Source organism: Micromonospora sp. CPCC 206060 (assembly GCF_036906895.1).
Taxonomy (GTDB): domain Bacteria; phylum Actinomycetota; class Actinomycetes; order Mycobacteriales; family Micromonosporaceae; genus Micromonospora.
This window is the reverse complement of the sequence record NZ_JBAKHU010000027.1, coordinates 1-57,671: the sequence shown is the minus strand read 5'-3', so window position 1 is coordinate 57,671 and position 57,671 is coordinate 1. Positions and strand designations below refer to the sequence as shown.

The window sequence follows — 57,671 nt, the reverse complement described above, 5'->3', positions numbered from 1 at the left end:
GCGCCATGCCGGGCGCCTCGTAGATGCCCCGGCTCTTGGCCTCGATGATCCGGTTCTCGATCTGGTCCGACATGCCCAGGCCGTGCCGGCCGCCGATGGCGTTGGCCTCCAGCACCAGATCGACGGGGCTGCCGAACTCCTTACCGTTGATCCTCACCGGACGACCCTGGTCGAAGCCGATCGTGACATCCTCGGTCGGGATCTCCACCGACGGGTCCCAGAACCGAACCCCCATGATCGGGTTGACCGTCTCGATACCGGTGTCAAGGTGTTCGAGGGTCTTCGCCTCGTGCGTGGCGCCCCAGATGTTGGCGTCGGTGGAGTACGCCTTCTCGGTGCTGTCCCGGTACGGCAGGCCGCGTTCCAGCAGCCATTCCGACATCTCCTTACGCCCACCCAGTTCGGTGACGAAGTCGGTGTCCAGCCACGGCTTGTAGATCCGCAACTGCGGGTTGGCCAGCAGGCCGTACCGGTAGAACCGCTCGATGTCGTTGCCCTTGAAGGTCGAGCCGTCGCCCCAGATCTGGACGTCGTCGGAGATCATCGCCCGTACCAGCAGGGTCCCGGTCACGGCTCGACCCAGCGGGGTGGTGTTGAAGTACGCCCGTCCGCCCGAACGGATATGGAAGGCCCCGCAGGTCAGCGCCGCCAGACCCTCCTCGACCAGGGCGGCGCGGCAGTCGACCAGTCGGGCGACCTCGGCACCGTAGCTGAGCGCGCGACCGGGCACCGACGCGATGTCGGGCTCGTCGTACTGGCCGATGTCGGCGGTGTAGGCGCAGGGAACGGCGCCCTTGTCGCGCATCCACGCGACCGCGACCGAGGTGTCGAGGCCGCCGGAGAAGGCGATGCCGACACGTTCGCCGATGGGCAGGGAGGTGAGAACCTTGGACACAAGGAAAATAATGCACCAGGTTGCATGATCATGCAAACCCGGGTGTTCCTCTGCTGCCGAACCGGCCCACCCTGCCTGGACAGAGAGCGCGCTCTACGTCGTGTACTCCAGCCTGTGCGAGCCGAGGCGATACCCCACGGGGCTACCCTCAAGTTGATCTCGGAGGCAGCAGAGTCATGGACCTGACCGGCGCGATCTGACACAAGAGCACCCGGAGCAGCGGCAACTCGGGCAACTGCATTGAGGTGGCCGACAACCTGCCGGGCGTCGTCGGCGTCCGCGACAGCAAGGACACAGCGGGGCCGGCGCTCACCTTCGAGCCGGCGACCTGGAAGGCGTTCGTCGAGTTCGCCAAGCGGCACTGACCCGTTAGAGGGACCAGCAACAGGGCGACGGACGTCGTGACCTGTTCTTGATCGTTTGCAGCTCAGCTGCACTTCGGTCGGCGTGTCACGCCGCTCGACTGCAAACGATCAAGATTTCGCCGAGCACGACTGCGGGTCAGTCGTCGCGGCCGAGTTCCCAGCAGGCGACGGCGGTCGCGGCGGCCACGTTGAGCGAGTCGACGTTGCGCCGCATCGGGATCACCACCCGGACGTCACTGCCGGCCATCGCGGCGGCGGTGAGACCGGCCCCCTCGGCGCCGAGCAGCAGGGCCACGCGGACCCGCTGCTCCGGGGTGAGCCGTTGGATCGGCACCGCGTCCGGGGCGGGGGTCATCGCCAGCACGGTGAAACCGGCCGCCCGCACCGCGTCCAGGCCGGTTGGCCAGGGCTCCAACCGGGCGTACGGCACGGCGAAGACCTCACCCATGCTGACCCGGACGCTCCGCCGGTAGAGCGGATCGGCACAGGACGGCGAGAGCAGCACCGCGTCCACGCCGAGCGCGGCGACGGCCCGGAAGATCGCGCCGAGGTTGGTGTGGTTGTTGACGTCCTCCAGGATCACCACCCGGCGCGCGGTGGCGAGCACGTCGGCCACTGTCGGCAGCTCCCGCCGCCGGAACGAGGCCAGCACCCCACGGTGCACGTGGAATCCGGTGGCCTGCTGCAACACGTCCGGGGTGGCCGCGTACACCGGCGCGTCCCCGGTGTCCAGGTCACCGAGCTGGTCGACCCGTTTCGCGTCGACCAGGAACGACCGGGGCGGGTACCCGGCCCGCAGTGCCCGGCGCAGCACCAGCTCGCCCTCGGCGATGAAGAGCCCGTGTGGGGGCTCCCACCGGGTACGCAGCTCGACGTCGGTCAGCGCACGGTAGTCGGCGATCCGGTCGTCGGCGGGGTCGGTGATCTCTTCGACGTGCACCCGCCGATTCTGCCGGGGCGGCCGGCAGGGGTCCGCACCGGCCACGGGACCCACCGCGGAGGGGTCGGGCGCTAGATTGATCGATCATGGGCCGTCGCAGAGTGATCGCACTGGTCGGCATCGACGGAACCGGTAAGACCACGCAGGCCCGGCAACTCGCCCGGTGGCTCTGCGGGCAGGGCATCCCCGCCAGCTACTTCGAGAACGGGGGCGGCCGGCCGGTGTTCGACCGGCTGGCCCGGGTACTCGGCCGCCGGGACGGCGTCGCGTTGTTCGGCCGGCGCGCGTACCCGATGATCGAGGCGACGCTGCGCGGGGTCGGCATCGCCCGGGCGTTGGTCTGGTCGCGGCTGACCCGACGGACCGCGGTCATGGACCGGTACACCTACTGCCAGTACGCCATGATGCGGTACCGGGGTGACCGGGGTGAGCGGCTCGTCCAGGCGGCGTACTCCTGGTTTCCCCGACCGGACCTGGTGTGTTTCCTCGCCGCCGCGCCCGATCGGGCCCGGGACCGGGTGCTGGCACGGGGGATCGACACGGAGGAACCGGACCACCTCCAGGCGCGCGACCGGGCGTACCGCAGCCTGCCGGAGTTCGGCGGGTTCGTGGTGGTCGATGCGGATGCCGAACTGACCGTGGTCGCCGAGGCGCTGCACCGGGCGGTACGCCAGTCCGGTTTCTGACTGATCCGGACCGGTTGAAATCGATCTGCGACGAAGGCATGATCGATCCTGGTAAGTTCGACCGTCAGGACCGGGGGCCATGTTGACGGTTACCACGGCGGTGGCGGACCGGTCGGCCCGCACGGTCGTCGTCATCGCCACCGCGTACGCCGTCTCGACCTACGGCACCTTCCTGAACCTGCTGGCCCTGGGCCTGTTCGCGCTGCACATCACCGGCTCCGCGCTGAGCACCGGGCTGTTCATGGCCGTCCGGCTGGCCGCCGGTTTCCTGATGGGTCCGCTCGCCGGGTTACTCGCCGGCCGCTACTCCCGCCGGTACCTGATGATCGGCGCCGACCTGCTCTCCGCCGGGACGCTCGGGCTGCTGGTCGCGGCCCCCGCCGGGGCCCGGCCGGCACTGCTCTGGCCGGTGGCGGTGGTGCTCGGCGCCGGACAGACCCTGTGGGGGGTGGCGTTGCGGTCCGGCCTGCCCGACCTGGTCACCGCCGATCAGCTCGCCCGGGCCAACAGTCGACTGGTGACGGCCCGGTCGGTGGCCATGCTGCTCGGCTTCGCCAGCGCGGGCCTGCTGGTCGCCCGGGTCGGCTACTCGGCGGCGTTCCTGCTCGACGCGGCGACCTACCTGCTCTCCGCGCTGCTGCTGGTCACGCTCCGCAGCCGGTGGGGTCGGGCGGCGGCGACCGGAGGGCACGGCGCCGGGCCGGGCCGGGCGGGTGACCGCCGCGCGCTGCTGCGCAGCGTCGGGCCCGTGGTGGTGGGCATGATCGGGGTACGCGCCGCCGACGCGCTCGGCTCCGCGTCGCACAACGTCGGCCTCCCGGTGTACGCCAACCTGGTCCGGCCCGACGACCCGGCCGCCTTCGCCGCCACGTTCACCACGGCCTGGGCGGTGGGCAGCCTGGTCGCCGGACGCTGGGTGGCCTGGCGGACCGGCCGTGGCGCCCGGATCACCTCGGAACGGGCGTTCGGCATCGCCACCTGCGCGATGTCGGTCTTCTTCGTGCTCGCGTTCACCGGGCTGCCGCTCTGGCTGCTGGTCCCGGTCGCCGTCGCGGCCGGCGCGGCGGACGGGTACGCCGAGATCAGCTACACCACCCGGTTGCAGGCCGCCCCGGCCAACCGGCGGGCCCAGCTCTTCGGCTTCGCCAGTGCGGCGCAGAACGCCGGCTTCGGCCTCGGCATGGTCGGCTGCGCGGCGCTGCTCGACCGGTACGCACCACTGCCAGTGATCGCTGCCGCCCACGGCTTCGCTTTGGCCATCGCACTCGCCTTCCTCCTGGTCAGCCGGCTACGGAACCGACCGGGCCACCGTGACCATCAGCCCACCCCCCAACCGGTCGAGGTGACGTCATGACCCCCGCACCGTCCACCCGTCCCCCGGCCATCAGCCGAGGCGCCGAACCGCCCACCGACCCGGACCTTCCGCGGACCGTCGGACAGGCGCTGGTCCGGGCCGCGGAACGGTTCCCGACCTCGGGGATCCACGTGGTGGCGGCCGACGGGCAGGCGGTCGGACTCGACTATCCGACGCTGCTGGCCCGGGGACGCGGGATCCTCGCCGGGCTCCGGGCCCGGGGGGTCGGCCCCGGTGACCACGCCATGCTCCGCATCTCGTCGGACAGTGAGTACTTCCCGGCGCTGTGGGGCTGCCTGCTCGGCGGGATCGTCCCGTTGACCACCGCCGCACCGACCTCGTACGACATCGACAACCCCGCCCTCGACGCGCTCGGCAACACCTGGCGGAGACTGGGCGGCCCGGTCGTCATCGGCGGCACGGACGACCTCGCCGGGCTGTACCGGTCCCCGGTGCGCGACCGGGTGGTACCCGTCGGCGACCTGGACACCCCGGAGGGCTGGGGTGACCCGGCGCCGGTGGACGGTGAACCGGATCCGGACGACGTGGCGCTGCTGCAACTCTCCTCGGGCAGCACCGGCCAGCCGAAGATCATCCAGCTCACCCACCGGGGCCTGGCCGGGTACGCCACCGGGGCCCGGCACATGCTCGGCATCGGCTCGGACGACGTACTGCTCAACTGGCTGCCGCTGGACCACATCGCCGGGTTGCTGCTCTATCCGCTGGGTGGGGCGTACCTCGGTGCGACCAGCGTGCACGTCGCCACCGAACTGATCCTGCCGGACCCGCTGCGCTGGCTGGACCTGATGGAGTCCTACCGGGTGACGCACAGCTGGGCGCCGAACTTCGGGCTGCGCCTGGTCACCGACGCGCTGGCGGACGACCCGGGCCGCCGGTGGGATCTGAGCGCGCTGCGCCGAATGGTCAGCGGCGGTGAGCAGTGTCTGCCGGCCACCTTCGCCGCGTTCGTCACCGCCACCGGGGTGCCGGCCGGCGTCCTGACCCCGGCGTGGGGCATGTCGGAGACCGCCACCGCCATCACCTTCGACTCGTACGGCGCACCGGGCTGCCGGCAGCGGATCCGTACCGCCAGCCTCGGCGGCGACCTGGCGTGGGCCACCGGCACCGACGACCCGGCCAGGGTGGCCGAGTTCCTGTCGGTCGGCTTCCCGGCGCCCGGTACCACGCTGCGCATCGTCGACCACGACAACCGGGTGCTGCCGGAGGGCCGGATCGGCCGGTTGCAGCTCCGGTCGCCCCGGGTCACCCCCGGATACCTCGGTGACCCGGAGGCGGACCGGGTCGCCTTCCCGGACGGGGACTGGCTGGCGACCGGTGACCTGGCCTTCATGGTCGACGGGCGGATCACCGTCACCGGCCGGGAGAAGGACCTGATCATCCTGAACGGCCACAACTACCTCTGCCACGACATCGAGCAGGTGGCCGGCGCGGTGCCCGGGGTCACCGACGGGCTGGTCGCGGCATTCGGCGTACCCGATCCGCGCACCGGCACCGAGGCGCTCGTCGTCTGCTACGTGCCGGACGGGCGGGCCGGCAGGTCCGGGCCACCGGTGGACCAGGCGGTCCGCGCGGTGGTGGCCCGTCGCTGGCAGGTCGTCCCCGCCCGGGTGGTGGCCGTTCCGGCGGTGGAGTTCCCGCGTACCTCGGGCGGCAAGATCCAACGGGCCGCCCTGCGCGAGCGGTTTCTGGCCGGCGGGTTCGACGAGCCGGCCGGGCCGGCACCGGACGCCGGACGGGCATCGGAGACCGGGACGCCGGAGACCGGGACGCCGGAGACCGGGGTGCCGGATCGGCCGCAACCATGGGGGCCGGGGGCGATCAGGGCCGCCATCGGAGACGCGGTGACCGGGATCCTCGGCCAACCGGCGGACCCCACCGTGCCCTTCTACGAACTCGGCGTCGGCTCCATCGGGATCGTCCGGCTCCGGGCCCGGCTCGAACAGGACCTCGGCCGGCGGATCGACCAGCCGGTCCTCTTCGCGTACCCGACGGTGGACGCCCTTGCCCGGCACCTCACCGAAACGGCGGCGGAACCGGTAGCGGTCGCGACGGCGCAGCCGGTCGCGTCGCCGGAGCCGGAACCGGAACCGGAACCGGTCGCGTCGCCGTCGCCGCAGCCGGTCGCGACGGCGATGGTCGGTGCGCCCGCCCGTACCCGGCCGTCGGGGCGGCCGGGCCGGGACCGGCGGATCGCGGTGATCGGGATGGCCGCCCGGTTCCCCGGCGCCGCCGACGTCGACGGATACTGGGCCAACCTGCTGGCCGGCGTGGAGAGCGTCCGACACTTCACCGCCCCGGAACTGCTCGCCGCCGGCCTGCCCGCAGAACGGGTACACGCACCGGACTTCGTGTCCGCCAGCGGCGTACTCGACGACGTGGCCGGCTTCGACGCGGACTTCTTCGGCATCAGCGCCCGGGAGGCCGAACTGCTCGATCCGCAGCACCGGCTCTTCCTGGAGGTCTGCCACCACGCCCTGGAGGACGCCGGGTACGCCGGCCCGACCGGTGGACAGCGGATCGGGCTGTACGCGGGCAGCGGCATGAACCTGTACACCCACCAGACCTACCTGCGGCACAATCTGCCCGGGGTCGTCGAGTCCGGTGACCCGGCCGCCGTGATCGGCACCGCGCTGGGCAACCAGCCGGACTTCCTGGCCACCCGGGTCGCGTACCGGCTGGGGCTGACCGGCCCGGCGATCGGCGTCCAGACCGCCTGTTCCACCTCGCTGGTCGCGGTGCACCTCGCGGTCCGGGAGCTGCTCGACGGCGACGCCGACGTGATGCTCGCCGGTGCCGCCGCGCTGCACGTACCGCAGGTCACCGGATACCGGTACGCCCCGGGCTCGATCCTGTCCCGGACCGGACGGTGCCGGCCGTTCGACGCGGCGGCCGACGGCACCGTGGGCGGAAACGGGGTGGCCGCCGTGGTGCTCAAGCCCCTGGAACGGGCGCTGGCCGACGGTGACCCGGTCCACGCGGTCATCATCGGCTCGGCGGTGAACAACGACGGGGCCGGCAAGGTCGGCTTCACCGCGCCGAGCGTCACCGGACAGGTCGACGTGATCCGCCGGGCGCTGCGCAACGCGGACATCCCGGCCGGTTCGGTCGGGTACGTCGAGGCGCACGGCACCGGCACCGAACTCGGTGACCCGGTCGAGTACCGCGCCCTGCGCGAGGCGTACGACGGCGGCCGGCTTTTGCTCGGCTCGGTGAAGGCGAACATCGGCCACCTGGACAGCTGTTCCGGGATGGCAGGGCTGCTCAAGACGGTGCTGATGGTCCGCACCGGACGGATCCCCCCGCAGATCAACTTCGACCGGCCGAACCCGGCCGTCGACCTGACCGGCGGGCCGTTCACCGTCACCACCACCGCCACCGGCTGGCCGGCCGGCCGGTTCCCCCGCCGGGCGGCGGTCAGCGCGCTCGGGGTGGGCGGCACCAACGCCCACGTGATCGTCGAGGAGCCGCCCGCACCGGCGGCGGTACCCGCACCCGCCCACCCGGCGCCCGGCGTGCTGCCGCTGTCGGCGGCCGACCCGGTGGCGCTGCGGGAACTCGCCGGCCGGTACCGGGACCGGTTACGCGCCGATCCTCACCTGCGCCTCGCCGACCTGGTCCGGACCGCCGCAGCCGGCCGCCGGCAGTTGCGCCACCGGCTGGCCGTGGTGGGTGACTCCCCTGCGGAACTGGCCGACGCACTGGACCGGTTCGTCACCGGTGCCGCCGACCCGGAGCGGCACACCGGGGACGCCCGGGGCGCCGGTGCCGGCCCGGTCACCCTGGCCTTCCCGGGACAGGGCGACCTGCGTGCGGTCGTCCTCAGCCTGGCCGGGCGGTTCCCGGAGGCCGGTGCGGTACTCGACCGGGCCGCCGCCGCGTACCGGGCGGCCGTTGGCGATGACCTGGTCGCACAGCTCCACCAACCGCCGGGCGCCGGCGGCTGGCCGACCGGAATCGTCCAGCCGGCCCTGGTGGTGGCCGGGGTCGGTCTGGCGGAACTCTGGCGGTCCTGGGGGGTGCACCCGGACCAGGTGGTCGGGCACAGTGTCGGCGAGTACGCGGCGCTGGCCGTCGCCGGGGCACTGTCGGTCGAGGACGCGGTGTGGCTGACCGCTAAGCGGGGCCGGCTGATGCAGGACCTCATGCCGGTCGGGGCGATGCTCGCCGTACTGGCCGACCGGGCCGTCGTCGACGGGTTGACCAGCGGATCCGGGCTGGTACTGGCCGCCGTGAACGGCGACCGGCACCACGTACTGGCCGGTCCGTCCGCCGCCGTCGACGCCGTCGCCGAGTGGGCCGGGCGGCACGGCGTACCGACCCGGCGGCTGGCGGTCACCCGGGCCTTCCACTCACCGGCGGTGGAGCCGGCGCTGGACCGGTTCCGGACCCTGATCGACCGGGTCGATTGGCAACCACTGCGGGTGCCGCTGGTCAGTACCCTCGACGGCCGGATCCGGGAACCGGGCTGGCGGCCCGACGCCGACCACCTGTGCCGACAGGCCCGGGAGACGGTCCAGTGGGACGCCGCCGTGCGTACCCTCGCGGCCACGGGCTGCCGGACCGTGATCGAGGCGGGACCGGACGCCGTGCTGACCGGCATCGCCCGCGCCGCCGGCACCGGCCTGCACTGGGTACCGTCGCAGCAGCCCGCGCGGGACCCGGCCACCGGCCTGTGGCACGCGGTGGCCCGGCTGCACGCGGCGGGCGTCCCGGTGGACTGGGCGGCGCTCACCGACGGGTACGGCGGCCGGCGGGTGCCCCTGCCGGCCTACCCGTTCCAGCACCGCACCTTCTGGCATGTAAGGAAGGGCCCCCTATTAACGCATTCGGTAGAGGAAGGGCCCCTTATTAACACCTCACCGGCAGACGAGCGGCCGGACAGGCCTGCGGAGCAGCCGGTGGCCCCCCGGGCCGCCGACGGGCCGGTGAATGAGCCGGTGGACGGGCCGGTGCTCACCAGGGTGTGCGAGCTGACCGCCGAACGCCTCGGCCTGCTGGCGTCCTCGGTCGACCCGGACCGCAGCTTCTTCGACCTGGGCGCCGACTCGCTGCTGCTGATCACCATGTCCCGGCAGATCGACCGGGAGTTCGGGGTACGGGTACCGGTCCGGGACCTGTTCGGTGCGGTCGACACCCCACGTCGACTCGCCGACGTGGTCACCCGCGCACAACCGGCCGACGAACCGTCCACGGCACGACCGGCCGAACCACCGCACAAGGTCGATCCACCCCGCCAGAACGAACCGTCACATCAGGTCGACCCGCCGCAGCAGATCCAGGCGCCGCAGCACATCGACCCTCCCCAGCGGGTCGGTCCGCCGCAGCAGATCCAGGCGCCGCAGGACGTCGACCCTTCGCAGCAGGACGGACCTCCGCGCCCCGTGGACGTACCGCGCCAGATCGGGACGCCGACCGTCGCCGCCCGTGTCGACGCGGCCGGGGGAGCAGCCGTCCCGCCGACCGGGGCAGGCGTCGGTATCCCGGCAGCCGGGTCGACGGTGGGCGGCGGTCGTCCGGCGTCGTCGGAACTGACCGGCATCATCCACCGCCAGCTCGATCTGATGCAGCAGCAGCTCACCCTGCTCGGTACCACCGGGGCGGTGCCCGCAGGACCCGTACCGCCGGCCCCGGCCGGACCGGCACAACGGGTACCGGTAATCGACACAGGCCCGGCCGCCTCCCCAACCACGGCCACCGGCGACGCCCCCGACAGCGGAACGAGCCGGGCCAACAGAACCGACCGGAACAACAAAACCGACCGGAACACCGAAACCGGCCGGGACAGCGCCGACTTCAGCCTGTACTTTTTCGGCGACTACCCGGATCAGGACAACAACGACAAGTACGGCGTACTTCTGGACGCCGTACAGTTCGCCGACGAGCACGCATTTCACGCGGTGTGGCTCCCGGAGCGGCACTTCCACTCCTTCGGCGGGATCTTCCCCAATCCGGCCGTCCTCGCCGCCGCCCTCGCCACGCGTACCCGCCGGATCCGGCTCAACGCCGGATCGGTGGTGCTGCCCCTGCACCACCCGGTCCGGGTGGCCGAGGAATGGTCCATGGTGGACAACCTCTCGGGTGGCCGGGTGGGGCTGGGCTGTGCGCCCGGGTGGCACGCCAACGACTTCGTCTTCTTCCCGGAGCACTACGGTCGGCACAAGCAGGTGATGTACGAGCACCTGGCCACGGTGCGGCGGCTGTGGCGCGGTGAGGCGGTGGCCGCCCGCGCCGGCAACGGTGAGCCCACCGAGGTACGGCTCTTCCCCCGGCCGATCCAGTCCACGCCGCCCGCGTTCACCGCGATCGTCGGCAACCCGGAGAGCTACCGGGAGGCCGCCCGCAACGACGTCGGCGTGGTGACCAACCTGATGACCCAGGATGTCGCCCAGCTCGCCGCGAACATCGCGCTGTACCGGCGGACCCGTGCCGAACACGGGCTCGATCCGGCCGCCGGCCGGATCACCGTGCTGCTGCACACCTATCTCGGTGACGACCTCGACCGGGTACGCGCCGAGGCCTTCGAACCGTTCCACCGGTACCTGCGTTCCTCGCTGGGGCTGCTCGGGCAGGTGACCAACAGCCTCGGCATGACCATCGACCTGGCCGGTACCCCGGACGAGGATGTCCGGTTCGTGCTGTCCCAGGCGTACGCACGGTACTGCGCGGAGCGCGCCCTGATCGGCACCCCGCAGAGCTGCCGGGAGGTGGTGACGGCGGTACTCGACACGGGCGTGGACGAGATCGCCTGCTTCGTCGACTTCGGTCTGCCCGCCGACGCGGTCCGGGCCGGACTGCCGTACATCGACGCGGTACGGCGCGCGACGCCGCACCGCCACCCGGCAGCCGCCACACCGCCAGCAGCCGCCGACGCCCCGGCAGCGACCACCCCCGGCACCGCAGCGACCGCCACCCCGACCGCGCCCGGCACCGCAGCGACCGCCACCCCGACCGCACCTGGCACCGCAGCAGCGGCGGCCGGGGGTACGGCACGGGACGAGGTCGCACCGCTGTCGGCTGCCCAGCGCCGGCTGTGGATCACGGCGCAGCTCGACCCGAACAGCCCGGCCTACAACGAGGCGGCCGCGGTCCGGTTGACCGGCCCACTCGACGTACCGGCGTTGCACGGGGCACTACAGGATGTGGTCGACCGGCACGCCGCGCTGCGCACCGTCTACCGGGAGATCGACGGGGTACCGCACCAGGTGGTCCGGGCCACGGTGCCGGTGGAGTGCCCGGTGCTCGACCGGACCGGCCGGGACGAAGACGAGGACGAGGACGAGGCGGTCCGGGAGGTGATGGCCCGGGAGAGCCGCCGCCGCTTCGACCTGACCGCCGGACCGGTCTTCGCGTTCACCCTGCTCCGCTTCGCCCCCACCCGGCACGTCCTGGTGCTCTCCTTCCACCATCTGGCCACCGACGGCGGGTCGTACGCCATCCTGACCAGGGAGGTGTCCGAGTACTACCGAGCCCGGGTCGACCACCGGGCACCCGCGCTGCCGGCGCTGACCACCAGCTATCCGCAGCTCGCCCGGGACGACCGGGTCCGGGGCGACGGCCGGGAGAAAGCGCTGCGGTACTGGCTGCACCAGCTCGACCCGCCGCCACCCACCCTGGTACTGCCGTCCGACCTGCCCCGCCCGGCCGTGCCGTCGGCCACCGGCCGCAGCCTGTTCCGTCAACTCCCGGCCGAGCTGACCCGGCGCATCGAGCTTTTCAGCCGGGCCGAGCGGGTCACCGCGTTCACCACCCTGCTGAGCGCATTCGGCGTCGTGCTGTCCCGGTTCGGTGGCGGCCACGGCGACCTGGTGGTCGGTACCGGGATGAGCGGCCGGGACGACCGTTCTGCCGACCTGGTCGGGTTCTTCATCAACACCGTCCCGCTCCGGTTGGACCTGCACGGCGACCCGACCTTCCGGGAACTGGTGGCCCGGGTACAGGCCACCGCCGCCGACGGGTACGAACACGCCGACCTGCCCTTCGACGAACTGGTCGCGGCACTCGCCCCGGTCCGGGAACCCGGCCGGAACCCGCTCTTCGACGTCGTCGTCGAGTACGAACGCGGCGCCGCGTTCAGCTTCGACCTGCCGGGGGTCACCGCCGAACTGCTGCCGGTCGGGCTGGACAAGGCTCCGGCCGACCTGATGGTGTACCTGTCCCACGATGACGCCGTCGACGTGCACATCGAGTACCGCACCGAGATCCTCGACCCGACCACGGTGGAACGGCTCGTCGACCACCTGCACCGGTTCCTGGACGCCGCGACCCGGTCCCCGCAGTCGTCGCTGACCGTACTGACCGACCGGCTCGACCACCCTGGCGACGGGCTGTGCGGCCCGGTGACGCCGCCGACCGGGGACCGGTTGCACGACCTGTTCCTCCGGCAGGCGGCGGTCACCCCGGACGCGGTCGCGGTGGTCGCCGGACCGGACCGGTGGACCTACCGGGAGCTGCGCGAGCGGGCCGACGGGCTGGCCCGGCGGGTGGCCGCCGAGGGGGTCGGCCCGGACGACATCGTCGCTGTGCTGCTGCCCCGCCGGCCGGAGCTGATCGCCGCACAACTCGGCGTGCTGATGGCCGGTGCCGCGTTTCTCCCGCTGGACCCGGACACCCCGCCCGCCCGCCTGACCGGGCTGCTGGCCGACAGCGGGGCCCGGCTGGTGCTCACCGGTACGGAGATCGCCACGCCGGACGGGGTCACCCGGCTGCTGGTCGACGAGGCCGGGCCGGACGGCCTGCCCGCCCCGACCGCCGTACCCGGACCGGAGCACCTGGCCTGGTGCGTCTACACCTCCGGGTCGACCGGGCGGCCGAAGGGGGTGGCCGTGCCACACCGGGCCGCCGTCAACGCCGTCACCTGGCACGTGGCCACCCTCGGGCTGACCGGCGGCGACGTGGTCGGGCACCTGCTCGGTCTCGGTTTCGACGCCAACCTGGCCGAGATCCATCCGGCGCTCGCCGCCGGGGCGACCGTGGCGCTCGTACCGGCCGACCGGCGCGCCGACCCGGACCGGCTGGCGGCCTGGTGGTCGGCGCAGGGGGTGACCGTGGCGCTGCTCCCGGCGCCGCTGGCCGAGCTGGTCTTCGCCCTGCGGTCCCGCCCCGCCACCCTGCCCCGGACCCTGATGGTCGGCGGCAGCCAGTTGCGGCGCCGGCCACCGGCCGACTTCCCGGCGACGGTGGTCAACGCCTACGGGCCGACCGAGAACGCCATCGTCAGCACCGCCGGGCGGGTACCTCCGGACGGGACCGGGCCGGTCCACATCGGCGGGCCGGTCGACAACGTACGGCTCTACGTGCTGGATGCCGGGGGTCGGCCGGTACCGCCCGGCGCGGTCGGCGAGTTGCACGTCGCCGGTCGCAGCCTGGCCCGGGGCTACCTGGGCCGGCCGGCGGAGAGCGCAGCGGCGTTCCGGCCGGAGCCGTTCTCCGGGGTGCCCGGCGCCCTGATGTACGCCACCGGGGACCGGGTCCGGCTACGCGGGGACGGCACCGTGGAGTTCCTCGGCCGGACCGACGACCAGGTCAAGATCGCCGGGAACCGGGTCGAGCCGGGTGAGGCCGCCGCCGTGCTGGTCCGGCTGGACGGGGTACGGCAGGCCGTTGTGATCGCCCGGCAGGACCGTGGCCCCGAGCCCTACCTGACGGCGTATGTCGTACCGACCGATGACGCGGAACCGGCGGCGGTGCTGCGAGCCCGGCTGACCGGGGAGCTGACCGGCCGGTTGCCCGGCTATCTGGTACCCCGGGCCTGGGTGTTCCTGGACGCGCTGCCCACTGGGGAGACCGGCAAGGTCGACCCGGCCCGGCTGCCGGCGCCCGAGCCCGACGGCGGTGACCAGGTGCCGCAGCCGGGGCTGGAACGGTTGGTCCACGACGCCTGGTGTGCCGAGCTGGGCGTCGGCCGGGTACCGCTGGAGGACGGTTTCTTCGCCACCGGTGGCCATTCCCTGGGCGCGGTGCGACTGGCGAACCGGTTGACCGACCTGCTCGGTACCGAGGTCGGCGTGGACCGGGTGCTGCGGGCGCCCGGGGTACGCGCGCTCGCCGCGAGCCTGGCCGGGCCACCCGGCGGGCCGCCCGTGGTGGCGCCCGTGGTGGCGCCCGTCAACGACCCGGTCGCGGAGCAGCTCGGCGACCCGGTCGCGGCGCCCGCCGGCAGCCCGGTCGCGGCGGAGACGGGCCACCCCGCCGGGGACCCGGCCGCCGAACCCGCCAGGGAACCGGCCGGCGAACCACCGGCCGTGGAGGAGACCGCGCCGGCCAGCTACCAGCAGGAGACCATGTGGAACCGGCAGCGCGTCGCGCCGAACCCGGCGGCGGTGCACATGGCGGTCCGGATCAATCTCGCCGGACGGCTCGACGTGGCGGCGCTCGGCACGGCGGTGGACGGTCTCGTCGCCCGGCACGGGGCGCTGCGTACCCGGCTGGTGCGGCACGACGGCCAACTGCGCCAGGAGGTCCTCGCCCACCGGCCGATCCCGTTCCCGGTCATCGACCTCGACCACCCCACCGACGCCCCCGAGGTGGAGCGGTGGTGCGTGGCGACCGGCCGGGAGCCGTTCCCCGACGACGGGCCGAAGCTGCGGGCCCGACTGGCCCGGCTCCCCGGTGACCGCTGGGTACTGGTGCTCGTCGTGCACCATCTGCACGGCGACGGCTGGTCGATGTTCCGGCTCTTCGACGAACTCGGGCGACGGTACGCCGCCGTGCTCGACGGCACCCGGCCGGCCCTCGAACCGGTCCCGGTGAGCTACCCCGGGTACGCCCGACGGCAGCGGGCCGAGCCGGTCCCCGCCGCGCTGCTCGACTACTGGCGACACCGGTTGGCGGGCGCCCCCCGGGCGGTGGCGCTGCCGGTGGACCGGCCGGGGGCGGACATGTCCTCCGGTCGGGGCGCCGAGTACGCCTTCCCGATCCCCGACGAGGTCACCGCCGGACTGACCCGGCTCGCCGGTGACCTGGGCACGACGATGTTCCCCGTCCTGGCGGCCGGGTACGCCCTGCTGATCGCCGAGTTGACCGGTAACCGGGACGTGGTGCTGGCCGGCCCGTACGCCCACCGGGACAGCCGGGACATCGAGCCGACCGTCGGCCTGTTCACCAGCCCGCTGGTGCTGCGACTGCCGGTGGCCGAGGTACGTACCTTCGCGGATCTGGTCCGCCGCACCGAGGCGGTCTTCCTGGACGCGGTACGCCATCAGCCGGCCCCGCTGCCGGAGGTCTACGCGGCGGTCGACCCGCAGTGGCGGCAGGGGATGCCGCCGCCGGTCGCCACCGCGCTCCTCGGCTGGAACCCGGGTCTACCGCCGTTGCGCCTGCCGGGGCTGGTCGCGGAACTGGTCGATCAGCCGCTCGACTGTGCCCGCCGGGAGTACGCCACGGTGCTCGCACCGACCGCCGACGGGCTACGCGGCACGGTGGAGTACGCCACCGACCGGCTCGACTACACGACGGTGGTCCGCTGGTGCGACCGTTTCGTCGAGATCCTCGCCGAGGGGGGCGCCGCGCCGCACGCCCTCCCCCGGATCGCCGGGCCGCCCCACGTCCAGGGCTACCCCACACCCTGACGGGTCGATCATGGAGCTGTGGTGCCCCACAGAAGGTACACAAGTGGATAGATCCCCCACCACAACTCCATGATCCACGGGTCAGTGGGCGGCCGGCGGGCCGGGCAGCCCGTCGCCGGAGCGGGCGGCCGGGCCGGGCAGCCCGTCGCCCGACGGGCTGCCCGGCCCGGCGGCCGTGGCCAGGCTGGCACTGGCCGCCTCGCGCAGGATCGCCGAGGGCACCAGTCGCCCGGCCCGGTAGGCGATCCCGATCCCGGCGGCCAACACGAACATCGCGCCGAAGGTCTGCAACGAGCCGATCAGGGCACCGGCGAGGCCGACCAGCGGAGCGGCGATCATCAGCAGCAGGCCGTCGCCGTAGCTGAACATCCCGGAACAGGCCACCGCCCAACCGGTGAGGAACCAGCCCACGCTGTAGACGGCCGCCCCGGCGAGCACCATGGTGCGGGCCTCGGTGCCGAAGACCGGGGTGGTCTCGGCCAGCCCGGTGAAGGGCAGCATCAGCACCGTACCGGCGAGGCTGGCCAGCAGCCCGGCCAACGCCGAGCGGCGACTGCGGGTGGTCACCAGCAGCCCGGCCAGCGCCAGCAGGGCCAGCAGGCCCAGCCAGACCGCGAGCACCCAGCCGACCAGGTACACCGGGCGGCCGTCGGCCGGGTACGGCTCGTTGCCGATCCCGCCGTCACTGGCCATCGTCACGGCGCCGTAGAGGATCGCGTACGCCGGCAGCAGCCAAACGGCGGCGCGGGCCAGTCGGCGCAGTGACCAGGCCCAGGTGGCGTTCGTCGCCGGCAGGTTCGGTCCGGCATCGGGGGCGAAGGGCAGTACGCCGAAACCACCGCCGGTGCGCCGGGTACCCAGCGGACCCGCCGGATCGTGTGCTCCCGGGACCGCGGCGGTGGACCTGGCCCGTCCGTTCGGATCCTTCATGCCGTCACCTCGCTCCGCCCGTACCAGCCGAGGATGGTGGCCGCGCCGCTGCGGCCCCCATCACCTGTCCCTGGACCGATCGTGGCAGGCGCCGCAGTACCGCATGAGGAGTTCTCGGATATCCGCCCGGAGCGGTGGCAGGGCGTAAGCCAGACGTTAAGAAGGGCCCCTTCCTATACCAAAAACGATAAGAAGGGGCCCTTCCTTACCGGTGTCAGTAGGTCTGGCGCTGGCCGGTCTGGCCGGGGAACATGCTCTGCGGGGAGACCGGCTCGGGGGCGGGCAGCCCCTGCGGCGCCTTGCCCCCGGTGGCCTGCGCCTCGGCGGCGCGTACCTCGTTGTGGATCTCCTGGGCGGCAGCGGCGGCGGCCCGCGCCGCCTCGGCGGCCTCCCGCTCGACGGCGCTCGCGTCGTGGGACGCCTGCGGCGTCGGGGCGTCCCCCACCATCTGGGCCAGCCCGCCCAGCGCACCGCCCATCCCCTCCAGGGCCTTGGTCAGCTCGGCCGGCACGATCCAGACCTTGTTCGCCGTGCCGTTGGCGATCTGCGGCAGCGCCTGGAGGTACTGGTAGGCGAGCACCTTCTGGCTCGGGTTGGCCTGGTGGATCGCGTCGAAGACGGTCCGGATCGCCTTGGCCTGACCTTCCGCCTGGAGGATGCGGGCCTGCCGGTCACCGTCGGCGCGCAGCACGGCGGCCTGCTTCTCACCCTCGGCGGAGAGGATCTGCGACTGCTTGTGCCCCTCGGCCTGCAGGATCATGGCCCGGCGGTCCCGCTCGGCGCGCATCTGCTTCTCCATGGAGTCGCGGATGCTCGGCGGCGGCTCGATCGCCTTGATCTCCACCCGGGTGACCTTGATCCCCCACCGTCCGGTGGTCTCGTCGAGCACGCCGGACAGGTGCCGGTTGATCTCCTCCCGGCTGGTCAACGCCCGTTCCAGGTCCAGCGAGCCGATCACGTTACGCAACGTGGTGACGGTCAGCTGCTCGATGGCCTGGAGGAAGTTGGCGATCTCGTAGGTGGCGCGTACCGGGTCGACGACCTTGAAGTAGAGGACGGTGTCGATCGAGACGACCAGGTTGTCCGAGGTGATCACCGGCTGCGGGGGGAAGCTGACCACCTGCTCACGCATGTCGACCTTGGTACGTACCGCGTCGATGAACGGGACCAGCAGGTTGAGGCCCGGGCTCAGGGTGCGCTTGTACCGGCCGAGCCGCTCGACGACGTCGTGCCGCTGCTGCGGCACGATCCGGACCGACTTGGCCAACGCGACCACCCCGATCAGGGCCACGGCAGCGAAGAACGCCGCGATCACCAGTTCCATACGCTCACCTTTTCGTCTCGGGCAGCCCACCGGGCAGCTCGCCGGGGGAAGAGAAGTCGTCCCGCCAGACCAGGGCGGTCGCGCCCCTGACCTGGATCACCCGTACCCGTTCACCGGGTTCGAACGCCTGGGTCGCGTCGAACGACCGGGCGCTCCACAACTCACCGTCGATCTTGATCATGCCGTGGTCGACGTCCACCCGCTCCAGGACCAGCGCCTCGGCGCCCTCCAGCGCCGCCGTGCCGAACCGCGTCTCGTCGCTGCCGGCCGTCGGGCCGAGCCGGCGACGCAGGGCCGGCCGGACGACACCGACGGTGAGCGCCGAGACCGCTGCGAAGACCAGCGCCTGCACGCCCACCGGGGCACCGAGCGCCGCAGCACCGGCCGCAGCGAACGCGCCGACCGCGAACATGCCGACGAACAGGGTGGTCGTGACGATCTCCGCGACGGCCAGCACCGTACCGAGCACGATCCAGAGCAGTGGCTCCATGCTCTGATCCTGACACGCAGGCGCACGTGACACCCACCATCGAAGATCACATTGACGGTACGATCCACCGCGACCGTCGATGAGGCGAAGGAGCCGTACCATGTCCCTCCTGCTGCCGGAGACCACCCGCCGGGTCGACGCCCTCGTCGCGGAGGCACAGACGACCGGGCTGGCCCCGTCCCTGGTCGCCGGGATCGTCCGGGACGGCACCCTGGTACACCTGGCCACCGCCGGCACGACGCCGGAACCGCACGCGGACCTCCAGTACCGGATCGGGTCGATCAGCAAGACCATGACCGCGGTGCTGGTGCTCCAGCTCCGCGACGCCGGGCAGCTCGCGCTCGACGATCCCCTGGAGCGGTACCTGCCGGACACCGGGGTCGGCACCCCCACCCTGCGGCAGTTGCTCGGGCACGCAGGCGGCCTGCAACGGGAACCGGACGGCGAGTGGTGGGAGCGCAGCACCGGCGGGGACCTGACCGCCCTGCTCGCCGGGCTCACCCCGACCAAGCTGGCGTACCCGCCACACCGGGTCTACCACTACTCCAACCTGGCGTACGGGCTGCTCGGCGCGGTGCTGGAGCGGGTCACCGGCCGGTCCTGGTGGGAGCTGCTCCACGAGCGGCTGCTGACCCCGCTGGGCATGACCCGGACCACCTACCAGGCGACCGAGCCGTTCGCCCGGGGCTACGTGGTGCACCCGTGGCACGGCACGCTCCGGGAGGAGCCGCGTACCGACACCGGGGCGATGGCGCCCGCCGGGCAGCTCTGGTCCACCCCGACGGACCTGGCCAGGTGGGCGGCATTCCTGGCGGACCCCGATCCGGCCGTGCTCGCCCCGGACACGCTCACCGAGATGTGCGCCCCGGTGGTGATCAGCGACCTCGACTCGTGGCGGTCGGGTCACGGCCTCGGGCTGGCGCTGTACCGCTGCGGGGACCGGGTCTACGTCGGACACGGCGGTTCGATGCCCGGGTACGTCGCCACGGTGGCGGTGCACCGACCCACCCGGACCGCCGTGATCGGCTTCGCCAACTCGTACGGCCTGCGGGCCGGCTCGATCGGCGGGCTGGGCGAGCGGCTGCTGACCGGTGTACTCGACACCGAGCCGGCTCCGGTCCGGCCGTGGCGGCCGGCGACGGCCCCGCCGGAGCCAGAGATCGCCGAGCTCTGCGGCCGGTGGTGGTGGATGGGACGCGAGTACGAGATCACCTGGATGCCGGACTCCGGTGAGCTGGTCTGCACCGGGCTACGCCCGGCCGGCGCGGTGCCGTGGCGGTTCGTCCGCGACGGCGACGGCCGGTGGCGGGGCCGGGCCGGGATGAACGACGGCGAGGTGGTCACCGTGCTGCGGGACCCGGCCGGTACGGCGGTGGCGCTGGACATCGCCACCTTCGTCTTCACCCGGGACCCGGAGGGTAGTCCGTAGCCCGGGGAACCCGGGTCAGTCGTCGGCCGGCGGTACGGTGACGAAGTCGATCAGCCGTTCCATGGAGTTGATCAGCGGGGTCTCCACGTCGGCGAAGCTGTTCACCCTGGACAGGATGATCCGCCACAGCTCCGCCGGCTCGGCCACGCCGAGAGCCGCGCAGACGCCCTCCTTCCAGGGTCGCCCCGGCGGCACCACCGGCCAGGCCCGGATACCCAGCGCCGCCGGTTTCACCGCCTGCCACACGTCGACGTACGGATGCCCGGTCACCAGGACGTACGGCGAGGTGACCCGGGCGACGATCCGGCTCTCCTTCGACCTGGGGACCAGGTGGTCGACGAGCACCCCGAGCCGCCGCTGCGGGCCGGGCGCGAAAGCACGCACCTGGGCGTCGAGCTCGTCGATGCCGTCCAGCGGCTCCACCACCACGCCCTCGATCCGCAGGTCGTCGCCCCAGATCCGCTCGACCAGCGCGGCGTCGTGCACCCCCTCCACCCAGATCCGGCTGGCCTTGGCCACCTGGGCGCGTACCCCGGCGACCGCGACCGAACCGGAGGCGGTGCGCTGACGCACCGCCGGGGCAGCCGTCGGGCGGGGCCGGCGCAGGGTCACCGGTGCCCCGTCGAGCAGGAAGGCCGCCGGCAGCAACGGGAAGTTCCGCCGCCGGCCGTGCCGGTCCTCCAGCACCACCGCGCCGGACTCGAAGCCGACCACCGCGCCGCAGAATCCCGAGTCGGCGTCCTCGACCACGAGGTCCGGCTCGGCGTCCACCTCGGGGATCGTCCGGCGTCGCCGCCAGTCACCAGCCAGTACGTCGTCGCCGTATCGCCTCCCCATGGGCGCTGAGGCTAGCCGGCCCGGCGCCGGGTGCCCCGCAGGCACGCCGCAGTGGACGGCTCCGGCGTCCAGGTCGGGCACGGGGGTGTGGAACGGACACGGTGACGGTCGAGACAGCGTCGGATCCACCACGTACCCTTGCCTGCATGTCACCCGCAACGGGCGCGGCAACCCTCGCTCCGTGCCGGTCCAGCCGGTTCGTCGCCTGGGTGCGCGCGTGGCGCGCCGGGCTGGTGCCCTACGACGAGGTCGCGGACGCGATCGCCGGCGACGAGGAGCACCTGGTGGCCGACGCGCCCGGCGCCTGGACCGACCTGCCCCTCGGCCAGGCGCTGCCGACCCTGGCCAAGCTCTCCCCGGACGAGATCCGGCTGGTGCTGCCGGCACCGGGCGATCCGCGCGGGCTGCCCGGCCCCGGCGAGTTCGCCGGTGCCGCGCTGCTCGCCGGCGAGGGGGTGGTCGCCGCCGGGCTCGGGCTGATCCCGGAGGTCCGCACCCACACCTCCGGCTCGGGGATGACGTTCGAGACGGTGCTCTGGCGGGTGTACCCCCTGCCGCAGACCGCGCCGGCCGCCTCACTCGGCTGCCCCGGAGCGGCCGAGGCGGAAGCGGAGCTGACCACCGCGCTCGCCGAGGCCACCGCCGCGCTGACCCGGCTCGACGTCGCCCAGTGGCGCCCCGAGCTGGCCGGTGCGCTGGCCGCGCTGCGCCGGCCGGACGGCACCACCGACCTGCCACCCGGGTTCGATCCGCGGGCCCGTCGGCTCTTCGCCCGCGCCGCGGTGCTCGACCGGGTCCTGGCCCTGGCCGAGACCGCCGCGCCCGGTGGGGCGATCAACGGGTACGAGGCACAGCAGCGCGACGCGGCACTGCGACCGCTGACGGCCGCCTGCCGGCGTGCCCTGGTGGCCGCCTGCAACGCGCCGCTGCGCCCCTGAGCCCGGCTGTCGCGCCCCTGAGCCCGGCTGTCGCGCCCCTGAGCCCGGCTGTCGCGCCCCTGAGCCCGGCTGTCGCGCCCCTGAGCCCGGCTGTCGCGCCCCTGAGCCCGGCTGTCGCGCCCCTGAGCCCGGCTGTCGCCTCTCTGGCCCGGCCGACCGGCGGGACCGGGTCGGTCAGATCTCGTCGATCAGGTCGACGACCGAGTTGACGATCCGGGACGGCCGGTACGGGTAGCGTTCCGCCTCGGCGCGGGTACTGATGCCGGTGAGCACCAGCACCGTCTCCAGGCCGGCCTCCAGCCCGCAGAGGATGTCGGTGTCCATCCGGTCGCCGATCATCGCGGTGCTCTCCGAATGCGCCTGGATGGTGTTCAGCGCCGAGCGCATCATCATCGGGTTCGGCTTGCCGACGAAGTACGGCTCCACGCCGGTCGCCTTGGAGATCATCGCGGCCACCGAGCCGGCGGCGGGCAGCGCGCCCTCCACCGACGGGCCGGTGACGTCCGGGTTGGTGCAGATAAACCGGGCCCCGTCGTTGATCAGTCGGACCGCCTTGGTGATCGCCTCGAAGCTGTAGGTCCGGGTCTCCCCCAGCACCACGTAGTCGGGGGCGAAGTCGGTCAGCACGTAGCCGACCGCGTGCATGGCGGTGGTGAGCCCTGCCTCGCCGATGACGTACGCGGTGCCGCCGGGTCGCTGGTCGGCGAGGAACTGCGCGGTGGCCAGCGCGGCGGTCCAGATGGCGTGCTCCGGCACGTCGAAACCCATCCGGTTGAGCCGGGCCTGGAGGTCCCGGGGGGTGTAGATCGAGTTGTTGGTCAGCACCAGGAAGGGCTTGCCGGAGGTACGCAGCCGGTTGATGAACTCCGGCGCGCCCGGTACCGGTTGGCCCTCGTGTACCAGCACGCCGTCCATGTCGGTCAGCCAGCTCTGCACCGGCTTACGCTCGGTCATATCTTCCTCAAAGGGGTGGTCGGGGCAGGTCAGGACGGTTGGTGGCGGCGCGGCGGATCGGCCTGGCGGGGGCCGGGCGGGTCATGACGGGTGCTGGCCGGGCGGCGGGCCGGTACGCAGCAGACCGTCGGGCAGGTGTCCCACATCGGCAACGCACCGAGCCGCTGGCGGGGGGCCGGCGCGGCCGGGTCGAGTCGCTCGGTGACGAGTTCGCGGACCATCGTGACGAACCGGGGATCGGTGCCGGGGGTGCCGGCCCGGACGAAGTCCAGCCCGAGCTGCCGGGCGGTGGCCAGCGCCTCGGTGTCGAGATCCCAGACCACCTCCAGATGGTCGGAGACGAACCCGATCGGGCTGACCACCACACCGGTGGTGCCGGACGCGGCGAGTGTCGCCAGGTGGTCGTTGATGTCCGGCTCCAGCCACGGCACCTGGGGTGGACCCGACCGACTCTGCCAGACCAGGTCGTACGGCAGGTCCGGAGCCGCCGCCGCAGCCACCAGCCCGACCGTCTCGCGTAGCTGTGCCTCGTACCGCCCGCCGTGCGGGCCGGCGTTCGCCGCCATCGAGGTGGGGACGGAGTGCGCGGTGAAGACCAGTCGGGTGGTGTCCCGGCGGGCCGGGTCGAGGCCGGCCAGCGCGGTGCGTACCGCGTCGGCGTGCGGCTCGACGAAGCCGGGGTGGTCCCAGAACTGGCGCAGCTTCTCGATCACCGGGGCGTCGGGGCCCACCGCCGCCCGGGCCGACGCAATGTCCTCCTGGTACTGCCGGCAGGAGGAGTAGCCGCCGTAGGCGCTGGTGACGAAGGCCAGCGCCCGCCGGATGCCGTCGTCGTGCATCTGCGCCACGGTGTCGGCGAGCATCGGGTGCCAGTTCCGGTTGCCCCAGTAGATTGGCAGGTCGATGCCGTGCGCCGCGAAGTCGTCCCGGATCGCGGCGAGCAGGTCGCGGCACTGCTGGTTGATTGGCGAGACCCCACCGAAGTGCTGGTAGTGCTCGGCCACCTCGGCCAGCCGCTCGGCCGGTACCCCCCGACCACGGGTCACGTTGGTCAGGAACGGCAGCACGTCCTCGGGTCGTTCCGGCCCGCCGAACGAAACCAGCAGCAGTGCGTCGTACGCCATGCGCCCATTGTCCCCGGCCTGGCTGGGGTGTTAAGCGGGGCCCCTTCCTCTACCAAAAACGATAGGAAGGGGCCCTTCCTTACGACTCGGAGCCGAGGGCGTGGTAGCCGCCGTCGACGTGGACGATCTCGCCGGTGGTCGCCGGGAACCAGTCGGAGAGCAGCGCCAGGCAGGCCCGGGCGGCCGGCTCCTGGTCGTTGAGGTCCCAGCCCAGCGGGGAGCGCTCGGTCCAGGCGGTCTCGAACCGCTCGAACCCGGGGATCGACTTGGCCGCCATGGTGCGCAGCGGGCCGGCGGCCACCAGGTTGCTGCGGATCCCCTTCGGTCCCAGGTGCATGGCCAGGTATCGGGAGGCCGACTCCAGGCCCGCCTTGGCCACGCCCATCCAGTCGTAGACCGGCCACGCCTTGGTGGCGTCGAAGGTGAGCCCGACGATCGAGCCACCCCGGGACATCAGCGGCAGCGCCGCCATGGCCAGTGACTTGTAGGAGTAGGTGGAGACGTGCAGGGCGGTCGCCACGTCCTCCCAGGGCGCGTCGAGGAACCCGCCGCCGAGGCAGCTCTGCGGCGCGAACCCGATCGAGTGCACCAGCCCGTCCAGCCCGTCGACGTGCTCCCGCACCCGGTCGGCGAGGCTGGCCAGGTGCTCGGTGTTGGTCACGTCCACCTCGATCACCGGTGCCGGCTCGGGCAGCCGCTTGGCGATCCGCTCGACCAGCGAGAGCCGACCGAACCCGGTCAGCACCACCGTCGCCCCGTTCTCCTGGGCCAGCTTCGCCGCAGAGAAGGCGATCGACTGGTCGGTGATGACGCCGGTGACGAGCAGCCGTTTACCGGCCAGCAGTCCAGACACGTGCAGATCCTCCGTACTCATCCGTGGTGCGCTCGTGGTGCGGCCCGCCGGGGCGGACGGCCGCCGACCGGGGACCGGCCGGCGACTGGTGCGTGCAGACGGCGCCCGGCGCCACGCCGGGCCGGTGGGGTCGGAGTCAGTGCCCCATGCCCATGCCGCCGTCGACCGGAATGACCGCACCGGAGATGTAACCGGCGGCGTCGCCGGCCAGCCAGGTCACCACGCCGGCGACCTCGTCCGGGCTGGCGAACCGGCCCAGCGGGATCGACTTGCGGTACTGCTCCTTGCGGTCGTCCGGCAGGCCCGCGGTCATGTCGGTGTCGATGAAGCCCGGTGCCACCACGTTCGCCGTGACGTTACGGCTGCCCAGCTCGCGGGTGATGGATCGGGCCACACCCACCAGACCGGCCTTGCTGGCCGCGTAGTTGACCTGGCCCGGGCTGCCGTAGAGGCCGACCACCGAGGAGATGAAGATCATCCGGCCCCAGCGGGCCCGGACCATCTTGGTGGCGGCCCGCTTGGCGCACCGGAACGCGCCGGTCAGGTTGGTGTCCAACACGGTGGTGAACTGCTCGTCCGACATCCGCATCAGCAGCGTGTCGTCGGTGATCCCCGCGTTGGCGACCAGCACCTCGACCGGCCCCAGCTCCGCCTCGACGGTGCTGAACGCGCTGTCCACGGCGGCCGGGTCGGTGATGTCGCACCGCACGCCGAACAGGTCCGGCGGGCCGTTCTGCCCCCGGTGGGTGACCGCCACCCGGTCGCCCTGCTTGGCGAAGGCCTGGGCGATGGCCAGGCCGATCCCCCGGTTACCGCCGGTCACCAGCACGGTTCTGGCCACGGGTCCCCCTCGAAGAAAGCGTGTGGACGGTGCGCGTTGGAGATTAGGCGTTACCGGCAGGTAAGCGCTAACGCGACCCAGGTCACGCGGGAACATGACAGTCGGGACGGACCGCTGGACGGCCCGGTCCCGGCACCGGCGGGGCGGCGGCCGCCGGCCGATCGGCCGACTGCGGAGGGTCGACGGCGCGGGTGTACGATGATCCGCGTTCCGGACCCCGCCGAGCTGTGGAGGTGATCGCTGTGCGAGATAGCGATCCTCCCAGTCGTGGCCGGGCCGATCGTCAGCCCCGCTGAGCCACGACTCAGTCGAGTGAGCTGACCAGCTTCGCTCCTCCCGCAGCGACCCGCGCCGTCCGGTAGCGCCCGGACGACCGGGGCCCGCCACCTCCCGGTGGCAGCCGGTGGAGCACCCCGGTCACGACTTCGTGTGTGCGCCCTGCCTGCCCCCTGACGTCCGCGCCCCGGCACGGACGGACCAGCCGCCACCGGAGAAACCTGCCATGAGCCGCTACCTCGCCCCGCTGGGCTTCACTCTCGCCGCCGTCTGGGTGGCCGTCCTCTTCGTCCTGGCCAGCAGCACCCACTGACCCCGGGACCGTCCCGGGGTCAGTGTCGTCGCCCTGCGGCGGCGGGTGGTGGCCGGGCCGACCGGGTCGGCCCGGCCGGTCAGAGCAGGCGGGAGGTCCAGAGCAGACTCATCCCGGCGGCGGTCAGGGCGAGCAGCAGGGCCATCCCGGCGTACCACTGGGTGATCTCCCGGGGTTCGGTCCGGAACCCGATCGAGCTGCCCATGTCCTGGTAGACCTGCTTCAACTCGGTGACCGACGCCGCCTCGTAGAAGAAGCCCTGGGTGGTTTCGGCCAGCTCGGCGAGGGCCAGCCGGTCCACCGGTACCCGCTGGAGCTGCCCACCGATGTCGACCTGACCGTCGTCGGTGCCGAAGGCGATGGTGGAGACCGGGACGTTGGCCGCCTGGGCCGCGGCGCCCGCCTCCTCCACCGACCGGCCCGCAGTGCGGTACCCGTCGGAGAGCAGCACGATCCGGGCCGGCGGGATGCCCGCCGCCCCGTCGGCCGGTACCGACCGGATCGCCTCCAGGCAGGTGAACACCGCCTCACCGGTGGCCGTCGCCTCGGCCAGCACCAGCGCGTCGATGGCACTGGTCACCGCCGCACGGTCCTTCGACGGGGGCACGAGCACGTTCGCCGACTTGGCGAACGCCACCAGCCCCAGGTTGTAGCTGAGCGGCAACTCGGCGACGAACTGCTTGGCCGCCTCCTGGGCCGCCTCCAGCCGGTTCGGCGCCACGTCGTCGGCCTGCATCGACAGCGACACGTCGATGGCGAGCATGATCGTCGCCCGTTCCAGCGGTTCCTTCGTGTCGATCGCCGGCCGGGCCATCCCGGTGGCGAGCACCAGCAGGCTGAGCAGCAGGGTGGTGGCGGCGGCGTGCCGCCGCCAGCCCAGCCCCTTCGGGGCCAGGGTCTGGAGCAGCTCCACGTTGGTGAACCGCATGGCGTACGACCGCCGGTGCAACTGCCGCCAGACGTAGGCGCCGGTCAGGGCGAGCACCGGCAGCACCGTGAGCAGCCACCACGGTTGTAGGAATCGGATCATCGTGTCGTCCCCCTGGTACGGGCGTGCCGCTGCGCGGCCACGAAGCGCACCATGTCCAGCAGCCAGTCGGAATCGGTACGCAGACGGAGATGGGCCGCCCCGGCGGCCCGCAGCTCGTCGGCGATCGCCGCCCGTTGGGCGGCGGCGGCGTCGGCGTACCGACGGCGCAGTCGCGGATCGGCGGTCTGCACCTCGTGCAGCTCCCCGGTCTCCGGGTCGACCACCGCGAGCACGCCGACATCGGGCAACTCCAGCTCACGCGGGTCGACCACCTCGATCGCCAGCACGTCGTGCCGGACCGCGAGCTTACGCAACGGGCGACCCCACTCGGCCGGCGGCGCCAGGAAGTCGGAGATCACCACCGCCAGCCCACGCCGCCGGGGCGGGCGGTTGAGCAGGTCGATCAGTGCGCCGAGATCGGTCCGGCCGGGCCGGACGGCGGTGCCGGCGATCGCCCGCAGCAGCCCGTGCGCCTCCCGGCGGCCGGGCCGCGCGGGCAGGCGGAACAGCAGCGGCGGCGCCGTGGCGGCCGGCTCCGGGGCCGCCCGCCGCCAGCGCGAGCGTGCCGGGGGTGCCGGTACCGGTCCCCCGCTGCCGACCACCGCGCCGACCCGGTTGCCGCCACGCACGGTCAGGTGGGTCATCGCGGTCGCCGCGGCGATCACCAGGTCCCGTTTGAGCCAGCGGCCGGTACCGAAGTCGAGGCTGGCCGACAGGTCCACGGCCAGCCAGGTCTCCAGTTCCCGGTCGGCGACCGTACGGCGTACGTGCGGCACGGTCGTCCGGGCCGTCACCGGCCAGTCCATCCGGCGTACGTCGTCACCGGGCCGGTACTCGCGGGACTCCCCCGCCTCGGTACCCGGCCCGGGGAGCAGCCCCGCGTAGTCGCCCTGGAGCAGCCCGTCGAGCTTGCGGGTGACCAGCAGTTGCAGCCGGGACAGCACCGCCTCCGACCGGCCGTCCCCGGTACCCGCACCACCGGCTCCGCCCGGAACCGCGCCGGGCGGTCGTACCCCGGCTCCGGTCACGGCCGCTGCCCGGGCCAGCCGGCGGCCATCGGCGGCGCGGCGGGCGGCGCCGGGGCCGCGTTCTGCCGGGGCGCGACCGAGGGCAGCGGCACCGTCGACATGATCCGGTTGACGATGTGGTCGGCCGGTACGTCGTCGGCCAGCGCGTCGTAGCTGAGCACCAGGCGGTGCCGCAGGATGTCCGGGGCGATGTCCTGCACGTCCTGGGGCAGCGCGTAGTCCCGGCCCCGCAGCAGGGCCAGCGCCCGGGTGGCCCGGACGATGCCGAGCGAGGCACGGGGGCTCGCCCCGTACTGGATGAGCTGGCCCACGTCGGGCATTCCGTGCTCGGCCGGGGCCCGGGTGGCCAGGACCAGCCGGACGGTGTAGTCGACCAGCGCGTTGTGCACGAAGACCTGGTCGGCCTTGTGTTGCAGGGCGATCAGATCGGTCGGGCTGAACACCGTGGCCGGCTCCGGCGGCGCGATGCCCATCCGGTAGATGATCTCCCGCTCCTCGGCGTCGGTGGGGTAACCCACCAGGATCTTCATCAGGAACCGGTCCCGCTGCGCCTCCGGCAGCGGATAGACGCCCTCCTGCTCGATCGGGTTCTGGGTGGCCATCACCAGGAACGGGTGCGGCACCGGGAAGGTCTCACCACCGATCGACACCTGCTGCTCGCTCATCACCTCCAGCAGCGCGGACTGCACCTTGGCCGGCGCCCGGTTGATCTCGTCGGCGAGCAGGAAGTTGACGAACACCGGACCGAGTTCGACATCGAACTTCTCACTGGACTGCCGGTAGATCCGGGTACCCATGATGTCGGCGGGGACCAGGTCCGGGGTGAACTGCACCCGGGCGAAGGTACCGCCGACCACCCTGGCCAGGGTTTCCACGGCGAGCGTCTTCGCCACCCCCGGCACGCCCTCGAGCAGGCAGTGCCCCCGGGCCAGCAGCGCGACGAACATCCGCTCCACCATCCGGTCCTGACCGACGATCACCCGCTTGACCTCGAACAGCGCGCGTTCGAGCAGGGTGGCGTCCTCGGCCGGCGTGCTACCCGGTGTGCCCGGGGCGGTGCCGTTCTCGGACGGGGTCGGAGCGTCGGGTGTGGTCGGCTGGGCCACCGGTCCTCCACAGCGTGATCAGTTGTCGGCGGGGATTGCGCCTCCAAGCCTCGCATGCCCGTCGGAGAGCCGAGGTGGGGAGAACACGATTGTGCTCCCACCCGGGCGGAAACACCGGGCCCGGCCAGGTCGGGGCTGAATTCTGCCGGACACGGGTAGACAGGTGGGGCGTCGGCGTGTGTACGATTCATCCCGTCGCCGGGCGGCTCCCCCCGTGGTCGCCCGGCGCTCAATCCCTCCACCCGGCGCCGTAGACTCCCCGGGTGACCGAGACCCCGCCCGCCCTCCCGGCACCGGTCTGTTCGGCCCGAGGCTGCCGCGCGACGGCGGAGTGGGCACTGCACTGGAACAATCCCCGGCTGCACACCCCGCAGCGCCGCAAGACCTGGCTCGCCTGCCCGGAGCACCGGCCGACTCTCGGGGCGTTCCTCGACGCACGCGGGTTCCTGCGTGAGGTGTTGCCGGTCGCGTCATCGCCTACGCTCGAGGCGTGACCGAGGAGACCGTACCCGCGCCGGATCCCGGCCCGCCCGACCCGTTGGCGCCGTGGCCGGACACGGTGCGCTGGCAGCGGGTGTCCCGGGACCTGATCTGGGTGGAACTGCTCCGGCTCGCCATCGGCATGGCGGTACCCCTGGTCGGCCTGGCAGCGGGTTGGGCGCTCACCGGCCACGGGTTGTTCGGCGTCGGTCTGGTCGCCGTCCTGCTCCTGGGCGGCTGGCGGGTCGTGGCGATCGTCCGCGCGGTGGGCGCGTGGGGTTACGCCGAGCGGTCCGACGATCTGCTGGTCCGGCACGGTCTGCTGGTCCGACGGCTGTCCATCGTGCCGTACTCCCGGATGCAGTTCGTCGACGTCAGCGCCGGGCCGCTGGAGCGGGCCTTCGACCTGGCCACCGTGCAGCTGCACACCGCTGCCGCGGCCAGCGACGCCCGGGTGCCGGGGCTGCGTCCGGCGGAGGCGGCCCGGCTGCGGGACCGGCTCACCGCGCTCGGCGAGGACCGGGCGGAGGGGCTTTGACCGGCGGGACACGGAACCCCGGCGGAGAACCGGCCACCGGTGGAGCGGCGCGGTGAGCGAACCGGTCGCCGCCGAACCCAGGCGCCGGTTGCACCCGCTCAGTCCGGTCATCCAGGGCGCCAAGTCGATCGTCGTGGTGATCGCCGCGCTGTCCTGGTCGACGCTGAGCCGGGTCGGGCTGGGCTGGTTCGCCGCGATGGTGGCGGTCCTGGTCCTCGGCGCCACGGTGCTGGCCGTGGTGAGCTGGTACAACACCGGCTACCACGTGGTCGGCCGGGAACTGCGCATCCACGAGGGGCTGCTCTGGCGGCGTACCCGGGCGATCCCCCTGGAGCGGTTGCAGGCCATCGAGGTGGTCCGGCCGCTGCTGGCCCAGCTGACCGGCCTGGCCGAGCTGCGGCTGGAGGTGGTCGGCGGGGGCAAGACCGAGGCACCGCTGGCCTTCCTGGGGGTCGCCGACGCGGTCGCGCTCCGGGAACGGCTGCTGCGGATCGCCGGGCGCGGCCCGCACGTCGTACCCGCGACGGACGGCACCGCCGAACCGGCCGCGCCGCCCCCACCGGCCGGGTATCCGCTGCACGCGGTGGCCAACCGTGATCTGGTGATCAGCCAGCTACTCACCCCGCAGGCGTTCCTGCTGCCGTTCGGGCTCGCCTTCGTACTGACCCAGTTCCTGACCGAGGGGGTCTGGTCGTTCATCGCGGTGGCGAGCACGCTGACCGCGATGGCCGGTGTGCTGCTGCAACCGGCCCGCCGGGTACTGGACGACTGGAACTTCCGGCTGGCCCGGGACGAGGCGGCGCTGCGGGTCCAGCACGGTCTGCTGGAGACCCGCGCCCAGACCGTACCGCTCAACCGGGTGCAGGCGGTCGGGGTGACCTGGCCGCTGCTCTGGCGGGCGAAGGGCTGGCTACGGCTGCGGCTGGAGGTGGCCGGCTACTCGGCCGGCGAACCGGACGACCGTAACCGGCCGGACCGGCTGCTCCCGGTCGGCGACCTGCGCACCGGTGAGCTGGTCACCGCCGAACTGCTGCCCGGGGTACGCCTGGTCGAGCTGCCGCTGACCCCGCCGCCGCGCCGGGCACGGTGGCGGCACCCGCTGGCCCTCCGGGTGATCGGCGCCGGCCTGCACCACCGGGTCTTCGTGGTACGCCACGGTCTGCTCACCCGGCAACTGGTGATCGTGCCGTACTCCCGGATCCAGAGCGTGCGGGTGGTGCAGGGGCCGGTGCAGCGCCGGCTCCGGCTGGCCACCGTGCACGTCGACACGGCCAGCGGATCGGGCGCTGCGGCGGTGGACCGGGACCTCACCGAGGCGTGGGCGATGGCCGCGGAACTGATCGACCGGGCTCACACCGCCCGCCGGGCCGGCTGACCGGGGCGGTACCGGCTGGGACAGCCCCGGCGGGCCGGGAGCCGGGCCTGCGGCGGGTCAGCGTCGGGCAGGCTCCGGCGTCGCCGTCGGGTCGGTCTCCGCCCTGGTGACCGGCACCGGGGTACCGTCCGTCGTCCCGTTGGCGGCGGCGGCACCCCGACGCGCCTGCCGGGCGGCCCACCAGCGCTCACCCAACCCGACCGCCAGGAAGGTCATCCCCACGTACGCCCAGCCGACCAGCACGTCGATCACGTAGTGCTCGCCGGAGTAGACCAGGGTGAAGGTCATCGCCAGCGGATACGCCAGCAGCAGCGGCCACCAGCGGCGCCGGGTGGAACGCAGGAAGAACAGCACGACGAAGAGCGCGAAGGCGGTGTGCAGCGACGGCATCGCGGCGACCGGGTTCGAGGCGATCTGACCGGCGTTGAGCAGGTTGCCGGCCCCGTGCATGCCGAAGGCCTTCCAACCCCGGGTGGAGATGCGGGCAACCTCCTCCAGCAGCCCGTACTGCGCCGCCCACCAGGGCGGGGCGGCCGGGTAGAGGAAGTAGGTGACCAGGCCGGTGGCGCAGAGGAACGCCCAGCGTCGCATGAACGCCGCCCAGCGGGACCGTTCCCGCAGCCAGAGCACCACCGCGGCGGCCAACGCCACCACGAAGTGGGAGAAGTAGACCCAACTGGCCAGCACGTCCCACCACTGGACCTCGGGACGGTAGAGGTGCTCCTGCAACCAGACGGTCGGCACCTCACCCCCGGTGGCCCAGCCGAACATCCACACGTCCGCCATGATCAGATCGATGGCGTGCGGCGTCGCCCCGTTGTCGGCGAATCCCCGGGAGAGGTTGTACGCGGCGAGCAGGAGCACCACCGGCAGCCAGTCCCGGGCGAACCGCAGATGCTCCCGCCAGGGACGGCCGGGGCGCCAGGCGATGGTCGCCGTCCAGAGCCAGGCGAACGCGTAGAGCGGGTCGGTGGGCAGACCGATGAGCAGCCAGCCGGCGACGAAGGCGACGCTCCAGACCGACATGGCGACCAGCCGGCGCCGACCGCCCTCCTCAGGCGGGGGCGGTCCGACCGGGGCGGGGGTGGGATCACTGACGGCGACCATCGCCGTCCAGGTTAACGGCGCCCGGCCGGGCGGTAGCGGCGGCCACCCGGCGGGAAGCCCGGCGCTGGTCGCGGACACCGGCCGGCGCCGTCCCCGCCCGCCCCGCAGCGCCTACGCTGTCGGCATGCAGGAGCAGCCGGATGCCGTTTTCCCGCCGGGGTTGACCGCCCGGGTGGAGCTGACCGTCACCGATTCGGACACCGCGCAGGCCCTCGGTTCGGGCGACGTGCCCGTGCTGGGTACGCCCCGGGTCCTGGCCCTGGCCGAGGCGGCCACGGTGGCCGCCACCGCCGTCCAGATGCCGAGCGGGATGACCACGGTCGGCACCCGGGTCGAGCTGGACCACCGGGCGGCCACCGCGGTCGGCCGTACCGTCGCCGCCCGGGCCATCCTGGTCGGGGTCGACGGGCGGCGGCTGCTGTTCGAGGTGACCGTGACCGACGGCGACGAGACGGTGGCCGAGGGCCGGGTGGACCGGGTGCTGGTGGACCGGCAACGGTTCGTCGCCCGGGCCAACGGTACGGCGTGACGCTCGCGTTCACCGAGATCGCCGACCGGGTCTTCGTGCTCCGGTACCCGGTGCTCGACGTCAACGTGGCGTTGCTCGTCGGGGACGGCGCGGCGTTGCTGGTCGACACCCTCTCCACCGCCGGGCAGGCCGCGGAACTGGCGCGGGCGGTCCGGGCGGTCACCCCGTACCCGTGGACGGTCGTCAACACCCACCACCACTTCGACCACTGCTTCGGCAACCGGACCCTGGCCGCCGACCCGCCCCGCCCGGTGTACGCCCACGAGGTGACCGTCCGGCTGCTGCGCGACCATCCCGACGAGGTACGCCGGCAGGCGCACGCCGAGATGCTGCCGGACCACCCGGCGCTGGCCGCCGAACTGGCGGTCACCCCGCTGTTGCCTCCGACCGGCACGGTGCACACCGAGACCACCCTCGACATCGGTGGCCGGGTGGTGGTGCTGCGTCACCCGGGGCGCGGACACACCGCAGGTGACCTGGTGGTGTCCGCGCCGGACGCGGACGTGCTGGTCGCCGGGGACCTGATCGAGGAGAGCGGCCCGCCGGCCTTCGAGGAGAGTTTCCCGCTGGACTGGCCGGCTGCGGTGGCGGAACTGATCCGGCTGACCGGCCCGGCCACGGTGGTCGTACCGGGGCACGGGTCGGTCGTCGACGCGGCGTTCGTCCGGGCCCAGCATGCCGGGTTGACCGACCTGGCCGGGCTGATCCGGGCCGGGTACGCCGCCGGTCGTCCGGCCGGGGAGGTCGCCGCCGCAGCCCCCTTCGGGCCGGGCCCCGCACTGGTGGCGGTCCGACGCGGCTACGCCCAACTGGCCGCCGCCGGCTGAGCCGCCGGACGGCGGTGCCGGCCGCCGGGGAAACGCTCGGCGACCCGGCCGGGAAACGTCTGGCAACCTCAGCCGGGGAACATCTGGCAACCTCAGCCGGGGAACGTCTGGCAGCCTCAGCCGGGGAAACGCTCGGCGACCCGGGCCCGGGTGGGCATCGACACCGCGCCGCCCCGGGATTCACAGACCACTGCGGCGACCCGCAGCGCGTACTCCACCCGCCGGGTCCACTCCCCTGGCCGGGCCGGTGGCCCGTCGGCGAGCAGGTCCGCCACGAGGGCGGCCATCACCGAGTCCCCGGCCCCGGTCGCGTCCACCGCGTCGACCTGCGGTGCCGGTACCCGGACCGGGTCGGCACCGGCGGCGACCAGCGCACCCTGGGCGCCGAGGGTGACCACGACCACCTCCGCGCCGAGTCCCCGCAGCCGCTGGGTGACCTGCTCGGGCGTCCCGCCGGGATAGAGCACTCCGGCGTCGGCGGCGCTCAGCTTGACCAGGTGGGCGCTGCTGGCGAACTCGGCGACCAGGGCCCGCAGGTCGTCGAGCGCCGTCTGACCGCTGAGCAGGTCCGGACGGACGTTGGGGTCGAAGACCCGCAGCGCGCCGGCGAGCGACCAGGCGTGCCGGGCGGCCTCCCGGCTGTCCTGGCAGAGCAGGGCGATCGATCCGCAGTAGAGCACGTCGGCACCCTCCACCAACGCGGTGTCCACGGCAGCGGCGGTGAGCAGCCCGTACGACGGGGGTTCGCCGTAGAACCGGAAGTCCGGCTCGGCGCCGGAGAAGGTGGCCACCGCGAGGGCGGTGGGGGCGGCCACGGTGACCAGCCCGTCCACCCCGACACGGTTGTCGGTGAGGAAGGCCCGGATCCGGGCGGCCGGGGCGTCGTCACCGAGGGAACCGACGAACTGCACCCGCCCACCGAGGCGGGCCACCCCGACCGCGACGTTCAACGGGCCGCCACCGATCGCCTGCCGGTACACCGGTTCCCCCGCGCACTCGGTGTCCAGCAGGTCCAGCAACGCCTCACCGAGCACCACCGCGTACCCCATGTGTCCTCCTGCTCCGCACCCGTCCCGCCGACCCGGTGTACCGGACGGTCGTCGCCCGCCCCGCCGGTCCCAGCATGCCTGCCACCGGCCGAGGCCGCCCGGTCCGGCAAAGATATTGATCGAGCACTATTGATTTCGGCCGCTTTCCGTGGTGCGATGGCGCGTACCGAGATGGTGCGGGGGCTGACGCACCATATCCGGGATGCCGGTATGAGCCACGCGAGGGCAGGTCCGCGACCGGACCGCGTACGCCGTCGTGCTCCCGGCCCGCTCGCCGATCCGTGTGCCGAGGTCCACGACCGCTGTCCGGCGCGGTGATCCCCGTTGACCGTGGTACGGCCGTTGGCCGCACCGCGAAAGTGAGGAGAACCGGTGAAACCCCTACGTACTGCCTCCGTCTTCGCCGCCGTGGCCACCCTGGCCGCCGCCGCGTTGACGGTGCTCACCGGCCAGGCCGCGCAGGCACACGGCGCGGCCATGGCCCCCGGCAGTCGGACCTACCTCTGCTGGCAGGACGGTCTCAGCCAGACCGGCGAGATCAAGCCGAACAATCCCGCGTGCGCCGCCGCCGTGGCCCAGAGCGGAGCCAACTCCCTCTACAACTGGTTCAGCGTGCTCCGCTCCGACGCCGGTGGGCGCACCGTCGGCTTCATCCCGGACGGGCAGCTCTGCAGCGGCGGCAACCCCGGGTTCAGCGGTTACGACCTGGCCCGCACCGACTGGCCGCTGACCCACCTGACCGCCGGGGCGAACTTCAGCTACCGGTACAGCAACTGGGCCCACCACCCGGGGACGTTCTACTTCTACGTCACCAAGGACAGCTGGAGCCCGACCCGGCCGCTGGCCTGGTCGGATCTGGAGGAGCAGCCCTTCCTCACGGTGACCAACCCGCCGCAGAAGGGTTCGCCGGGTACCAACGACGGGCACTACTACTTCAGCGGGAACCTGCCGTCGAACAAGAACGGCCGGCACATCATCTACTCCCGCTGGGTCCGCTCGGACAGCCAGGAGAACTTCTTCGGCTGCTCGGATGTCACCTTCGACGGTGGCAACGGTGAGGTCACCGGCGTCGGCCCGGGTGGCGGGAACCCGACCCCGACGCCGACCACGCCGGGACCGACGCCGACCACCCCTGCCCCGACCACGCCGGCGCCGGGCACCGACTGCATGGCCGGGTACCGGGTGGTCAGCTCCTGGCAGGGCGGCTTCCAGGGCGAGGTGACGATCATGAACCACGGCACCACCGCGTTCAACGGATGGACCGCGACCTGGACCTGGCCGAGCGGGCAGACCATCTCCACGGTCTGGAGCGGCACCCACACCGTCTCCGGTAACACGGTGACGGTCAAGCCGATGGACTACAACCGCGTGGTCGCCCCGAACGGCACCACGACGTTCGGCTTCCTCGCCACCACCGGCGCCGGCAACACCGTGCCGACGGTCACCTGCACCAGCCCGTGACCCGGTGCTCCGCGACCCGACCAACACCGGGTTAGCGGCACGCCGTCGAGGCTAACCGGCAGCTACGACGTACCCGCAGGAAGGGGGCCTGCGTCAGCCCGATTCCGGTCGGCTGACGCAGGCCCCCTGTTCGTCCCTCGGGCGGTGCCGGGCCTACCGCCACCGTGCAGGGCGGGTCAGTGCACCATCGAGCCGACCACCGGCTTGGTCAGCAGGGCGGACTGGTTGCGCTGGATGCCCGGGTTGAGGGTCTTGGCCACGAAGATGGCGTGCCAGATGCAGAAGATCAGCACGGTCCAGACCTTGCGCGAGTGGTCCGCCTCCTCGCGCTTGTGCTCGTCGAGCAGGCGCATCGCGTAGTTCAGATCGAGCAGGTCACCGGCGCCGGAGGTGGCGAAGACGTGCCGGACCCACTCGTACATCTCGCCGCGCAGCCAGACCCGGGTCGGGGTCGGGAAGCCCAGCTTCTTCCGGTTGACGATGGCCGGCGGGACGACCCCCTGCAGCGCCTGACGCATGGCGTACTTGGTGGCGTCCGAGCGGGGCGGCAGCTTCAGGTCCACCGGGATGGTGGCCGCCACGTCGAAGACCTCCCGGTCCAGGAACGGCACCCGGACCTCCAGCGAGTGGGCCATGGAGATCCGGTCGGCCTTGACCAGGATGTCGCCGCGCAGCCAGGTGTAGAGGTCGACGTACTGCATCTTGGTCACGTCGTCCAGCTCGGTGCACTCGGCGTAGACCGGGGCGGTCACGTCGGTGTACCGCACCGAGGGGTCGTACCGGCGCAGCAGGTGCTGCTTCTCCTCCTCGGTGAACATCCGGGCGTTGCCGTAGTAGCGCTGCTCGATCGGCGTGGTGCCGCGCTCCAGGAAGCTCTTGCCCTTGACGCCCTGCGGGATGGCCTTGGAGACCGCGCGCAGCCCCTTCTGCACCCCGCCGGGCAGACCGTTCACCGCGCCCAGCGACAGCGGCTCCCGGTAGATCGTGTACCCGCCGAAGAACTCGTCGGCGCCCTCCCCGGAGAGGACCACGGTGACGTGCTCGGCGGCCTTCTTGGCCACGAAGTAGAGCGGTACCAGGGCGGGGTCGGCGACCGGGTCGTCCAGGTGCCAGACGATGCGGGGCAGCGCCTCCATCATGTCCTGCGGCCCGATCTTGGTCGGGATGGTGGTGACGTCCAGGTGCCGGGCGGACTCCTGGGCGACGTCGATCTCGGAGTAGCCGGGAACGTCGTAGCCCACGGTGAAGGTGAGGATGTTCGGGTTGAACTCCCGGGCCAGGGCCACCACGGCGGTGGAGTCGATGCCGCTGGAGAGGAACGAGCCGACCGGCACGTCCGAGCGCATGTGCATCCGTACGCTCTCGCGCAGCGTCTCGCGGATCTGGTGGTAGAGCCGCTGCGGGTCGTCGACCGGGCTCGGCCGGAACACCGGCCGGTACCACCGCCGCACCTCGATCCGGCCACCCGGGGTCCAGGTCAGGTACTCCCCCGACCCGATCCGGTTGATGCCCTGGTGCAGGGTGCCGGGCTCGGGGACGTACTGCAGGGTCAGGTAGTGCGACAGGTTCGCGGTGTCGACCCCGGCGTCACCGGCGTACGCGGACGGGGCGAACGGCAGCAGCGCCTTCTTCTCCGAGGCGAGGTAGAGCCCGTCGGCGGTCTCCAGGTAGTGCAGCGGCTTGATGCCGAAGTTGTCCCGGGCGCCGAAGGCGCGCCGCTCCTGCCGGTCCCAGATGACGAAGGCGAACATGCCCCGCAGCCGGGTGAGCACCTGCTCGCCCCAGTAGTGGTAGCCGGCGACGATCACCTCACCGTCACCGTTGGTCGCGAACTGGGCCCCGTAGTCCCGGATCAGCTCGTCCCGCAGCTCGATGTAGTTGTAGATCTCACCGTTGAAGGTCAGCAGGTAACGACCGTTGGCGTAGGGCAGGGGCTCGTGGCTGAGCGCCACGTCGATGATCGCCAGCCGCTTGTGCGCGAAGACCCCGTCGGCGTACCGCCCTGTGGCGTCCCCGACCAGCTCGACGCCGGTTTCGTCCGGCCCGCGGTGATGCAGGCATTCCAACGCTCCGGCGATGGCGTCGCGGTGCGCGCCGGCGTCGCCGCGCGCGCTGAAAAAGGCCAGGAGTCCGCACATGGGAATCATCTTTCCACGCGGAGCCCGGCCGCTGTCGCGGCACCGCACGGTCTCCCCCGACACCCGACGGGGTACGGTCGGCGCAGGTGCGCGGACCAGCGGAAGGAGCGGATCATGAACGAGGCGAGGGCCACCGGCGGGCAGCCCGACGGCACCGAGTCCCATGATCCGGACTTCCCGGAACGGTTCCTCGCCTTCATGCGGGACGGCTGGCGGGACAGCGAGCTGCCGGTCGGCCCCCGCCCGGAGGTGCCGAACCACGCCAAGCGTCGGGCCGCGCTCTCCGCCACGTTCCCCGGCGAGACGCTGGTCATCCCCACCGGCCCGGAGAAGGTACGCGCCAACGACACCGCATACCCGTTCCGTCCGGGCAGTGACTTCGCCTACCTGACCGGCGACCACGACCCGGACAGCGTGCTGGTGATGCGGCCGAACGGTTCCGGGCACGACGCCGTGCTGTACATGCGTCCCCGGTCGTCGCGCACGACCGACGAGTTCTTCCGCAGCCGGCACGGCGAGCTGTGGGTGGGCCGCCGGCACACCCTGAAGGAGAAGGCCACCGAGCTGGGCGTGGAGACGGCCGACCTGGCCGGGCTGGACGCGACCCTGGCCGACCTGGCGCCCGGCCGGACCCGGGTGCTGCGCGGCTTCGACCGGCGGGTCGACGCGGCGGTACGCCCGCACGACGGGGCCCGGGAGCAGGGACAGCCGGGCCGGGACCGCGAGCTGGCCATCGCGATCAGCGAGCTGAAGCTGGTCAAGGACGAGTGGGAGATCGCCCAGCTCCAGGACGCGATCGACGCCACGGTGCGGGGCTTCGAGGACGTGGCCCGGATCCTGCCGGCCGACCGGGTCGTCTCCGAGCGGCTGCTGGAGGGGGTCTTCGCGCTGCGGGCCCGGCACGACGGCAACGACGTGGGCTACGGCTCGATCGTCGGCGCGGGCGAGCACGCCACGATCCTGCACTGGGTGCACAACCACGGCACCACCCGCCCGGGTGAGCTGCTGCTGATGGACATGGGTGTGGAGAACCGCAACCTCTACACCGCCGACGTGACCCGGGTCCTCCCGGTCGACGGCCGGTTCACCGCGTTGCAGCGGCAGGTCTACGACATCGTGTACGCCTCGCAGCAGGCCGGCATCGAGGTGATCCGGCCGGGGGTGGCCTTCCAGGAGGTGCACCTGACCTGCATGCGGGTCCTCGCCGAGGGCCTGGCCGACCTGGGCCTGCTGCCGGTGGGCGTGGACGAGGCGATGGACCCGGCCTCCTCGGTCTACCGGCGGTGGACGCTGCACGGCTTCGGGCACATGCTCGGCATCGACGTGCACGACTGCTCGAACGCCCGTAAGGAGCTGTACAAGGACGGCACCCTCGGCGAGGGGTACGTGCTCACCGTCGAGCCGGGCCTGTACTTCCAGCCCGAGGACGACCTGGTGCCGGAGGAACTGCGCGGTGTCGGCGTCCGGATCGAGGACGACATCCTGGTCACCTCGTCGGGTGCGGTGAACCTGTCGGCCGGGTTGCCGCGGGCGGCGGACGAGGTCGAGACCTGGCTGGCCGCGCAGCGGGAGGCCGGTCCCCGGTTGCCGGGCTGAGTCACCCGGCCCCGGCCGGACACCGCCCCGGCAGACCGGCCCGCCGGCCGGTATCCACCGCCACCGACCCCGGTGAGCTGCGCATTCCCTGACGCTGGACAGCGACGGTACGATGGCGCTGCGTCACTCGTCGATCGACTGGCGGCGCTGCGTCACACCACCGGCAACCGGCAGGGAGGCGTTGTGCCCAGCAGCGTTCCCGACGAGCCGGCGCGTGCCCCGGCGGTCAACGTCCTGCGGCTACTCTTCGCCGCCATCGGGCTGGTCTCCCTGGTGATCGGTTACTTCGGCCTGGCCGAGTACGTCCGCCTGCATCCGGAGTTCCAGGGGCGCCCGCAGGACCTGCTCTACTACGATCTCCAGCTCTTCGTGCTCGGCGCACCGCCGCTGGACGAGGGCGGCGGTCCGTTCCCGGTGCTGCTGGACATCGCCCGGTTCACCGCACCGGCGGTCACCGTCTACGCGTTCATCGAGGCGGGACGGCTGCTCTTCGCCGCCGAACTGCGCCGGTTACGGATCCGGCAGGCCCGCGACCACGTGATCGTCTGCGGTGACGGCATGGTCGCCGACATCCTGACCCGGCGGCTGCGGGCGACCGGCGACCGGGTGGTGCAGATACCCTCCGGCTCGGTGGTCACCGGGCGGGACCCGTTCGGCCTGGCCGGGGAGGCCGGTGATCCCGAGGTGCTGCACGCGGCCGGGATCAGTCGGGCGCGTGCGTTGTACGCCTGCACGGACGACAGCGCCACCAACACCGCCATCGCGCTCGCCGCCGCCCGGCGCGGACGGTCCCGCCCGTTGGCGGTGTACGCGCAGGTCGCCGATCCCGAGCTGTGCCTGGCGCTACAGGCCCGGCATCTGGGGCTGGCCGAGCCGTCCGGCACCCGGCTGGACTTCTTCAACATCGACGACCTGGCAGCCCGGAAGCTGCTCACCGAGGCACCGCTGCTGCCCACGCACGGCGGACCACCCCGGGTGGTGGTGCTCGGCGCGACCGCCTTCGGCCGGGCGGTCCTGGTGGAGCTGGCCCGCCGCTGGCGGGTACGCGATCCGCAGCCGAGGGCGCCGGTGTCGATCGCACTGGTCGACGAGGCTGCCACCCGGGCGGCGACCGAACTGTCGCACCGCTACCCGTTCCTGTCGCGGACCTGCCGGATCGTCCCGTTCGACGGTGGCCTGGTCGAACTGCTCGCCGACACGGGTTTCCCGCTGCCGCCCGACCGGGTGTTCATCTGCGACGACGACGAGGAACGGGCGCTGAAGACCGCCCTGACCGCCGAGCAGCTCTGGCACGGCGGGCCCGGCTCGGTGGTGGTCCGGTTGGACCGACTGGCCAGCCTGCGGGCGGCGTTCGACAGCCGGCCCGGCGACCACCAGGTGCTCGACGACCTCTCCGGCACGCTCCGGCTCTACGGCGTGGCCAACGCCGCGTGCGACCCGGAGCTGATCGGCGACGACCTGGTCGAGCGGCTGGCCCGGGTGATCCACGAGAGTTACGTGCTGTCCCGGCGGCAGCACGGCGAACATCCGGCGCAGAATCCGGCCCTGGTCGCCTGGGAGGAGTTGCCGGAGACACTGCGTCAGGCCAACCGGTCCCAGGCCGAGGACATCGGCCGCAAGCTGCGGGAGCTGGGCTGCGCGTTGTCGCCCCGGGTCGGATCGGGCGCGGAGTACGTGCTCGCCGAGTCGGAGATCGAGCGGCTCGCGGTGCTGGAGCACCAGCGCTGGTTCGACGAGCGGTTCGCGGCCGGCTGGCGGTACGCCGACCACCGCGACGATGCCCAGCGGCTGCATCCGGCGTTGCGTACCTGGGAACACCTGCACGAGGAGATGCGCGAGCGCAATCACGACGCGATGCGCGAGCTGCCCGTCATCCTCGCCGAAGCGGGGTTCCGGATCGTCCGGGTACGGGCGGCGTGACGAGGAACGGATGGTCAGCCATGCCACGCATCGGTGTCACCGGACACGTGCTACTCGCCAAGGGGACCGCGGAGCTGGTCCGGGACTGCCTCGACCGGCAGCTCGAACGGTACGCGGACGGGCCGTTGCACGGGGTGACCTGTCTGGCCGACGGGGCGGACCAGCTCTTCGCCCGGGCGGTGCTGGCCCGGGGTGGGACGTTCGAGGCGATCATCCCGGCCCGGGACTACCGGCGTAACGCGGTCGGGCCGGACAACCGGCCGGCCTTCGACGAACTGCTCGGCCGGGCTGTCCGGGTCAGCTACATGCCGTTCGCGACCTCCGGTCGGGAGGCGTACCTGGCCGCGAGCGAGGAGCTGCTGAACCGCTGCGATCTGCTGCTGGCGGTCTGGGACGGGCGGCCGTCGGCGGGCATCGGGGACACCGCGGACGTGGTCCGGGTGGCCCGGGAGCGAGGACTGCCGGTGGTCGTGCTCTGGCCGGCGGGCGCCCGGCGTCGGCGCCCGCCGGCCAGTGACCCGGATCCGCCCGCCCCACGGCCGGACGGATCCGGTGGGCCGGCCCGGCCGGTCAGCACCAGCCGTTGACCGTCCCGTTCACTCCGGTCCAGAGGTACGCGTCGGAGACCCAACTGCCGTCGGTGAGCCGGTTCCACAGCGAGGTGGTGCCGTACCGGCCGGTGTGCGAGGTGCCGTTGGCGGAGCAGGAGATGCTGACCGTGGCACCGTCGGCGACCGAACCGACTGCGCCGTAGCCGGTGCCGGGGCCTGAGCGGCGGGTCAGCGTACCGCCGCCGTTGGCGTCGACGACCGCCTGGGTGAAGCCGAGTGCCCCGTAGTTGTAGAGCACGCCACCGGCCGCCACGTAGTACGAGCCGTGCCGGGCTCCGCCGCCGTAGGCGCCACCGCTGACGAACGCCCACTTGCCGAGGCCGTGGCCGCCGATCGGCACGTAGGCGCTGTTCTGCCGGAGTCCGAAGTGGACGTGCCGACCGCTGGCGGCACCGCCGCAGGTCACGTCGGTACCGGTGTAGCCGAGGTAGCTCCCCTGGGAGACCGCCGCCCCGTTGACCGAGATGCTGCTCCAGAGGTGGTAGTAGTCGGTCGAGTAGCCACGGTCGTGGATCACCCGGATCCAGCCCGTGCACATGGTGTACGCGGTCCCCGCCCGGGCGGCCCGGACCACCTGGTCCCCGCCGGCCAGGTCGATCGAGCTGTACGGCTGCTCGTACCCGCCCCAGCCGTGCGGCCCGCCTGTCATGTACCAGCTCTGACCGACCGCGAAGGGCAGCGCCATCCCGGTCCGGTAGTCACCACCGGCGTACAGCGGGGTCGGGCTGGTGGTGAAGACCCGCTTCTCCTCGGCGGTGACCACCGGTGAGGCCGCACTCAGCTCGCTGAACGCCGCCTCACCGTCGAAGGCGACCTGCCAGTCGGCGCCGTCGGCGCGGGCCACGAAGATCACCCCGGTCGGGTGGGCGTCCTCCGTGTGCGGTGCGACGAGCACCGCTGTGCCGAAGGCCCACCGGCCGCGTTCGCGGCTGACCGTCACCCGCGCGTCCGCGCGGGACGCCCGGTGGCCGGCGCTTGCGGCCTGCCCGAGGAGCTTGGTGGTGACGGCGTCGGTCACGGTCGTGGTGACGACCGCCGGCCGGGCCGGGGCGGCGGAAGCGGCTGGACCTGTCGCGACCAGGCCACCGATCAGCAGCAGCGGCACGGCGAGGCCGGCCAGCCTTCGGGAGTACGGCATGGGGAGCCCTCCTCATAACATCGAAATATTTCGCTCTTGCGATACCGGAACGATAAACCAGCAGTCCGGAAATTGGCACCACGCGAAGGGCCGGTGACGTAGAAAATTTTCGGTCGGATCCGGACCGCTCCCGCCCGGACATCAACCCCCGGGCCAACCCGACCACCAGCGGGCCCGACCGGGAGCCGGGACGGACCCACCCGGGGCGGGGAGGGGTCTCCGGGAGCGGCGAGGGTGCGACGTCGTCCGGCGGCTTCCGGAGCACCATTAGCCCCTTCTGATACCAATGCGGACGTTTTTCGGGAAAACGCCCATCGCGAAGATAGGTCACCTACGGTGGTCCCCAAGAGGTCACATCCTTTTTGTGGCTGGTCGCAGCGCTTATGGCGATGCGGCCCTGTCTGTTACCAGTGAGGGGCAGGGATCTGTAATGTCCAAGTACCAACCGAACCAGCAGGGCACCACCTCGGCCGCGCCCAGGCGCCGGCGGCGGGCTCTCTGGGTGGCCACCGGCGTGGCCGGCCTGACGGGGGTGGTCAGCCTCGCTGCGGTGGGCGGCGTGGTCAACGTGAAGGACACGCAGCAGGCCGCCGGCCTGGAGCGGTTGGCCGGCGCGAACCCGGCCAGCGCCAAGCAGGCTGACGACAAGAAGGCCGACGATAAGAAGGCCGACGACAAGAAGGCCGACGACAAGAAGGCCGACAACGGGCAGCAGGGTGCGGAAGGCAACGAGCATGGCGGCCAGGACCCGGGAGGGCGGCCCGGCGAGCAGGGCAAGGAGGGCAAGGGCGACTGGTCCGGCAAGGGCCGGGATCAGGAGGTCAAGGAGATCGGCTGCGACTCCGACGAACTCATCGACGCGCTGGTCCGCGCCAACGCGCAGGACGGCGCCATCCTGAAGCTCGCCAAGGGCTGCACCTACACCCTGACCGCGCACAACGAGTACAGGGACAAGAAGCGCACGCACAAGGGCGGGCACCAGCAGGAGAACGGCGGCCGGGAGAACGACAACCGCCACGACAACCGGGATGACGACAGCCGCCACGGCAGCGGTCTCCCGGAGATCGTCCAGCCCATCACCATCAAGGGACACGACTCCAAGATCGTCAACGCTGCGGACAAGGAAGGGTTCCGGATCTTCAACGTCGGGGTCGGCGGTGACCTCACGCTGGAGGACGTCACCATCAAGGGCGGCGAGGCCGGCGACCGGAGGCACCACCGGGTCCACGGCCCCGACGTCAGGATGCTCGGTTCCGCCGCAGGGAGCCGTACGGCGAACGGAACGGCGGCGAAGGGGGCGGCGGGTGCCGCCGAGGCCGGCAGCCGCACCGCAGTCCGCCCCACCGCGACCACCCGCACCGTGGCCAACCGCACCGTGTCCACCGCCACGGCTAACCGCACGGGCGACGCCGCGACCGGCAACCGCTCGGGTGCCAACGCGGCCGGCGGTGGCTACCGCCACGGCAACGAGGAGCGGGACAGCGGTGGCGCGATCCTGGTGCAGGCGGGCGGCGAACTCCACCTGCACAAGACCACGCTGGTCCACAACACCGCCACCGGCAGCGGTGGCGCGATCTACAACGCCGGCATCACCACGGTCAGCCACAGCACGCTCAGCGACAACAGCGCCCAGAAGGACGGTGGCGCAATCGCCAACACCGGCCTGCTGAAGGTCGAGGAGTCCAAGCTGGTCGACAACAACGCCGGCGACGACGGCGGCGCGATCGAGAACGCCGGCGGGACGGTCCGGATCGAGAAGAGCACCATCGGCAGCAACAACGCCGCCGTGTTCGGTGGCGGTATCGCCGACTGGGCCGGGGTGACCGTCATCTCGCACAGCCTGGTCACCGACAACAACGCGGTCCGTGGCGGTGGCGGCATCTTCGCCGCCGAGGAGGCCCAGCTCAAGCTGGAACACGTCCGGGTCAGCCGCAACTCGACGCTGGGTGACGGCGGCGGTCTCAAGCTGCTCGACAGCAACGTGGTCGTCGAAGATGGTGCGATCAAGGAGAACACCGCGGGCGGTGACGGTGGCGGCATCTTCAACAAGGACGGCAAGCTGGTCCTGCGGCACACCGAGGTCGTCGACAACAAGGCGATCGGGCGCAACTCGCGGGGCGGTGGCATCTTCAACAAGGGTGGCGAGGTCACCCTCACCGAGACCAAGGTCGCCTTCAACCGGTCGACCCTGGCGCCGGGTGGCATCTTCACCGACAACCACCGGGTCACCGTCGATGACGAGTCCTCGATCATCAGCAACAGCCCGACCAACTGCAAGGGCAGCCGGGCGCAGGTGGAGAACTGCTTCGGCTGACCTGCCGACCGAAGCTGGTCGAACAGCCGATCCGATGGATGACTGAACCGAACTGCACGACCCGCATCCGGTTCCGCCGGGCGACGACCGATCGCCCGGCGGGACCGGATGCCTCGCTGCGCCTACCGCTCCCCCGCCGGCCATCCCCGCGCCATCAGCTCATGCCCGGCCCGGCCGGCCCGCATGAGGTGCCGGCCCGGGAGCACTCAGCCGGGCAGCCGTACGGCGGTGCCGGTGACCGCGATGCCGGAGCCCGATGCCGCCGCGATGTCCACCGTCAGGATGCTCGGCCGCCCCAGGTCCACGCCCTGGTGCACGGTCACCGTCGCCGGGGGTCGGACCAGCCCGACTTCCCGCAGGTAGCCACCGAACGCGGCAGCCGCCGCACCGGTGGCCGGATCCTCGACCACCCCACCCGGCGGGAACGGGTTGCGGGCGTGGAAGACATGCTCGGACTCCCGCCACACCAGGTCGACGGTCGTCCACCCCCGCCGGGCCATCAGCTCGCCCAGCGCCGGCAGGTCGTAGTCCAGGTCAGCCAGGCGCTGCCGGGTCGCGGCGGCCACGACCGGATGCCAGGCGCCGGCGTACGCCACCCGGGGCGGCAGGGCCGGATCCAGGTCCGCCGCCGACCAGCGCAGCGCCGCGAGCAGTGCCGCGAGGTCGTCCGGGGCGAGCGGTACCGTCCGGGGCGCCACGCTGGTCAGCGTCGCCGTGGTACGCCCACCCCCGGTCACCGCCGTCGCGACCGGCACCTCACCGGCCCGGGTACGCAGCCGCAGCGTCCCGGGGCCGTGCCGCTCGGCGTACGCGGCGGCAAGCGCGATGGTGGCGTGACCGCAGAACGGCACCTCCGCCAGCGGGCTGAAGTACCGGACGTCGAACCCGTCCCCGCCGGTCGGAATGAGAAAGGCAGTCTCGGAGTACCCGAGATCAGCGGCCACCCGCAGCATCTCCGCCTCGTCGACCCCGGTGGCGTCCAGGACCACCCCGGCCGGGTTGCCGCCCTCCGGCACCTCGGTGAAGGCGGCGTATCGCAGAATCTCCATGATCGCGACGGTAGGGCCGGCCCCCACCCTGCCGCAGCGGCCAATCCGCAGTTCATGGACCACGCACCGGTCGCCGTGTCCATCTCCCCGGGTTACCGTTTCCGCATGTCACGGGAGGCGTGGATCGCGGTCGGCGTACTCGGCGGTGTGCTGGCCGTCACCACCCTGGCCGGTGCCGTCGTACTGGCCGTACGGGTACTGCGTACCCGCCGGCTGCTCGGCGAGCTGGGCATGGGCGGTCGGGTGGCGTTCTACGGGGCGTTGATCTACACCGTGTTCCCGGTCGACCTGCTCCCCGACCCGATCTACCTCGACGACATGGGCGTCCTGGCCGGTGCTCTGATCTACCTGACCCGGCTGGCCGCGCAGCGGCGTACCGCCCGCAGCGCCAGCCGCGACGTTGCCCGGGATGCCACGTCCCGGACCGGTCCCACCGATGGGCCGGCACGTGTCCCGTCGCACCCCGTGGACTAGGGCGCGTTCCGCCAGCTGATCACCGCGGTTCACCGGGCGTTACGCTCGGCAGCGGCATGCCACCAGCCCGGCGGAGCCGGCCCGGCGACCGTCGCGGTCGGTTGGTCGGGGTGCAGCCCGAGACGGCGGAGAGCGGCGGCCGGATGCGGACGTCGAACCAGCCGTGCCAGTGACCGTCAGGACCGATGCCGCAGGCCAGACCCCAGTAGATCTCGCTCGGCTCGAACGGCATCCAGTCGATGCCCCGGTCACGCAGTCAAGCCCGGAGCGCAGCCAACGGGCGCAGACAGCCAGGAGTGTTCTCGTAGGCCGCGATGGTGACCCAGTCGGTGTTCATGTCGACCATGATGCCCGGCAGCACGTCGTACGGCAGCTCGCGGCAGTCGGCGGCTGACGGTGCCGGGGTGTTAAGAAGGGCCCCTTCCTATACCGAAAGCGATAAGAAGGGGCCCTTCCTTACATCTCAGCGTTGGACGAAGACCGCCACGCTCCGCGCCGGGACGGTGAACGTCCCCGTGCCCGCGTCGAACGACGCGGTCCGGACCACCGGGTCGGCCGAGTTCTGCTGCACCGGGTGCAGGCTGACCGCCGCGCCCCGTAGACCCGTCACGGTCTGGGTGGCCGCCTCGCCGGTGGCGTTGAAGACCACGGTCACCGACGTCCACTGCCGGTCCAGCCCGCGGCCGTCCAGCGTCATGGTCAGCACGCCGGGGGTCTCGCCGGTACCGGAGAGCGGGAAGGCGACCCGCTGCTGCACCTGGTCCGCGCTGCTCAGCCCGAACACCGGCGACGACGCCCGGATCCGCAGCAGCTCGGTGTAGCCGGCGTCGGTGGCGTCGACCGCCGCGCAGTCCGGCACCAGCTTCGGGTCGGCCAGCAGCGGCTTGGCGTACTGCCACTTGTCGGCGTTGTCCTGGGCCGGTGGCAGGCCGATACCGAAGCCGTTGCCGTCCGCGCAGTTCCAGCGGATCTGGTTGTACCAGTCGCCGCTGTTGTACGAGTTGCGATCGAGGGACTTCGATCGGAGCCGTTCGGTGCCGGCGGTGACGAACCCTGCGCCCTGCCCCATGATCACGGTGCTCAGGGCGAGCACCTGCATCCGGGACCGGTCCGCCGCCGGGGTGCCGGCGGGCAGCTTGTACGCCAGCGCGTCGTACAGGATCTCGTTGTCGTGCGCGTCGACGTAGGTGACCGCCTCACCGGGCGCGGCGGTGTAGCCGGCCGGTGCGCCGTTGTAGTCGACCTGGGCGCCGGTCACCTGCTGGCCGGCCGAGTTGACGAACCGGTAGCCGGCGAGGTTGCCGGTCAACCCGACCTTGATCAGGTCGTGCTGGTGCAGCAGGCGGGCACGCTGTTCGGCGCTCGTCCCGTTGACCGGGTCACCGTTGGGGTCGGTGAACAGGCCGGAGGCGAAGCCCTGGTGGCGCGGGTTGCCGTCGAACGGGCCGCCACCGCGGACCGCGTCGCGCAGCCGGTCGTTGAAGGTGCCGATCCCGGTGCCGGCCATGTTGCCCTGGGTGGCCTGCTCGAAGCGGGCGTCGTTGGCGACCTCGCCGAAGTTCCAGCCCTCGCCGTAGAGCAGGATCGACTTCCCGTCGACCCCGTCCCGGCCGAGGGTCAGTCTGTCCAGCGCGGCCCGGACGGCCAGGATGTTCGCCTTCGGGTGGTGGCCCATCAGGTCGAACCGGAACCCGTCCACCTTGTACGCCTTAGCCCAGGTGACCAGCGAGTCGACGACCAGCTTGCCCATCATGGCGTGTTCGGGGGCGGTGTTGGCGCAGCAGGTGGAGGTGGCCACGCTGCCGTCGTCCAGCAGCCGGTGGTAGTACCCGGGCACGATCTGGTCGAGCACCGACTTGGCGTCGGTACCGGCGGCCGAGGTGTGGTTGTAGACCACGTCCATGACCACCCGTATACCGGCGCCGTTGACCCCGGCGACCATCCGCCGGAACTCCTCGGTTCGCGCCGCCCCGTCCGGCTCGACGGCGTAGCCGCCCTCCGGCACCGTGTAGTGCAGCGGGTCGTACCCCCAGTTGTAGCCGTCGGTGTCGCGGACCGCCGCGATGCACTTCTGCTGCTCGTCCGAGTCCGGCGGCAGGGCGGCCAGGTCACAGGCCGGCTGCTGCTGGTCGGCCCGCCGCTCCGGGATGGTGGCGAAGTCGAACGCGGGCAGCAGGTGCAGGTGGGTGACCCCGGCGTCGCCGAGCTTGCGCAGGTGCCGCATGCCGGCGGTACCCGGGTCGGTGAAGGCGAGGTAGGTGCCCCGCTTCTCCGTCGGCACGGTGATGTCGGCGATGGAGAAGTCCCGGACCGACACCTCCTGGATCTGCACCTTCGACGACGGTACGGCCGCCGGCTTGCGCAGCTTCGCCCAACCGCTCGGCGCCAGGTCGGCGTCGGCAAGGTCGACGAGTTGGCTGTGCGTGGAGTCGGCGGCCAGGGCCACCGAGTACGGGTCGGTCACCGAGGCGGTGACCACCCGCTGGGCGGCCGGCTGCCAGGCTTCCACCTGGTAGCGGTAGTACTTGCCGACCCAGTTCTTCGCGCCCTGGACGGTCCAGACGCCGGTCCGGTCCGAGCGCTGCATCGCCACGGTCTTCGGGGTCGAGGTGGGCGTGTCGAACAGTTGCAGCGTGACCTTCCGGGCGGTGGGCGCCCAGAGCGCCAGCGACGGCCGGCCCCGGTCGAAGGTGGGGCCGAGCTTCGCCTTCGTCGCGGCGGCGTAGACGTCGTCGAGCACGCCGGGGATCTGCACGCCGGTCGCGGCCAGCAGCTTGCCGGTGTGGTCGCGTTCGGTCACCAGGAGCTGCCCGCGCAGGGCGGCCGGCACCCGGCGCAGGTCCCCCTTGTCGAGGGTGAAGGCGCGGTACGCCCACAGGTGCGGGAAGGCCGCCCGCTGGGCCTCGGTGAGCCCGTTGGCCTGCGCCCGCAACGGCAGCGAGGTGTACGTCCCGGACAGCTCGCCGTCCACCACGGTCACCCCGCCGGTCGGGGCGGTGACCAGGTCGTACCGCTTGCCGTCGGTGGGGCCGGTGGCCCAGGCGACGGTGGACCGGTCGATCCAGTGCGCCTTCTGCCGGGTGATGTCGGTGTCGCCCTTGCCTTCGGTGGCGGCCACCGGCAGCAGTCGCCCCGGGGTGCCGGCGAGCAGCCACACCTGGCGGCCGGCGGTGGCGAAGTCGAGCCGCTGATCGGTGGGGAGGTCCTTTTCGTCCCCGGAGTGGATGATGTAGCTCAGCCCGGTCGCCCCGGCGGCCAGCGGCACCCGGAAGGTGACGCCGAAGGCGTCCCGGGCGGCGGGGGCCAGCGGCACGGACCATTCGGTGGGGTTGGCGGCGCCGTCCCAGACGTGCAGCCCCCAGCCGGCGTAGTTGCCGTCGGCCCGGCGGTAGTGCAGCACGGCGGTGTTCTCGTCGACCGGCGGGTCCGGTTCGCCGGTGGCCGCCTGCCGGGTCGGGTAGGTCGCCGGGTCGCCCTGCTTGACCCAGATCTCGCCGGTCTGGGGCACGTCGATGGTCCGGTCGTTCTCGACGTCCTTGACGCCATCCTTGCTGACCACCAGGAAACCGACCGACTTGGCGCCCGGTTTGAGCTTCACCCAGGCGAACCGGCCGTAGGAGTCCTCACCGGCGAACGGCTGCCCCTTGGGCCACTCGGTGGCGTACGCCGGGTCGATGTCGCCCCAGGTGTAGAGCCCCCAGTCGTCGTACCCGCCGGCCGGGCGCTGGTAGTGCACCACCGCCCACTCCCGGGAGCTGGCCTGTTCCGGGGTGGCCACGGTGATGGCGGACCGAGTGCTCGCGGTGCGTCCCTTGCTGTCGCGCACTACTGCCTTGTACTCCACCCGGGTGCCGGCTGCCAACCCGGCCAGGTCGTGGTGCACCGTGTACGGGGCCCGGTCGGCGCTGCCGAGCAGGGTCCACTTCCCGCCCGCGACCCGGGCGGCCATGGTGACGGTGGCCAGCGGGTCGCCGGTCACCTGGGCGGTGATCGCGGTGCGGGTCGCCACGGCGGCGTCCGGGGCCGGGTCGGTGATCCGGATGGTGGGGGCGGCGGCTGGTACGGCGACCGGCGTGCCGGCGGCGTACACCACGGCCGACAGCGGCGGGACGGTGAGGGTCAGCTTGCCGTCGGCACCGGCGGTACCGGTGGCGGTGCCGCCGTAGATCCCGGTGAAGGCCGCCCCGGCGGACCAGGTGTCCACGGTGACGGTTTGCGCGGTGGCCGCGTTGTTGACCGCGACCAGGTACTCGGTGCGGCTGACCGGGTCGATCCGGGAGAAGGCGAAGACCCCGGCGCCGTCGGCGGCGTACCGGGTCACCTGGACACCGTCGCGCAGGGCCGGGTGGGCCTTGCGCAGCGCGCCCAGGTCGGCGATCGTCCGGTAGAGGGGGTGGCTACGGTCGTACTGGTCGCTGGCGTGGGTCCGGTCGGTGCCGAGCAGGTCGTCGTCGAGGTAGTCGGGCACCTTCGAGGCGAACATGTCCTGCCGGGCGTCCTTGTCCCCGCCCGGGCCGGTGAAGCCCTGCTCGTCGCCGGAGTAGACCACCGGCTGGCCCCGGGTGAGGAACATCAGCTCGTGGGCGAGCTGGCTGCGCCGCAGGTGGCTGGCCGGGTCGGTACCCCCACCGACGATGAACGAGCCGATCCGGCCCATGTCGTGGTTGCCGAGGAAGGTCGGCAGCCGGTCGGCCTCGGTGTCCCGGGCGGCGTAGAGGCTGTCCCGGGCGTACAGGTCGGCGAGGGCCTGGGCGGAGCCGTTCCCGGCGGTGTAGCCCCGGGCGGCCTCCTGGAAGGCGAAGTCGAGGGTGGCGGGCAGCCCGCCGCGCCGTACGTAGGTCGAGGTGACCTCCTGGTCGGCGCTGTAGACCTCGCCGAACATGAAGAAGTCCGGCTTGCCGGCCTTGTCGGCGGCGGCCTCGATGCCGGCCGCGAACTGCGGCCAGAACTCCAGGTTGGAGTGCTTGACGGTGTCCAGCCGGAAGCCGTCGACGCCGGTCTTCAGCACCCAGTCGGCGTAGATCTTCGTCATGCCCCGGACCACCTCGGGACGCTCGGTCCACAGGTCGTCGAGCCCGAAGAAGTCGCCGTACTCGCTGTTCTCCCCGGCGAAGGTGGAGTCGCCCCGGTTGTGGTACATGGTCGGGTCGTTCAGCCAGGCCGGCACCTTGACCGTCTTGTCCGCCTCGGTGGCGAAGGTCGGGGTGTACGGGAACGACCTCGTGTTGACCTCGGGAAACGTCCGGCTGCCGTCGGCGTAGTTCCGGTCCTCGAAGGGCCGGCCCTGCGCGTCCCGGTACGGCGCGGTCGCCTTGTCCACGTAGGAGTACTTGTTCTCGGCGTACCTGATGACGTCGGCGGTGTGGTTGACGATGATGTCGAGGTAGATCTTGATGCCCCGCCGGTGGGCCAGCTCGGTCAGCTTCTTCAGGTCCTCCTTCGTACCGAAGTGCGGGTCGACCTGGGTGAAGTCGGTGATCCAGTAGCCGTGGTAGCCGGCCGAGACGTCGGACCCGGTGCCCTGCACCGGCCTGTTCTTGAAGATCGGGGCGAGCCAGATGGCGGTGGTGCCGAGGCCCTCGATGTAGTCGAGCCGGTCGATCAGGCCCTTCAGGTCACCACCGTGGTAGAAGCCCTTGTCCTTCGGGTCGAGGCCGGTGGCGAGCCGGTCGCCGGCGAGACCACCGGTGTCGTTGCGGGAGTCGCCGTTGGCGAAGCGGTCGGGCAGGACGAAGTAGAACTGCTCGGCCCGCTCGCGCTCGCCAGCCGCCCGGGCCAGCGCCTCGGCCGACGGTTCGGACGACCACTGGACGGTGCCGGCGGCGATCGGCGCGCCGCTGGCCCGACCACCGAGTTGGTGCACGGCGACGGGGGCGCCGATCAGGGAGAGGGTGAGCAGGGAAACGAAGGCAAGCAGGGCGGTACGCGATATCGGCGGGGGTTTCATCGACGGCCTTCCTGTGGTCGTTGATTCGCCCGCACGCTAGCCCTTGCCGAAACGTTCTGCAATAGCTTGCAAACCAAGTCGTAACATAGGCATGCCCTTGCGCAAGGGGAGAGTGGACGGAGCGCCGCGACGGGCGCGGGGAGGTCAGCCGGCCCGGCCGGCACGGGCCAGCCCGCCAGGCGTGGAACAGTCAGGCGAAACTACAGGCCACGCCGTTGACGGTGCAGTCAGCGGGCCGATCGGTCGAGCCGGACCGGTGGAAGTGCATCCGCAGGTAGGCGGTCTGCCCCGGCCCGAGCGGCGCCCCGCTGGTGAAGACGTACGCCGCCCCGGCCCGGCTGGCAGCGGCCTGCGCGGCCGACTCCACCCAGTAGGTCCGCAGCCGGTCCACCTCGGCCGGGAAGGTCAACCGGACCGACCAGTCCCGCGCGGTGGTCGACGTGTTGACCACCCGGACCTCGCCGATGAACGAGTCCCGGTAGCTCTCCAGCACGCGGTACCGGCCGGTCACCCCCGGCGTCGCCGGCGGCGCGGGCGAGACGAGGATCCCTGGGGGCGCGCTCCGCGACGGCGTACCGGAAACCGTCGCTCTCGGGGTCGGCGACCGGGACGGTGACACCGACGGCCGCGCGGAGGTGCGGCCCGGTGTCGGGCTGGCGCTGCCGTCGGCCCGGGGACCGTTGGTCGTCAGTCGCCCGTCGTCAGCCGGCAGGGTGGGTGGGGGCGCGGCGTCGACGGCCAGACCGTCGAAGGGTCGCCGGTCGCCGCGCACGGCACCCACCGCGAACACCAGGAGGACGATCATCGTGCCCACCCCGAGCATGACCACGATCCAGGGTGCGGCGGCGATGACCCCGGAAGCCCCCCGGCCGGCACGTCTGCTGGTCATCCGTCTCCCTTGTCGAACCGCCGGAGCGCCTAACGGCCGACCGGGAGCCTAACGGTCGACCGGCGATCCGACAGCCCGCAAAACGGTCGCCTTTGTCTGTCCGGTTGCCGTTCAATCGTCGCCATGGACACGTACGCTCTCCCCGGTCCGCCGACCCTGGTACCACCGACCCCGCAGGTGCACGCCTCGTTTCTCGCCGCGATGGCCGAGTTCCAGGCCGAGGGGCGCGGTGACCGGCAGGACCACACCATGGTCGGCCGGGAGATCCGGGAGCACTCCGCGACCTGGCACAACCCGGCCGGCTTCGACGAGTTCGTCCGGGAGCTGCGCCTGCAGAGCCGGGAGGAGACTCCGCGCCCGGCGGGCTTCGTGCCGTCGACCACACTGTGGTGGGTCGCCGGGCCGGTCTACCTCGGCCGGATCGCGGTACGGCACCGACTCAACCCGTCGCTGCGGGAGCTGGGCGGCCACATCGGGTACGACGTCCGCCCCTCCGCCCGCCGGCAGGGTCACGCCACCGCGATGCTGCGGGCGGCGCTGCCGGTGGCCCGCGACTTCGGCATCACCTCGGCGCTGGTCACCTGCGACGTGGACAACGTCGCCTCCCGTCGGGTCATCGAGGCCAACGGTGGCGTGCTGGAGGACCAGCGCGGCGACAAGCTCCGCTTCTGGGTACCCACCGGGGCCTGACCCCGACGGTAAGAACGACCGGGCAGGTCAGGCGGTCCGGACAACCGCGCAACTCAGCCGGTCCGGACGACCGTGCAGATCACCGGTCCCTCCTCGGTGCCGCGCAGCAGGTACCGGTAGCACTCACCCGGCACCACGCCGCCCTGGCTGTCCAGGAACTCCCACTCCACCTCGACCATGGTCAGCAGCGCGGAGAACTGCTGCACGTCGCGGATCTGGGCGTTCGCGGCGACCAGCTCGCGTTCGGTGTAGTCCGGCGCGGCGCCGACGAAGGAGAGGGCCACGGCGGCCGGGGTGGTGAACGAGAAGCTGTAGGTGTCCGCGACGACCAGGCCGGGCAGCGCGTAGCAGGCGGCGATGGCCGGTACGTCCGCGGTCGTCAGCGCGACGCCGTACCGGTCGAAGAAGTCGGTCAGCGTGGCAAGATCGGTGGAGGCGTTCACGCCGCCAGGTTTCTCCGGGCCGCGACCCCGGCAAACCTCCCCGGGTCTCACCGTGGCGGGATACGCACCTGGATCTCGTCGCCGAGCCGCGCGCCCGCGAGCAGGTCCAGGTCGTCGCCGCTCCAGAACCGTCCCGGGTCGTACCAGTTGGGCCGGCGGCCGGCGGGCAGCAGCCCCATCGCCTGGTAGGTCACCGCGACGACCTCCGCACAGTACGCCGTCTCCAACGCCCGGTCCCGTACCCCGACTCCCCCGCCCTCCCCGGCGGCCTCCCCAATCCGCGCGGGTTCCGCCAGCCCGGTGTCCGCCGTGTCCCGGCGCAGTCCGGGCAGGCGTACGGCGGGCACCCGGCCCCGGGCCCAGCTCCAGGCGAGCTGGGCGGTAGACGGGAACGGCGTACCGTCCAGCCTGGCGACCGTCCGCAGCACCGCGTCCTCCATGTCCCGGTCGACCGGCGGTTCGAGCTGGCGGAGCCAGGCCCGCTGGCCGTACCGGTTGGCCCAGACGCAGACCGCGTCGCGCAGGTCGTGCAGCTGCACGCCCCGCTGGTGGCTGCCGGTCCACATGTCCGGCAGCGACCGGCCCAGCTCGGCGTGCCACATCAACGGCGGCATGTCGTCGAGCACCACCGCCATGCCGACGTGGTTGACCGGGCTGTTGGTGGTGAGCTGGATGGCCCGGTCCGGCACGCTACGTCCCCGGAAGATCCAGACATCTCCGGTACGGGTCAACTCCACGGCCTCGTCCAGGCTGATGCTCATGGCGCCTTACCCTAGGCGGATGCGGCAACGGATGCAGTGGTGGAAGATACTCGGCCTGGCCGGCGTGGTCGGGGTGGCGGCCACCGGGGTCGCGGTGGCCCGGGCCGAGCGGCGACGCCGGGCGTACACGCCGGAGGAGATCCGGGACCGGCTGCGCCAGCGGCACGCCGAGGCGACCGGCCCGGGGTCACCGGCCACCCCGGACTGACCTGGCGGTCAGCGGCTCCGGTCGACCGCCTCGTCGACCGCCTCCGGGGTACGCCCGACCAGCGCGCCGCCGTCGTCGAGGAGCAGAATCGGCCGCTGGATCAGTTCCGGGGCGGCCACCATGGCAGCGATCCAGCGGGGTTCGCTCGCCTCGTCGCGGGGCCAGTCGGCCATGCCCTGCGCCACGGCGGCGGCCTCCTGCGTCCGGCAGATGTCCCAGGCATGTGCGCCGAGCCGGCGCAGTACCCCGGTCAGCTCCGCCGCGCTGGGCGGGGTGTCGAGGTACGCCCGCAGCCGGTACGGCACCCGGGCGGCGTCCAGGGTGGACCGGGCACCGACGCACTTCGAGCAGGACGGGTTGTACCAGATCTCCATGCCCGGAATCCTCGCAGACGGTCAACCGCCGCGACTCCCCTCGGCCGATCATGGACTTGTGGTGCCTGACAAGAGCCACGAAACGTCTTCTTTCCCCCACCATAACTCCATGATCGGCGGCGGGAGAGGGGCTGGGGACGACCCACGAGGGGACGCTGCGCCAGCTCGTTCCGTTCGGCGGTACGCGGGTGGACACCGAAATCTGGTCCCTGCTGGCGGACGAATGGCGCAACCGGGCACGGGCCACTCCGGCATGCGCCTAGTTCCGGGCCGGGTGTGCCGGTTCGTCACGGATGTCCGGTTACCCCGGATCGGGTCGGGGGCCACCGGCTGGAATGGCCGGCGAGGTGGGACCGTTGTAACCCCCGTACGACCGCAGCACCAACAAACCCCTACACCGGGGTGCGGTGCGGGCCGATGGCCGGTGGGAATGACCGGCCGGGCCGGGTCGT

42 protein-coding genes and 1 pseudogene (1 of these 43 running past the window's edge) are annotated in these 57,671 nt (G+C 72.5%); 20 read left to right on the top strand and 23 right to left on the bottom strand.

Going from position 1 to position 57,671, the window contains the following annotated elements:
• Positions 1 to 895 carry the 5' portion of an argininosuccinate synthase gene (gene argG, locus V6U90_RS18205; RefSeq protein WP_334437752.1) on the bottom strand. 557 nt of this gene lie to the left of the window's left edge, so only the first 895 of its 1,452 coding nucleotides appear in the window; the start codon lies at positions 893 to 895; its stop codon lies beyond the left edge, outside the window.
• Positions 896 to 1,071: 176 nt separating this feature from the next.
• On the opposite strand from argG, the pseudogene V6U90_RS18200 reads away from it, so the two are divergent.
• Positions 1,072 to 1,260 (top strand): annotated as a pseudogene (locus V6U90_RS18200) (DUF397 domain-containing protein).
• A gap of 136 nt (positions 1,261 to 1,396) precedes the next feature.
• Here the strand turns inward: V6U90_RS18200 and V6U90_RS18195 are convergent.
• The gene (locus V6U90_RS18195; protein WP_334437748.1) at positions 1,397 to 2,254 is read right to left on the bottom strand and encodes a TrmH family RNA methyltransferase; all 858 of its coding nucleotides are present in this window, start codon (positions 2,252 to 2,254) and stop codon (positions 1,397 to 1,399) included.
• Between the two features lie 32 nt (positions 2,255 to 2,286).
• On the opposite strand from V6U90_RS18195, the gene V6U90_RS18190 reads away from it, so the two are divergent.
• The 3 genes from V6U90_RS18190 (at position 2,287) to V6U90_RS18180 (ending at position 15,828) form a co-directional block, all read left to right on the top strand.
• Positions 2,287 to 2,886 carry a dTMP kinase gene (locus V6U90_RS18190; protein ID WP_334437745.1) on the top strand — a complete coding sequence of 200 codons (600 nt, stop codon included), beginning with the start codon at positions 2,287 to 2,289 and terminating at the stop codon, positions 2,884 to 2,886.
• Positions 2,887 to 2,965: 79 nt separating this feature from the next.
• Positions 2,966 to 4,240: an MFS transporter gene (locus V6U90_RS18185; protein ID WP_334437742.1), complete on the top strand. Its 1,275-nt coding sequence runs from the start codon at positions 2,966 to 2,968 to the stop codon at positions 4,238 to 4,240.
• Positions 4,237 to 15,828, top strand: coding sequence for a non-ribosomal peptide synthetase/type I polyketide synthase (locus V6U90_RS18180; RefSeq protein WP_334437739.1), 11,592 nt, complete (start codon positions 4,237 to 4,239; stop codon positions 15,826 to 15,828). The genes V6U90_RS18185 and V6U90_RS18180 overlap by 4 nt, the downstream gene beginning before the upstream one ends.
• Positions 15,829 to 15,909: 81 nt before the next feature.
• Here V6U90_RS18180 and V6U90_RS18175 read toward each other — a convergent pair whose 3' ends face one another.
• The 3 genes from V6U90_RS18175 to V6U90_RS18165 form a co-directional block, all read right to left on the bottom strand.
• A complete protein-coding gene (locus V6U90_RS18175; RefSeq protein ID WP_334437736.1) occupies positions 15,910 to 16,758 on the bottom strand; it encodes a hypothetical protein in 849 nt (282 codons plus the stop codon).
• A 214-nt stretch (positions 16,759 to 16,972) separates the two neighbouring features.
• On the bottom strand, positions 16,973 to 18,082 hold the full coding sequence (locus V6U90_RS18170; protein WP_334437734.1) for an SPFH domain-containing protein: 1,110 nt from the start codon (positions 18,080 to 18,082) through the stop codon (positions 16,973 to 16,975).
• Positions 18,083 to 18,086: 4 nt separating this feature from the next.
• Entirely contained in the window at positions 18,087 to 18,572 is a 486-nt protein-coding gene (locus V6U90_RS18165; protein WP_334437732.1) for an NfeD family protein, read from the bottom strand.
• Between the two features lie 100 nt (positions 18,573 to 18,672).
• On the opposite strand from V6U90_RS18165, the gene V6U90_RS18160 reads away from it, so the two are divergent.
• On the top strand, positions 18,673 to 20,001 hold the full coding sequence (locus tag V6U90_RS18160) for a serine hydrolase domain-containing protein (RefSeq protein ID WP_334437729.1): 1,329 nt from the start codon (positions 18,673 to 18,675) through the stop codon (positions 19,999 to 20,001).
• Between the two features lie 15 nt (positions 20,002 to 20,016).
• Here the strand turns inward: V6U90_RS18160 and V6U90_RS18155 are convergent, their stop codons facing one another.
• Positions 20,017 to 20,838, bottom strand: a complete 822-nt coding sequence (locus V6U90_RS18155; protein ID WP_334437726.1) for a DUF3097 domain-containing protein — start codon at positions 20,836 to 20,838, stop codon at positions 20,017 to 20,019.
• 146 nt (positions 20,839 to 20,984) lie between these two features.
• On the opposite strand from V6U90_RS18155, the gene V6U90_RS18150 reads away from it, so the two are divergent.
• Entirely contained in the window at positions 20,985 to 21,776 is a 792-nt protein-coding gene (locus V6U90_RS18150) for a hypothetical protein (RefSeq protein ID WP_334437723.1), read from the top strand.
• A gap of 174 nt (positions 21,777 to 21,950) precedes the next feature.
• Here the strand turns inward: V6U90_RS18150 and V6U90_RS18145 are convergent, their stop codons facing one another.
• The 4 genes from V6U90_RS18145 to V6U90_RS18130 all read right to left on the bottom strand — a co-directional run bounded on the left by V6U90_RS18145 (position 21,951) and on the right by V6U90_RS18130 (position 25,548).
• Positions 21,951 to 22,730, bottom strand: coding sequence for an HAD-IIA family hydrolase (locus V6U90_RS18145; RefSeq protein WP_334437720.1), 780 nt, complete (start codon positions 22,728 to 22,730; stop codon positions 21,951 to 21,953).
• Between the two features lie 29 nt (positions 22,731 to 22,759).
• Positions 22,760 to 23,854, bottom strand: coding sequence for a ferrochelatase (locus tag V6U90_RS18140; protein WP_334437718.1), 1,095 nt, complete (start codon positions 23,852 to 23,854; stop codon positions 22,760 to 22,762).
• A 79-nt stretch (positions 23,855 to 23,933) separates the two neighbouring features.
• The gene (gene fabI, locus V6U90_RS18135) at positions 23,934 to 24,707 is read right to left on the bottom strand and encodes an enoyl-ACP reductase FabI (protein ID WP_334437716.1); all 774 of its coding nucleotides are present in this window, start codon (positions 24,705 to 24,707) and stop codon (positions 23,934 to 23,936) included.
• Positions 24,708 to 24,843: 136 nt separating this feature from the next.
• Positions 24,844 to 25,548: a beta-ketoacyl-ACP reductase gene (locus tag V6U90_RS18130; protein ID WP_334437714.1), complete on the bottom strand. Its 705-nt coding sequence runs from the start codon at positions 25,546 to 25,548 to the stop codon at positions 24,844 to 24,846.
• Positions 25,549 to 25,951: 403 nt separating this feature from the next.
• Between V6U90_RS18130 and V6U90_RS18125 the strand changes: the two genes are divergently transcribed.
• A complete protein-coding gene (locus tag V6U90_RS18125; RefSeq protein WP_334437711.1) occupies positions 25,952 to 26,137 on the top strand; it encodes a hypothetical protein in 186 nt (61 codons plus the stop codon).
• Between the two features lie 79 nt (positions 26,138 to 26,216).
• On the opposite strand, the gene V6U90_RS18120 is transcribed toward V6U90_RS18125, so the two are convergent.
• From V6U90_RS18120 to V6U90_RS18110, 3 genes are read right to left on the bottom strand one after another with little or no spacing between them, the layout of a single operon-like run.
• Complete coding sequence (locus tag V6U90_RS18120) at positions 26,217 to 27,167, bottom strand: VWA domain-containing protein (RefSeq protein WP_334437708.1); 951 nt, start codon at positions 27,165 to 27,167, stop codon at positions 26,217 to 26,219.
• The gene (locus tag V6U90_RS18115; protein WP_442933613.1) at positions 27,164 to 28,213 is read right to left on the bottom strand and encodes a DUF58 domain-containing protein; all 1,050 of its coding nucleotides are present in this window, start codon (positions 28,211 to 28,213) and stop codon (positions 27,164 to 27,166) included. The genes V6U90_RS18120 and V6U90_RS18115 overlap by 4 nt, the downstream gene beginning before the upstream one ends.
• A complete protein-coding gene (locus tag V6U90_RS18110; RefSeq protein WP_334437706.1) occupies positions 28,192 to 29,301 on the bottom strand; it encodes an AAA family ATPase in 1,110 nt (369 codons plus the stop codon). Before V6U90_RS18110 ends, V6U90_RS18115 begins: the two co-directional genes overlap by 22 nt.
• Positions 29,302 to 29,564: 263 nt before the next feature.
• Between V6U90_RS18110 and V6U90_RS18105 the strand changes: the two genes are divergently transcribed.
• The 3 genes from V6U90_RS18105 to V6U90_RS18095 are packed head-to-tail and all read left to right on the top strand — an operon-like array spanning position 29,565 to position 31,694.
• On the top strand, positions 29,565 to 29,795 hold the full coding sequence (locus V6U90_RS18105; protein ID WP_334437704.1) for a hypothetical protein: 231 nt from the start codon (positions 29,565 to 29,567) through the stop codon (positions 29,793 to 29,795).
• Positions 29,792 to 30,319, top strand: a complete 528-nt coding sequence (locus V6U90_RS18100) for a PH domain-containing protein (RefSeq protein WP_334437702.1) — start codon at positions 29,792 to 29,794, stop codon at positions 30,317 to 30,319. Before V6U90_RS18105 ends, V6U90_RS18100 begins: the two co-directional genes overlap by 4 nt.
• Positions 30,320 to 30,371: 52 nt before the next feature.
• The gene (locus tag V6U90_RS18095) at positions 30,372 to 31,694 is read left to right on the top strand and encodes a PH domain-containing protein (RefSeq protein WP_334437699.1); all 1,323 of its coding nucleotides are present in this window, start codon (positions 30,372 to 30,374) and stop codon (positions 31,692 to 31,694) included.
• A gap of 57 nt (positions 31,695 to 31,751) precedes the next feature.
• Here the strand turns inward: V6U90_RS18095 and V6U90_RS18090 are convergent, their stop codons facing one another.
• A complete protein-coding gene (locus tag V6U90_RS18090) occupies positions 31,752 to 32,801 on the bottom strand; it encodes a phosphatase PAP2 family protein (RefSeq protein WP_334437698.1) in 1,050 nt (349 codons plus the stop codon).
• A 124-nt stretch (positions 32,802 to 32,925) separates the two neighbouring features.
• Here V6U90_RS18090 and V6U90_RS18085 point away from each other — a divergent pair, with 124 nt between their 5' ends.
• Both V6U90_RS18085 and V6U90_RS18080 read left to right on the top strand, forming a co-directional pair.
• Positions 32,926 to 33,330, top strand: coding sequence for a thioesterase family protein (locus V6U90_RS18085; RefSeq protein WP_334437696.1), 405 nt, complete (start codon positions 32,926 to 32,928; stop codon positions 33,328 to 33,330).
• On the top strand, positions 33,327 to 34,157 hold the full coding sequence (locus tag V6U90_RS18080; protein WP_334437694.1) for an MBL fold metallo-hydrolase: 831 nt from the start codon (positions 33,327 to 33,329) through the stop codon (positions 34,155 to 34,157). The genes V6U90_RS18085 and V6U90_RS18080 overlap by 4 nt, the downstream gene beginning before the upstream one ends.
• A 116-nt stretch (positions 34,158 to 34,273) precedes the next feature.
• Here the strand turns inward: V6U90_RS18080 and V6U90_RS18075 are convergent, their stop codons facing one another.
• Positions 34,274 to 35,206 (bottom strand): carbohydrate kinase family protein, encoded by a 933-nt coding sequence (locus V6U90_RS18075; protein ID WP_334437691.1) that lies wholly within the window; start codon positions 35,204 to 35,206, stop codon positions 34,274 to 34,276.
• A 372-nt stretch (positions 35,207 to 35,578) separates the two neighbouring features.
• On the opposite strand from V6U90_RS18075, the gene V6U90_RS18070 reads away from it, so the two are divergent.
• Entirely contained in the window at positions 35,579 to 36,667 is a 1,089-nt protein-coding gene (locus V6U90_RS18070) for a lytic polysaccharide monooxygenase auxiliary activity family 9 protein (protein WP_334437688.1), read from the top strand.
• 176 nt (positions 36,668 to 36,843) lie between these two features.
• Here V6U90_RS18070 and asnB read toward each other — a convergent pair whose 3' ends face one another.
• The gene (asnB, locus tag V6U90_RS18065) at positions 36,844 to 38,805 is read right to left on the bottom strand and encodes an asparagine synthase (glutamine-hydrolyzing) (RefSeq protein WP_334437685.1); all 1,962 of its coding nucleotides are present in this window, start codon (positions 38,803 to 38,805) and stop codon (positions 36,844 to 36,846) included.
• A gap of 114 nt (positions 38,806 to 38,919) precedes the next feature.
• Between asnB and V6U90_RS18060 the strand changes: the two genes are divergently transcribed.
• From V6U90_RS18060 to V6U90_RS18050, 3 genes are all read left to right on the top strand, one after another.
• The gene (locus V6U90_RS18060) at positions 38,920 to 40,401 is read left to right on the top strand and encodes an aminopeptidase P family protein (RefSeq protein ID WP_334437683.1); all 1,482 of its coding nucleotides are present in this window, start codon (positions 38,920 to 38,922) and stop codon (positions 40,399 to 40,401) included.
• Positions 40,402 to 40,584: 183 nt separating this feature from the next.
• Positions 40,585 to 42,321: a RyR domain-containing protein gene (locus V6U90_RS18055; RefSeq protein ID WP_334437680.1), complete on the top strand. Its 1,737-nt coding sequence runs from the start codon at positions 40,585 to 40,587 to the stop codon at positions 42,319 to 42,321.
• 20 nt (positions 42,322 to 42,341) lie between these two features.
• Entirely contained in the window at positions 42,342 to 42,908 is a 567-nt protein-coding gene (locus V6U90_RS18050; protein ID WP_334437677.1) for a hypothetical protein, read from the top strand.
• On the opposite strand, the gene V6U90_RS18045 is transcribed toward V6U90_RS18050, so the two are convergent.
• Positions 42,892 to 44,070: a peptidoglycan DD-metalloendopeptidase family protein gene (locus tag V6U90_RS18045; RefSeq protein ID WP_334437674.1), complete on the bottom strand. Its 1,179-nt coding sequence runs from the start codon at positions 44,068 to 44,070 to the stop codon at positions 42,892 to 42,894. The two genes, V6U90_RS18050 and V6U90_RS18045, sit on opposite strands and share 17 nt — an antisense overlap.
• Before the next feature lie 430 nt (positions 44,071 to 44,500).
• On the opposite strand from V6U90_RS18045, the gene V6U90_RS18040 reads away from it, so the two are divergent.
• A complete protein-coding gene (locus V6U90_RS18040) occupies positions 44,501 to 46,384 on the top strand; it encodes a hypothetical protein (protein WP_334437671.1) in 1,884 nt (627 codons plus the stop codon).
• Between the two features lie 206 nt (positions 46,385 to 46,590).
• Here the strand turns inward: V6U90_RS18040 and V6U90_RS18035 are convergent, their stop codons facing one another.
• The gene (locus V6U90_RS18035; protein ID WP_334437669.1) at positions 46,591 to 47,433 is read right to left on the bottom strand and encodes a PhzF family phenazine biosynthesis isomerase; all 843 of its coding nucleotides are present in this window, start codon (positions 47,431 to 47,433) and stop codon (positions 46,591 to 46,593) included.
• Positions 47,434 to 47,538: 105 nt separating this feature from the next.
• On the opposite strand from V6U90_RS18035, the gene V6U90_RS18030 reads away from it, so the two are divergent.
• Positions 47,539 to 47,907: a YkvA family protein gene (locus V6U90_RS18030; protein WP_334437668.1), complete on the top strand. Its 369-nt coding sequence runs from the start codon at positions 47,539 to 47,541 to the stop codon at positions 47,905 to 47,907.
• 463 nt (positions 47,908 to 48,370) lie between these two features.
• On the opposite strand, the gene pulA is transcribed toward V6U90_RS18030, so the two are convergent.
• Positions 48,371 to 53,854 carry a pullulanase-type alpha-1,6-glucosidase gene (pulA, locus tag V6U90_RS18025; protein WP_334437665.1) on the bottom strand — a complete coding sequence of 1,828 codons (5,484 nt, stop codon included), beginning with the start codon at positions 53,852 to 53,854 and terminating at the stop codon, positions 48,371 to 48,373.
• Positions 53,855 to 54,044: 190 nt separating this feature from the next.
• Positions 54,045 to 54,743 carry a cellulose binding domain-containing protein gene (locus V6U90_RS18020; RefSeq protein ID WP_334437662.1) on the bottom strand — a complete coding sequence of 233 codons (699 nt, stop codon included), beginning with the start codon at positions 54,741 to 54,743 and terminating at the stop codon, positions 54,045 to 54,047.
• Between the two features lie 123 nt (positions 54,744 to 54,866).
• Between V6U90_RS18020 and V6U90_RS18015 the strand changes: the two genes are divergently transcribed.
• Positions 54,867 to 55,433 carry a GNAT family N-acetyltransferase gene (locus tag V6U90_RS18015; RefSeq protein WP_334437660.1) on the top strand — a complete coding sequence of 189 codons (567 nt, stop codon included), beginning with the start codon at positions 54,867 to 54,869 and terminating at the stop codon, positions 55,431 to 55,433.
• Positions 55,434 to 55,486: 53 nt separating this feature from the next.
• Here the strand turns inward: V6U90_RS18015 and V6U90_RS18010 are convergent, their stop codons facing one another.
• The gene (locus V6U90_RS18010) at positions 55,487 to 55,876 is read right to left on the bottom strand and encodes a hypothetical protein (protein WP_334437657.1); all 390 of its coding nucleotides are present in this window, start codon (positions 55,874 to 55,876) and stop codon (positions 55,487 to 55,489) included.
• Positions 55,877 to 55,923: 47 nt separating this feature from the next.
• Positions 55,924 to 56,637 (bottom strand): hypothetical protein, encoded by a 714-nt coding sequence (locus tag V6U90_RS18005; RefSeq protein WP_334437655.1) that lies wholly within the window; start codon positions 56,635 to 56,637, stop codon positions 55,924 to 55,926.
• Positions 56,638 to 56,656: 19 nt separating this feature from the next.
• On the opposite strand from V6U90_RS18005, the gene V6U90_RS18000 reads away from it, so the two are divergent.
• Positions 56,657 to 56,845 (top strand): hypothetical protein, encoded by a 189-nt coding sequence (locus V6U90_RS18000; RefSeq protein ID WP_334437818.1) that lies wholly within the window; start codon positions 56,657 to 56,659, stop codon positions 56,843 to 56,845.
• 8 nt (positions 56,846 to 56,853) lie between these two features.
• On the opposite strand, the gene V6U90_RS17995 is transcribed toward V6U90_RS18000, so the two are convergent.
• Positions 56,854 to 57,219 (bottom strand): ArsC/Spx/MgsR family protein, encoded by a 366-nt coding sequence (locus tag V6U90_RS17995; RefSeq protein WP_334437652.1) that lies wholly within the window; start codon positions 57,217 to 57,219, stop codon positions 56,854 to 56,856.
• Positions 57,220 to 57,671 lie beyond the last annotated feature (452 nt).

Coding starts and splice junctions, on each gene's coding strand:
- V6U90_RS18190 (WP_334437745.1), top strand. CDS start 2,287: ATGGGCCGTCGCAGAGTGATCGCACTGGTCGGCATCGACGGAACCGGT.
- V6U90_RS18185 (WP_334437742.1), top strand. CDS start 2,966: ATGTTGACGGTTACCACGGCGGTGGCGGACCGGTCGGCCCGCACGGTC.
- V6U90_RS18180 (WP_334437739.1), top strand. CDS start 4,237: ATGACCCCCGCACCGTCCACCCGTCCCCCGGCCATCAGCCGAGGCGCC.
- V6U90_RS18175 (WP_334437736.1), bottom strand. CDS start 16,758: ATGAAGGATCCGAACGGACGGGCCAGGTCCACCGCCGCGGTCCCGGGA.
- V6U90_RS18170 (WP_334437734.1), bottom strand. CDS start 18,082: ATGGAACTGGTGATCGCGGCGTTCTTCGCTGCCGTGGCCCTGATCGGG.
- V6U90_RS18165 (WP_334437732.1), bottom strand. CDS start 18,572: ATGGAGCCACTGCTCTGGATCGTGCTCGGTACGGTGCTGGCCGTCGCG.
- V6U90_RS18160 (WP_334437729.1), top strand. CDS start 18,673: ATGTCCCTCCTGCTGCCGGAGACCACCCGCCGGGTCGACGCCCTCGTC.
- V6U90_RS18155 (WP_334437726.1), bottom strand. CDS start 20,838: ATGGGGAGGCGATACGGCGACGACGTACTGGCTGGTGACTGGCGGCGA.
- V6U90_RS18150 (WP_334437723.1), top strand. CDS start 20,985: ATGTCACCCGCAACGGGCGCGGCAACCCTCGCTCCGTGCCGGTCCAGC.
- V6U90_RS18145 (WP_334437720.1), bottom strand. CDS start 22,730: ATGACCGAGCGTAAGCCGGTGCAGAGCTGGCTGACCGACATGGACGGC.
- V6U90_RS18140 (WP_334437718.1), bottom strand. CDS start 23,854: ATGGCGTACGACGCACTGCTGCTGGTTTCGTTCGGCGGGCCGGAACGA.
- V6U90_RS18120 (WP_334437708.1), bottom strand. CDS start 27,167: ATGATCCGATTCCTACAACCGTGGTGGCTGCTCACGGTGCTGCCGGTG.
- V6U90_RS18090 (WP_334437698.1), bottom strand. CDS start 32,801: ATGGTCGCCGTCAGTGATCCCACCCCCGCCCCGGTCGGACCGCCCCCG.
- V6U90_RS18085 (WP_334437696.1), top strand. CDS start 32,926: ATGCAGGAGCAGCCGGATGCCGTTTTCCCGCCGGGGTTGACCGCCCGG.
- V6U90_RS18075 (WP_334437691.1), bottom strand. CDS start 35,206: ATGGGGTACGCGGTGGTGCTCGGTGAGGCGTTGCTGGACCTGCTGGAC.
- asnB (WP_334437685.1), bottom strand. CDS start 38,805: ATGTGCGGACTCCTGGCCTTTTTCAGCGCGCGCGGCGACGCCGGCGCG.
- V6U90_RS18060 (WP_334437683.1), top strand. CDS start 38,920: ATGAACGAGGCGAGGGCCACCGGCGGGCAGCCCGACGGCACCGAGTCC.
- V6U90_RS18050 (WP_334437677.1), top strand. CDS start 42,342: ATGCCACGCATCGGTGTCACCGGACACGTGCTACTCGCCAAGGGGACC.
- V6U90_RS18045 (WP_334437674.1), bottom strand. CDS start 44,070: ATGCCGTACTCCCGAAGGCTGGCCGGCCTCGCCGTGCCGCTGCTGCTG.
- V6U90_RS18040 (WP_334437671.1), top strand. CDS start 44,501: ATGTCCAAGTACCAACCGAACCAGCAGGGCACCACCTCGGCCGCGCCC.
- V6U90_RS18035 (WP_334437669.1), bottom strand. CDS start 47,433: ATGGAGATTCTGCGATACGCCGCCTTCACCGAGGTGCCGGAGGGCGGC.
- V6U90_RS18030 (WP_334437668.1), top strand. CDS start 47,539: ATGTCACGGGAGGCGTGGATCGCGGTCGGCGTACTCGGCGGTGTGCTG.
- pulA (WP_334437665.1), bottom strand. CDS start 53,854: ATGAAACCCCCGCCGATATCGCGTACCGCCCTGCTTGCCTTCGTTTCC.
- V6U90_RS18020 (WP_334437662.1), bottom strand. CDS start 54,743: ATGACCAGCAGACGTGCCGGCCGGGGGGCTTCCGGGGTCATCGCCGCC.
- V6U90_RS18015 (WP_334437660.1), top strand. CDS start 54,867: ATGGACACGTACGCTCTCCCCGGTCCGCCGACCCTGGTACCACCGACC.
- V6U90_RS18005 (WP_334437655.1), bottom strand. CDS start 56,637: ATGAGCATCAGCCTGGACGAGGCCGTGGAGTTGACCCGTACCGGAGAT.
- V6U90_RS18000 (WP_334437818.1), top strand. CDS start 56,657: ATGCGGCAACGGATGCAGTGGTGGAAGATACTCGGCCTGGCCGGCGTG.
- V6U90_RS17995 (WP_334437652.1), bottom strand. CDS start 57,219: ATGGAGATCTGGTACAACCCGTCCTGCTCGAAGTGCGTCGGTGCCCGG.